At 50.5% G+C, this 56,056-nt stretch carries 54 protein-coding genes, 6 tRNA genes and 2 rRNA genes (1 of these 62 cut by a window edge); 35 read left to right on the forward strand and 27 right to left on the reverse strand.

The genetic code is table 11. The features are described 5' to 3' along the window. The 3 genes from GCE9029_RS21310 to GCE9029_RS21320 all read left to right on the forward strand — a co-directional run. Positions 1–110 (forward strand): 23S ribosomal RNA (locus tag GCE9029_RS21310); the annotation flags it as partial. 119 nt (positions 111–229) lie between these two features. Further along, positions 230–345 (forward strand): 5S ribosomal RNA (gene rrf / locus GCE9029_RS21315). A gap of 15 nt (positions 346–360) precedes the next feature. After that, a tRNA-Asp gene (locus GCE9029_RS21320) sits at positions 361–437 on the forward strand. Between the two features lie 270 nt (positions 438–707). Here the strand turns inward: GCE9029_RS21320 and GCE9029_RS21325 are convergent. Together GCE9029_RS21325 and ilvY are read right to left on the reverse strand one after the other, a co-directional pair. Next, positions 708–1,001: a SemiSWEET transporter gene (locus GCE9029_RS21325; RefSeq protein ID WP_062666743.1), complete on the reverse strand. Its 294-nt coding sequence runs from the start codon at positions 999–1,001 to the stop codon at positions 708–710. Positions 1,002–1,095: 94 nt separating this feature from the next. Further along, positions 1,096–1,980, reverse strand: a complete 885-nt coding sequence (gene ilvY / locus GCE9029_RS21330) for an HTH-type transcriptional activator IlvY (protein ID WP_062666745.1) — start codon at positions 1,978–1,980, stop codon at positions 1,096–1,098. A 154-nt stretch (positions 1,981–2,134) separates the two neighbouring features. Between ilvY and ilvC the strand changes: the two genes are divergently transcribed. Next, positions 2,135–3,619, forward strand: coding sequence for a ketol-acid reductoisomerase (gene ilvC, locus GCE9029_RS21335; RefSeq protein WP_062666747.1), 1,485 nt, complete (start codon positions 2,135–2,137; stop codon positions 3,617–3,619). Between the two features lie 67 nt (positions 3,620–3,686). Here the strand turns inward: ilvC and ubiK are convergent, their stop codons facing one another. From ubiK to GCE9029_RS21355, 4 genes are all read right to left on the reverse strand, one after another. After that, entirely contained in the window at positions 3,687–3,947 is a 261-nt protein-coding gene (gene ubiK, locus GCE9029_RS21340) for a ubiquinone biosynthesis accessory factor UbiK (RefSeq protein ID WP_002535501.1), read from the reverse strand. A gap of 141 nt (positions 3,948–4,088) precedes the next feature. Further along, positions 4,089–7,175: a multidrug efflux RND transporter permease subunit gene (locus GCE9029_RS21345; RefSeq protein WP_062666749.1), complete on the reverse strand. Its 3,087-nt coding sequence runs from the start codon at positions 7,173–7,175 to the stop codon at positions 4,089–4,091. 9 nt (positions 7,176–7,184) lie between these two features. Further along, the gene (locus GCE9029_RS21350) at positions 7,185–8,291 is read right to left on the reverse strand and encodes an efflux RND transporter periplasmic adaptor subunit (RefSeq protein ID WP_062666750.1); all 1,107 of its coding nucleotides are present in this window, start codon (positions 8,289–8,291) and stop codon (positions 7,185–7,187) included. Next, a complete protein-coding gene (locus tag GCE9029_RS21355; RefSeq protein WP_062667101.1) occupies positions 8,288–8,875 on the reverse strand; it encodes a TetR/AcrR family transcriptional regulator in 588 nt (195 codons plus the stop codon). The genes GCE9029_RS21350 and GCE9029_RS21355 overlap by 4 nt, the downstream gene beginning before the upstream one ends. Positions 8,876–9,076: 201 nt before the next feature. Between GCE9029_RS21355 and rep the strand changes: the two genes are divergently transcribed. Continuing rightward, positions 9,077–11,095, forward strand: coding sequence for a DNA helicase Rep (rep, locus tag GCE9029_RS21360; RefSeq protein WP_062666752.1), 2,019 nt, complete (start codon positions 9,077–9,079; stop codon positions 11,093–11,095). Between the two features lie 29 nt (positions 11,096–11,124). Here rep and GCE9029_RS21365 read toward each other — a convergent pair whose 3' ends face one another. Together GCE9029_RS21365 and GCE9029_RS21370 are read right to left on the reverse strand one after the other, a co-directional pair. After that, complete coding sequence (locus tag GCE9029_RS21365) at positions 11,125–11,703, reverse strand: sugar O-acetyltransferase (RefSeq protein WP_062666755.1); 579 nt, start codon at positions 11,701–11,703, stop codon at positions 11,125–11,127. Between the two features lie 142 nt (positions 11,704–11,845). Continuing rightward, the gene (locus tag GCE9029_RS21370; RefSeq protein WP_062666757.1) at positions 11,846–12,265 is read right to left on the reverse strand and encodes a c-type cytochrome; all 420 of its coding nucleotides are present in this window, start codon (positions 12,263–12,265) and stop codon (positions 11,846–11,848) included. 340 nt (positions 12,266–12,605) lie between these two features. On the opposite strand from GCE9029_RS21370, the gene GCE9029_RS21375 reads away from it, so the two are divergent. The 12 genes from GCE9029_RS21375 to GCE9029_RS21430 all read left to right on the forward strand — a co-directional run bounded on the left by GCE9029_RS21375 (position 12,606) and on the right by GCE9029_RS21430 (position 21,502). Continuing rightward, positions 12,606–12,682, forward strand: a tRNA-Arg gene (locus GCE9029_RS21375). 35 nt (positions 12,683–12,717) lie between these two features. Next, positions 12,718–12,793: transfer RNA gene (locus GCE9029_RS21380), tRNA-His, on the forward strand. Positions 12,794–12,795: 2 nt separating this feature from the next. Then, positions 12,796–12,872: transfer RNA gene (locus tag GCE9029_RS21385), tRNA-Pro, on the forward strand. 121 nt (positions 12,873–12,993) lie between these two features. Beyond that, positions 12,994–13,069, forward strand: a tRNA-His gene (locus GCE9029_RS21390). 2 nt (positions 13,070–13,071) lie between these two features. Next, positions 13,072–13,148: transfer RNA gene (locus GCE9029_RS21395), tRNA-Pro, on the forward strand. A 964-nt stretch (positions 13,149–14,112) separates the two neighbouring features. Further along, complete coding sequence (locus GCE9029_RS21400) at positions 14,113–15,705, forward strand: ABC transporter substrate-binding protein (RefSeq protein WP_062666759.1); 1,593 nt, start codon at positions 14,113–14,115, stop codon at positions 15,703–15,705. 80 nt (positions 15,706–15,785) lie between these two features. Then, positions 15,786–16,799 (forward strand): ABC transporter permease subunit, encoded by a 1,014-nt coding sequence (locus GCE9029_RS21405; RefSeq protein WP_062666761.1) that lies wholly within the window; start codon positions 15,786–15,788, stop codon positions 16,797–16,799. Positions 16,800–16,810: 11 nt separating this feature from the next. Beyond that, on the forward strand, positions 16,811–17,716 hold the full coding sequence (gene dppC, locus GCE9029_RS21410) for a dipeptide ABC transporter permease DppC (protein WP_062666763.1): 906 nt from the start codon (positions 16,811–16,813) through the stop codon (positions 17,714–17,716). 6 nt (positions 17,717–17,722) lie between these two features. Beyond that, the gene (gene dppD / locus GCE9029_RS21415) at positions 17,723–18,706 is read left to right on the forward strand and encodes a dipeptide ABC transporter ATP-binding protein (protein ID WP_231870178.1); all 984 of its coding nucleotides are present in this window, start codon (positions 17,723–17,725) and stop codon (positions 18,704–18,706) included. After that, complete coding sequence (locus tag GCE9029_RS21420) at positions 18,703–19,692, forward strand: peptide ABC transporter ATP-binding protein (protein WP_062666767.1); 990 nt, start codon at positions 18,703–18,705, stop codon at positions 19,690–19,692. Before dppD ends, GCE9029_RS21420 begins: the two co-directional genes overlap by 4 nt. 143 nt (positions 19,693–19,835) lie before the next feature. After that, entirely contained in the window at positions 19,836–20,609 is a 774-nt protein-coding gene (locus GCE9029_RS21425) for an SPOR domain-containing protein (protein WP_231870179.1), read from the forward strand. Between the two features lie 125 nt (positions 20,610–20,734). Then, on the forward strand, positions 20,735–21,502 hold the full coding sequence (locus tag GCE9029_RS21430; RefSeq protein ID WP_062666771.1) for an SPOR domain-containing protein: 768 nt from the start codon (positions 20,735–20,737) through the stop codon (positions 21,500–21,502). Positions 21,503–21,547: 45 nt separating this feature from the next. Here the strand turns inward: GCE9029_RS21430 and gorA are convergent, their stop codons facing one another. Continuing rightward, positions 21,548–22,903, reverse strand: a complete 1,356-nt coding sequence (gorA, locus tag GCE9029_RS21435) for a glutathione-disulfide reductase (protein ID WP_062666773.1) — start codon at positions 22,901–22,903, stop codon at positions 21,548–21,550. A gap of 89 nt (positions 22,904–22,992) precedes the next feature. Further along, entirely contained in the window at positions 22,993–23,832 is an 840-nt protein-coding gene (locus GCE9029_RS21440; protein WP_062666775.1) for a 23S rRNA (adenine(2030)-N(6))-methyltransferase RlmJ, read from the reverse strand. Positions 23,833–23,963: 131 nt separating this feature from the next. On the opposite strand from GCE9029_RS21440, the gene prlC reads away from it, so the two are divergent. Next, positions 23,964–26,006, forward strand: a complete 2,043-nt coding sequence (prlC, locus tag GCE9029_RS21445; RefSeq protein ID WP_062666778.1) for an oligopeptidase A — start codon at positions 23,964–23,966, stop codon at positions 26,004–26,006. A 68-nt stretch (positions 26,007–26,074) separates the two neighbouring features. On the opposite strand, the gene gppA is transcribed toward prlC, so the two are convergent. Both gppA and rhlB read right to left on the reverse strand, forming a co-directional pair. Further along, a complete protein-coding gene (gppA, locus tag GCE9029_RS21450; protein WP_062666780.1) occupies positions 26,075–27,556 on the reverse strand; it encodes a guanosine-5'-triphosphate,3'-diphosphate diphosphatase in 1,482 nt (493 codons plus the stop codon). A gap of 24 nt (positions 27,557–27,580) precedes the next feature. Next, the gene (rhlB, locus tag GCE9029_RS21455; protein ID WP_156168172.1) at positions 27,581–28,879 is read right to left on the reverse strand and encodes an ATP-dependent RNA helicase RhlB; all 1,299 of its coding nucleotides are present in this window, start codon (positions 28,877–28,879) and stop codon (positions 27,581–27,583) included. Positions 28,880–28,992: 113 nt separating this feature from the next. Here rhlB and trxA point away from each other — a divergent pair, with 113 nt between their 5' ends. The 6 genes from trxA (at position 28,993) to fre (ending at position 34,907) form a co-directional block, all read left to right on the forward strand. After that, entirely contained in the window at positions 28,993–29,319 is a 327-nt protein-coding gene (gene trxA, locus GCE9029_RS21460) for a thioredoxin TrxA (RefSeq protein WP_002535469.1), read from the forward strand. 188 nt (positions 29,320–29,507) lie between these two features. After that, a complete protein-coding gene (rho, locus tag GCE9029_RS21465) occupies positions 29,508–30,773 on the forward strand; it encodes a transcription termination factor Rho (protein WP_002535468.1) in 1,266 nt (421 codons plus the stop codon). Positions 30,774–30,951: 178 nt separating this feature from the next. Further along, positions 30,952–31,950, forward strand: a complete 999-nt coding sequence (locus GCE9029_RS21470) for a hypothetical protein (RefSeq protein WP_062666782.1) — start codon at positions 30,952–30,954, stop codon at positions 31,948–31,950. 85 nt (positions 31,951–32,035) lie between these two features. After that, complete coding sequence (gene ubiD, locus GCE9029_RS21475; RefSeq protein ID WP_062666785.1) at positions 32,036–33,916, forward strand: 4-hydroxy-3-polyprenylbenzoate decarboxylase; 1,881 nt, start codon at positions 32,036–32,038, stop codon at positions 33,914–33,916. A 3-nt stretch (positions 33,917–33,919) separates the two neighbouring features. Then, positions 33,920–34,198 carry a 2Fe-2S iron-sulfur cluster-binding protein gene (locus tag GCE9029_RS21480; protein ID WP_046303411.1) on the forward strand — a complete coding sequence of 93 codons (279 nt, stop codon included), beginning with the start codon at positions 33,920–33,922 and terminating at the stop codon, positions 34,196–34,198. Continuing rightward, the gene (fre, locus tag GCE9029_RS21485; RefSeq protein ID WP_062666787.1) at positions 34,188–34,907 is read left to right on the forward strand and encodes an NAD(P)H-flavin reductase; all 720 of its coding nucleotides are present in this window, start codon (positions 34,188–34,190) and stop codon (positions 34,905–34,907) included. Before GCE9029_RS21480 ends, fre begins: the two co-directional genes overlap by 11 nt. 78 nt (positions 34,908–34,985) lie before the next feature. On the opposite strand, the gene GCE9029_RS21490 is transcribed toward fre, so the two are convergent. The 4 genes from GCE9029_RS21490 to GCE9029_RS26955 all read right to left on the reverse strand — a co-directional run bounded on the left by GCE9029_RS21490 (position 34,986) and on the right by GCE9029_RS26955 (position 37,002). Continuing rightward, positions 34,986–35,855, reverse strand: a complete 870-nt coding sequence (locus tag GCE9029_RS21490) for a carboxylate/amino acid/amine transporter (protein ID WP_062666789.1) — start codon at positions 35,853–35,855, stop codon at positions 34,986–34,988. A gap of 93 nt (positions 35,856–35,948) precedes the next feature. Continuing rightward, on the reverse strand, positions 35,949–36,374 hold the full coding sequence (locus GCE9029_RS21495; protein WP_062666791.1) for a universal stress protein: 426 nt from the start codon (positions 36,372–36,374) through the stop codon (positions 35,949–35,951). 39 nt (positions 36,375–36,413) lie between these two features. Continuing rightward, positions 36,414–36,725 carry a hypothetical protein gene (locus GCE9029_RS21500; RefSeq protein WP_062666793.1) on the reverse strand — a complete coding sequence of 104 codons (312 nt, stop codon included), beginning with the start codon at positions 36,723–36,725 and terminating at the stop codon, positions 36,414–36,416. 145 nt (positions 36,726–36,870) lie between these two features. Continuing rightward, positions 36,871–37,002, reverse strand: a complete 132-nt coding sequence (locus GCE9029_RS26955; protein ID WP_269449287.1) for a hypothetical protein — start codon at positions 37,000–37,002, stop codon at positions 36,871–36,873. Here GCE9029_RS26955 and uspB point away from each other — a divergent pair. From uspB to GCE9029_RS21520, 4 genes are all read left to right on the forward strand, one after another. Further along, a complete protein-coding gene (gene uspB, locus GCE9029_RS21505; protein WP_062666794.1) occupies positions 37,001–37,339 on the forward strand; it encodes a universal stress protein UspB in 339 nt (112 codons plus the stop codon). The two genes, GCE9029_RS26955 and uspB, sit on opposite strands and share 2 nt — an antisense overlap. Positions 37,340–37,448: 109 nt before the next feature. Continuing rightward, positions 37,449–38,573: a mechanosensitive ion channel family protein gene (locus tag GCE9029_RS21510; RefSeq protein WP_062666796.1), complete on the forward strand. Its 1,125-nt coding sequence runs from the start codon at positions 37,449–37,451 to the stop codon at positions 38,571–38,573. 62 nt (positions 38,574–38,635) lie between these two features. After that, positions 38,636–39,820 (forward strand): BaiN/RdsA family NAD(P)/FAD-dependent oxidoreductase, encoded by a 1,185-nt coding sequence (locus tag GCE9029_RS21515; protein WP_062666805.1) that lies wholly within the window; start codon positions 38,636–38,638, stop codon positions 39,818–39,820. A 253-nt stretch (positions 39,821–40,073) separates the two neighbouring features. Next, positions 40,074–40,850: an SDR family NAD(P)-dependent oxidoreductase gene (locus tag GCE9029_RS21520; RefSeq protein WP_062666807.1), complete on the forward strand. Its 777-nt coding sequence runs from the start codon at positions 40,074–40,076 to the stop codon at positions 40,848–40,850. A 2-nt stretch (positions 40,851–40,852) separates the two neighbouring features. On the opposite strand, the gene GCE9029_RS21525 is transcribed toward GCE9029_RS21520, so the two are convergent. The 5 genes from GCE9029_RS21525 to GCE9029_RS21545 form a co-directional block, all read right to left on the reverse strand. After that, positions 40,853–41,236, reverse strand: a complete 384-nt coding sequence (locus GCE9029_RS21525; protein ID WP_062666810.1) for a MerR family transcriptional regulator — start codon at positions 41,234–41,236, stop codon at positions 40,853–40,855. Between the two features lie 25 nt (positions 41,237–41,261). Then, on the reverse strand, positions 41,262–42,521 hold the full coding sequence (locus tag GCE9029_RS21530; protein ID WP_062666812.1) for a serine hydrolase domain-containing protein: 1,260 nt from the start codon (positions 42,519–42,521) through the stop codon (positions 41,262–41,264). A gap of 117 nt (positions 42,522–42,638) precedes the next feature. Continuing rightward, positions 42,639–44,081 carry a coniferyl aldehyde dehydrogenase gene (locus GCE9029_RS21535; RefSeq protein ID WP_062666815.1) on the reverse strand — a complete coding sequence of 481 codons (1,443 nt, stop codon included), beginning with the start codon at positions 44,079–44,081 and terminating at the stop codon, positions 42,639–42,641. Positions 44,082–44,151: 70 nt separating this feature from the next. Further along, entirely contained in the window at positions 44,152–44,784 is a 633-nt protein-coding gene (locus GCE9029_RS21540) for a tRNA-uridine aminocarboxypropyltransferase (protein ID WP_082804414.1), read from the reverse strand. Beyond that, positions 44,785–46,326 (reverse strand): COG3650 family protein, encoded by a 1,542-nt coding sequence (locus GCE9029_RS21545; protein WP_062666817.1) that lies wholly within the window; start codon positions 46,324–46,326, stop codon positions 44,785–44,787. A 74-nt stretch (positions 46,327–46,400) separates the two neighbouring features. Between GCE9029_RS21545 and GCE9029_RS21550 the strand changes: the two genes are divergently transcribed. Continuing rightward, on the forward strand, positions 46,401–46,862 hold the full coding sequence (locus tag GCE9029_RS21550) for an EVE domain-containing protein (RefSeq protein WP_062666820.1): 462 nt from the start codon (positions 46,401–46,403) through the stop codon (positions 46,860–46,862). A gap of 53 nt (positions 46,863–46,915) precedes the next feature. Here GCE9029_RS21550 and GCE9029_RS21555 read toward each other — a convergent pair whose 3' ends face one another. The 3 genes from GCE9029_RS21555 to GCE9029_RS21565 form a co-directional block, all read right to left on the reverse strand. Beyond that, entirely contained in the window at positions 46,916–47,716 is an 801-nt protein-coding gene (locus tag GCE9029_RS21555; RefSeq protein ID WP_062666822.1) for a Cof-type HAD-IIB family hydrolase, read from the reverse strand. A gap of 134 nt (positions 47,717–47,850) precedes the next feature. Beyond that, positions 47,851–48,861 (reverse strand): alpha/beta fold hydrolase, encoded by a 1,011-nt coding sequence (locus GCE9029_RS21560; protein WP_062666824.1) that lies wholly within the window; start codon positions 48,859–48,861, stop codon positions 47,851–47,853. 153 nt (positions 48,862–49,014) lie between these two features. After that, positions 49,015–50,616: an AbgT family transporter gene (locus GCE9029_RS21565; RefSeq protein WP_062666826.1), complete on the reverse strand. Its 1,602-nt coding sequence runs from the start codon at positions 50,614–50,616 to the stop codon at positions 49,015–49,017. Positions 50,617–50,748: 132 nt separating this feature from the next. On the opposite strand from GCE9029_RS21565, the gene GCE9029_RS21570 reads away from it, so the two are divergent. Then, positions 50,749–51,855: an acyltransferase gene (locus GCE9029_RS21570; RefSeq protein ID WP_438356879.1), complete on the forward strand. Its 1,107-nt coding sequence runs from the start codon at positions 50,749–50,751 to the stop codon at positions 51,853–51,855. 10 nt (positions 51,856–51,865) lie between these two features. Here GCE9029_RS21570 and GCE9029_RS21575 read toward each other — a convergent pair whose 3' ends face one another. After that, a complete protein-coding gene (locus tag GCE9029_RS21575; protein ID WP_062666828.1) occupies positions 51,866–52,201 on the reverse strand; it encodes a DUF2500 domain-containing protein in 336 nt (111 codons plus the stop codon). 213 nt (positions 52,202–52,414) lie between these two features. Between GCE9029_RS21575 and GCE9029_RS21580 the strand changes: the two genes are divergently transcribed. The 4 genes from GCE9029_RS21580 to GCE9029_RS26135 all read left to right on the forward strand — a co-directional run bounded on the left by GCE9029_RS21580 (position 52,415) and on the right by GCE9029_RS26135 (position 54,253). Further along, positions 52,415–52,777 (forward strand): hypothetical protein, encoded by a 363-nt coding sequence (locus GCE9029_RS21580; protein ID WP_062666829.1) that lies wholly within the window; start codon positions 52,415–52,417, stop codon positions 52,775–52,777. A 197-nt stretch (positions 52,778–52,974) separates the two neighbouring features. Continuing rightward, a complete protein-coding gene (locus GCE9029_RS21585; protein ID WP_062666831.1) occupies positions 52,975–53,598 on the forward strand; it encodes a lysoplasmalogenase in 624 nt (207 codons plus the stop codon). Positions 53,599–53,607: 9 nt separating this feature from the next. Continuing rightward, positions 53,608–53,919 carry a putative signal transducing protein gene (locus GCE9029_RS21590; protein ID WP_062666833.1) on the forward strand — a complete coding sequence of 104 codons (312 nt, stop codon included), beginning with the start codon at positions 53,608–53,610 and terminating at the stop codon, positions 53,917–53,919. Between the two features lie 97 nt (positions 53,920–54,016). Then, a complete protein-coding gene (locus GCE9029_RS26135) occupies positions 54,017–54,253 on the forward strand; it encodes a YecH family metal-binding protein (protein ID WP_082804415.1) in 237 nt (78 codons plus the stop codon). A 49-nt stretch (positions 54,254–54,302) separates the two neighbouring features. On the opposite strand, the gene GCE9029_RS21600 is transcribed toward GCE9029_RS26135, so the two are convergent. Both GCE9029_RS21600 and rsmD read right to left on the reverse strand, forming a co-directional pair. Continuing rightward, positions 54,303–54,587, reverse strand: coding sequence for a DUF1145 domain-containing protein (locus GCE9029_RS21600; RefSeq protein ID WP_062666838.1), 285 nt, complete (start codon positions 54,585–54,587; stop codon positions 54,303–54,305). After that, positions 54,584–55,219, reverse strand: a complete 636-nt coding sequence (rsmD, locus tag GCE9029_RS21605) for a 16S rRNA (guanine(966)-N(2))-methyltransferase RsmD (protein ID WP_062666841.1) — start codon at positions 55,217–55,219, stop codon at positions 54,584–54,586. The genes GCE9029_RS21600 and rsmD overlap by 4 nt, the downstream gene beginning before the upstream one ends. Before the next feature lie 245 nt (positions 55,220–55,464). On the opposite strand from rsmD, the gene ftsY reads away from it, so the two are divergent. Continuing rightward, on the forward strand, positions 55,465–56,056 hold the start of the coding sequence (gene ftsY / locus GCE9029_RS21610) for a signal recognition particle-docking protein FtsY (protein ID WP_062666844.1). The gene runs 1,004 nt beyond the window's last position; 592 of the gene's 1,596 nt are visible here — the first part of the coding sequence; it begins with the start codon at positions 55,465–55,467; its stop codon lies beyond the right edge, outside the window.

Here is a 56,056-nt window from a genome sequence, read left to right on the forward strand (position 1 = left end):
CTTTAAGTCCTCTAAAGGGTTGTTGGAGACTACGACGTAGATAGGTCAGGTGTGTAAGCGCTGCGAGGCGTTGAGCTAACTGATACTAATTGCCCGTGAGGCTTAACCATACAACACCCAAGGGGTTTTGACGGACTCGAATAGAACATTGAATGTGTAGAGAACACAGAAACAGCTTTCCAAGATTTTGGTTTTGACCTTTTTAAAGGTGAAGACTTAGCAGAATTTGCTTGGCGACCATAGCGTTATGGACCCACCTGATTCCATGCCGAACTCAGTAGTGAAACGTAACAGCGCCGATGGTAGTGTGGGGTCTCCCCATGTGAGAGTAGGACATCGCCAGGCTTCCAATTTAAGTGTGGAGCGGTAGTTCAGTTGGTTAGAATACCGGCCTGTCACGCCGGGGGTCGCGGGTTCGAGTCCCGTCCGCTCCGCCACTTCTTAGAGAAACCTCAGCAGAAATGCTGAGGTTTTTTGCTATCTGCGATCCAGAAAAGTGCTTTGCGCTTTAGGTCAGGTCCGGGAGGCCGGCTCCACTTCCGGCACGCAACTAGCTGCGCCCCTCATTGAGCGCTATCCGTTCTGCTACATATTAATAAGCCTCAATCTGTGCAACTGTTCGTACCGGTTAAATGATCGAGGCTTTTGCTATCGAGGCTATACGCGCACAACAATTCCTAATAAGCATCTGGATTAAAAGCTTTTGGTCAGAAGGTGATGCCTACCCGTGCAATAATTCCTGCGACCATAGCGAGATACATCAGAAACCCTAAGCCGTTACCCACCCATATTGTTGGGCTTTTATGGTAAAGACCATAAATGGTCCAAAGCATGGCGATAAAAGAATAGAGCACCCAGGTTGTCAGAGATAACCCTGCGGCATGCTCACTGTGCGAGAAGTAGAGTTTATAGATTTGAGGCAACGTTGCTAGGGGGCTGACCAAGCCCATTACAAGCATCAAAGGTTCTAGCGCTTTCCCTATCTTTTCAATCACGCTCATTGCACACCTCACTTGTGATGATCCCTAGTGAGGATAGTCAGGAGAGATGGCTGTTGCTGCTCTTCGCCATACCGATGCTGAGACAGTATCGAAACTAGATCGTTTTCCCTTCTGCTACGTCCCATAGCGCTTTAATAAGCGGGTTATCAATTTGTGAGCGAAGACAACACACCCCCAGTTCAAACGGTTTAATGGGGGCTAGCTTGAGCTTTTCAATTTTATCCCTGACAGGACTGTTATTGATCACTACATCCGGTGCGATGCCTACGCCACATCCAAGCGCTACCATGCTCACGATGGCTTCATGACCGGAAACCTGCGCGTAGATATTGGGTTTAATCTTCATCTTCTTAAACCAGGTGTTGGCGCGCTCCCTGGCAGTTCCCGCTTCCGGCACGATAAATGGAATAGAAGACCAATCAGGATGTTCACTTTGCAGGGTATCGGCGAAACTGCTGACACCAGCAGGTGCGATAACAGATAGCGGGATATCGCTGATAGGCTCGAATGAAACCTTTGAAGGAAGCTGTTCAGGCAAAGCGGATATTGCAATGTCTGCTTCATCAGAGAGCACTTTGTCTATGGCCTGTGCCGGGTCCCCTGTAGACACTTTAAGCTCAATAAGTGGGTGTCTTAAGCGAAACTCTGATAGCAGTTCAGGTAAATGGCTATAACTTGCGGTGACCGAACAGAACAGCCTTATCTCGCCGACTAGCTCATTCCCTGAGGCATTAAACTGACTCTGGTATTGCTGCCATTCAGACAGAATTCTCATCGCGACAGGTAATAGCTTTTTCCCCGCTAGTGTCAGCTCTACGCTTCGGTTATCCCTCAGAAAAAGCTGCTGTTCAGCTTCTTGCTCAAGCTTCTGTATTTGGCGGCTCAGCGCTGATGGGCTGATGTGCATTGCAGCTGCTGTTTTGGAGAAACTTTTACTGTCACATAGGTGTATGAACAGTTGAAGATGTTTGATGTTCATCGCTTAACTTCCATGTTGCAAAAAATGCAATTACATGTTGTGAATATATCACTTTAAGCAACTAATTACCTGATCTATGATGGGGGCAATTCGATGCAACAGATTGTCATGTTCGCATCGCCAAAGGACAAAATTTCTTCACGGAGTATTCGACATGTCTAACTATTTCAATACCTTGAACTTGCGTGAGCAATTAGCTCAGCTGGGTGTTTGCCGTTTTATGGATAAAGCGGAATTCGCAAATGAAGCGGATTACCTGAAAGGCAAGAAGGTTGTTATCGTGGGTTGTGGTGCACAGGGCCTGAACCAAGGTCTTAACATGCGCGACTCGGGTCTGGACGTGTCTTACGCTCTGCGTCAGGCAGCGATTGATGAGCAACGCCAATCTTACAAAAACGCGAAAGAGAATGGCTTCAACGTAGATAACTACGAAAACCTGATCCCTCAGGCTGATCTGGTTGTTAACCTGACTCCAGACAAACAACACACTGCAGTTGTTAACGCTGTGATGCCTCTGATGAAAGAAGGTGCTGCGCTGGGCTACTCACACGGTTTCAACATCGTTGAAGAAGGCATGCAAGTGCGCAGTGACCTGACTGTTGTGATGGTTGCTCCTAAGTGCCCAGGTACTGAAGTACGTGAAGAGTACAAGCGTGGCTTCGGTGTTCCAACACTGATGGCAGTTCACCCAGAGAACGATCCAAAAGGCGAAGGTCACGAGATCGCAAAAGCATGGGCAGCTGCAACTGGTGGTCACCGCGCGGGCGTTTTGGAGTCCTCTTTCGTTGCGGAAGTAAAATCTGACCTGATGGGTGAGCAAACTATCCTGTGTGGCATGCTGCAGGCAGGCTCTATCGTTTGTTACGAGAAGATGATTGCTGACGGTATCGATGCGGGTTACGCGGGCAAACTGCTGCAGTTTGGTTGGGAAACCATCACTGAAGCACTGAAATTTGGCGGTATCACTCACATGATGGATCGCCTGTCTAACCCAGCTAAAGTAAAAGCATTCGAGCTTTCTGAAGATCTGAAAGACCTGATGCGTCCACTTTACAACAAGCACATGGATGACATCATCTCTGGTCACTTCTCATCAACCATGATGGCTGACTGGGCGAATGATGACGTGAACCTGCTGGGCTGGCGTGCAGAAACTGCGGAAACAGCATTTGAAAACTACCCAGAAACTGACGTTAAGATTGCTGAGCAAGAGTACTTCGACAACGGCATCCTGATGGTTGCGATGGTTCGTGCGGGTGTTGAGCTGGCGTTTGAAGCTATGACTGCATCAGGCATCATCGAAGAGTCTGCATACTACGAGTCACTGCACGAGCTGCCACTGATCGCAAACACCATCGCACGTAAGCGTCTGTACGAGATGAACGTGGTTATCTCTGACACTGCAGAGTACGGTAACTACCTGTTCGCTAACGTTGCAACGCCATTGCTGCGTGAGAAGTTCATGCCGCTGGTTGGTACTGACGTGATTGGTAAAGGGCTGGGTGAAACTGGCAACCACGTTGACAACCAAACGCTGATCGACGTGAACGAAGCACTGCGCAACCACCCAGTAGAGTGGATTGGCCAGGAGCTGCGTGGCTACATGACTGACATGAAGCGCATTGCAGTGGGTGACTAATCACCGCAATAGATAAATACGAAAAACCCGGCAATAGCCGGGTTTTTTTATGTCTTTCGTTTTGCGCTTAAGCGTCAGACTTCTCGTTAAGCTTCTGCTCAAACTCAGCCAGCTTCTGTTCCATTTCAGTCAGCTTTTGACGGGTGCGAAGCAAAACCTGCGTCTGAACATCAAACTCTTCGCGACTGACAACATCCAGTTTAGCCAGCTGCGATTGGATCACCTCACGAACCTTCTGCTCAACATCATTACCCAGATCTTTTACCGGCTTCGGCATAGACTCATGGATTTGCTTGGCAATTTGCTCCAACTTTTTTGGGTCGAACATGCGTTACTCCTTATTTTGATGCCGTTATTCTAAGCAACACCTGACCTTTTGTCGAAAGTGTCGTATCGCAAAAGGCTACTACTCATTACGCTGAAAAAAGAAAAGGGTCTCATCGAGACCCTTTATCGTATTGGAAGAATATCAGTGCGCGGGTTTTTCCTGCGCTGAAACATCCAAATCTTCTTCAAACTCTGGCAGCGGTTCGTGCTTGCTCGCCAGATAGGTGTAGATCACCGGCAGTACAAACAGAGTGAACAGGGTACCAATCGCTAGGCCGGCAACGATAACGATACCGATACTGAAACGCTGCGCGGCACCTGCACCTGTGGCGTACATCAGCGGGATAAGACCTGCGATCATCGCCGCTGTGGTCATCAGGATTGGACGCAGACGCACTTTCGCCGCTTCCATAACGGCTTCCATCTTATTCATACCACGATGAAGCTGCTCTTCTTTTGCCACCTCACAGATAAGGATACCGTGCTTGGTGATGAGGCCGATTAGCGTGATGAGACCTACCTGAGAGTAGATGTTCATTGATGCTGCACCCCAAGCGAGGGCAATCAACGCGCCACAGATAGCCAGTGGTACAGAGACCAGAATCACCAGTGGATCACGCAGCGATTCGAACTGAATTGCCAGAACCAGGAAGATCACCGCCAGTGCGAGCATAAAGGTGCCCACAAGCGCGCTACCTTCCGTCACGAACTGACGGGCTTCGCCGAGGTAATCGTGTTGGTAACCACGAGGAAGTTTCTCAGCTGCGATATTCTCAAACCAGCTGATGGCATCGCCCATCGCAACACCAGGTGCAGCAACCGCACCGATGGTTGCAGAGTTCAGCTGGTTGAAGTGAGGCAGGGCGCGAGGCTCGGCTACCACATCAATGGTGATCAGTGAGCCCAACGGCACAGCCTCGCCGTTCGCAGAACGTACGTAGTAACCTTTTATGGACTCTGGGTTCAGGCGGTACTTACGCTCAACCTGAGGGATAACCTCGTAGGAGCGACCATCCAAGTCGATACGGTTCACGTAACCATCAGCCATCATGGTACCCAGCGTGATACCGATATCTTGCATGGTCACGCCGTATGCGCCAGCTTTGTCTTTGTCGATGTTGATTTTCATCGTCGCCGAATCGAAGTTCAAATCCATATCAGAGTAAACAAACATAGAGTTGCTCTTCACCTCAGACAGTACGTCTGACGCTACCTGGAACAGGCTCTCGAAGTTGCTTGGTGTGGTGATCACGAACTGGATAGGAAGACCGGAAGACGCACCTGGAAGTTCTGGCATCTGGAAGGCAGTCACCGCCATACCCGGGATGTCTTTCACTTCCTCAGTCATACGCTTCACGATGTCTGCCTGACTGGCTTCACGCTCACTCCAAGGCACCAAAGAGGCGATACCAAATGCCTGATTGGATTTAGGCACACCAGAGAATACCTGCGAGAAGGCCACTTCTGGCTGGTCAGCCAGTTTCTGGTTAACTTCCGCCATGGTGTTCTGGATGTAATCTAAGTTTGCTGTCGATGGCGCTGTACCCATCATCACCAGCACGCCTTTATCTTCCGCCGGTGCCAGTTCACTCGGAATGAACTTGAACAGCAGCGGCAAGCTGACAAACACGATCACGGCGAAGGTGATGATGACAGGACGAACCTTCATCACACCGCCCAGCATGAGGGCATAGCCCTCGGTCATGCGATCAAGGAAGTGGTGTACTTTTGCTTCGAACTTGCTTGGCTGCGCATTGGCTTTCAGCATCTTCGAACACATCATCGGCGACAGGGTCAGCGCGATAATACCGGAAACAAAGACCGCACCAGCTAGCGTCAAGGCGAACTCTTTAAACAGCGAGCCAGTAATTCCCCCCATCAGCGCGATAGGTGCGTATACCGCGGCCAGCGTCAGTGTCATTGAAATCACGGGTACGGCAATTTCGCGGGTACCGATGATGGCGGCGCGGAATGGGGACTCCCCGAGCTTGATGTGTCGGTCGACGTTCTCCAGAACAACGATGGCGTCATCCACCACTAGACCGATAGCCAGTACCATTGCCAGCAGCGTCATCAGGTTCAGTGAGAACCCGAACAGCTCCATCATCATGGCCACACCGATCAGCGATAGCGGGATGGTGATGATCGGAATGAGTACTGCACGGAATGAGCCCAGGAATAGGGTGATCACCACCAGTACGATAAGTGCTGCTTCGATGATGGTTTTCACTACCTCGTGAATCGATTCGTTGATGGCAACGGTCGAGTCATAAAGCACGTTCATCTTGATGGTGCTTGGCATGTTGCGCTCAAGCTCTGGGAGCTTCTCAAGCACATCTGCTGCGATGTTTATCGGGTTGGCGGTTGGTGCGGCGTTAATGGCTGCAACCACAGCTTCTGAGCCGTTTGCTGTCGCACGGTAAACGTCATGGCTCTTCTCAAGCGACACTTTTGCGATGTCGCCAAGACGAATGACCTGACCTTTCTGGGTGGCAACAACCAGGCGTTTCAGCTCTTCGGTGTCAGAAACCTGAGTGTTTGCCGAACCGTTGTATACCATGTAGGTACCGATGGACTGACCAGTCGCAGACTGGAAGTTGTTGGCGTTCAGCACGCCCATCACGTCAGTCGCTGTCAGGTTAAACGCAGCCATTTTTGCAGGATCCAGCCATACACGCAGCGCGTACTTGAGGCCACCATATAGGTCGATACTTGCTACACCGTTTACGGTAAACAGCTGAGGCTTGGTCACACGTTCCAGATAGTCAGTGATCTGGCTGGAATCAAGCTCTTCCGACGTAAAGCCGATGTACATTACCGCGGTGGTAGAACCGGTCGACATCGACACTGACGGGTCTTCTGACTCGCCTGGCAACTGTGCACGTACCGAGTTCACCTTTGCCAGAATGTCAGCAAGCGCAGCATTTGGATCGGTATTGAGCTTCATGTATGCCGTGATGGTTGAGCTACCCAGCACCGACTCCGAGGTCATGAAGTCAATGTTGTCCGCCTGTGCAACGGCCTGCTCAAGTGGCGTAGTAATAAAGCCCTGAATAAGGTCAGCACTCGCACCATAGTAACTGGTGGAGATGGTGACCACGGTATTGGTCATGTCCGGGTATTCCCGCACCTGCATCTTGAACATCGACTGCAGGCCAAGCAGTGCGATCAGAAAACTGATCGACACCGCCAGTACCGGACGCTTGATGAAAATATCAGTGAATTTCATAGCGGCCTCTTACAGTTGTGGCAGCTCTGCCGGTGGGTTGAGAGCATCACTTTTCACAACACGTACTTTCGCACCGTTGCTCAGACGCACCTGACCGGAAGTCACGACTTTGTCACCTGGCTCCAGGCCTTCCAGCACGTGTGCGATGTGATCTTTACGCTCACCGACTTTCACAACCTGCTGATAGGCTCGGGTTGCACCGTCTTCCTCACGCAGTACATACACGTTTTCACCGTAGAGGGTGAAGTTGATGGCAGTCTGATCGACAACAATTTGATCTTCAAACGTTGGCAGAATGATATTTGCACGGGCAAACATACCTGAGCGCAGCTGACCGTGGTTGTTTGGAATGTCTGCTTGTACCTGAATCAAACCGCTTTGAAAGTTAACTGCAGGCTCGATTGCACTGATCTTGCCGGTAAATGGTGTATCTGGGTAGGCATCTACCGAGATATCAATCTGTTGACCCAGCTTGATTTTCGCAATGTCGGTTTGTGGAACCGTGAAGCGAAGGCGCATGATTGACGTGTCTTCCAGACGCACGATTTCTGTGCCTGGTTGTAAGTATTCACCCAGGAAGACGTTTCGCAGACCGACGATGCCATCAAATGGAGCATCAATGGTACGACGCTCAATCGACGCATTCAGGCTTTCTACATCTGCTTGCAATGAGCGGAAGTTAGCTTCAGCTTCGTCCAGCGCTTCTTTAGAAATTGAGCCTTTGCGGAACAGACCTTGGTAGCGTTTGAACTTTGCTTCAGCAGCAGGCAGGCGGGCCTGAGTACTCTTGAGGTTGGCGACTTCTACCTTAGAGTCCAATGCCAGCAGGACATCACCTTGTTTTACCGACTGACCGGATTCAAAGTTGATAGTCTCAATCACACCACTGACTTCGGTGGTTAGGGTGACACCTTGGTTCGGTTCAATAAAACCGATCGCCTCTATGGTCGGTACCCAATCGACTGAAACCATTTCCACGGCGGTGACCGGAAATTCTGGCTCAGGCATGTTTGCCATGTATTCGGCAATTTTCTGTTGCTTGAACATGTTAAAGCCAATCACGGTGCCAAACAGCAAAACCGCCACGACTAACATGACTACAAACCATTTCTTCATTGAGATTGCTCCGATTCTTTATGAAGGCAAATCGCGTCCCAGCAAGCATCGATGGCATCATCTAGCGCCGAGGCGTCAAGCGTTATAACCCCTTTCACCTGTTTGCGAGCTAAACAGACTGCGGGTTCAAGACCTATCCCAGATAGCACGTCGGTGGTCAGGGGTTTGAAAGTTCCATTAGCGATACCAGTTTGGAAGAGTTGGTGGATGGGTGAAAAAGCCTCCCGCTCTGCCATTTTCTGTTCGCCGTTGTTCTGATACGGCAAACTGTCAAATTGTTCCCGGTTAATCGCATTATCGTCACGGCTGATAGTTAACTGCCAGGCATTCAACCACAAGGTGACAAATTGTTGTTTCAAAGACATGTTGTCGCTATGACCCTCAAGCATCTTGGCAGCGCATTGCTGGACAACATGGTTTCGAAGTTGGCTTAACAGGTCGTCTTTGTCTGAAAAGTAACGGTAAATGGTGCCGGCTGCCACCCCGGCTTCTTTGGCCACCATTTGCATCGACAGACGGTCGAAGCCATGTTTCGCCAGTAATCGTTCCGTTGCTTCCAGGATCTGTGTTTTCTTGTCAGACATACACAGCGCTCCAGTGAATGAACGTTCATTCATTGTATGGATTTTGTTACAGGCTGCCAACTCTTTCCTTTAAATCGACGAAAGATGAAGTGCGTCGTTATTCCGTCTATACCCAGTCAACCTTGCTGAATCCTGCATCTTCAGGTTGTTTGGGTATACAATGCATCTGCTAAATATCGCGTGATTGAACAGAGGAACCGCATGAAACTTAATCCAGCTCAGAATGACGCTGTCCACCATGTCTCCGGGCCCTGCCTGGTTCTAGCTGGTGCGGGTTCCGGTAAAACACGCGTTATCACCAACAAAATTGCCTATTTGGTCCAGCAGTGTGGCTACAAAGCCCGCCATATAGCTGCCGTGACGTTTACCAACAAAGCGGCTCGCGAGATGAAGGAGCGCGTTGGTCAAACGCTCAGCCGACAGGAAGCGCGGGGTTTGATGGTCTCTACCTTCCACACACTCGGCCTGAATATCATTCGCCGCGAATATAAAAGTTTGGGCCTAAAAGCGGGTTTCTCGTTGTTTGATGATCAAGACCAGATGGCACTTTTAAAAGAGCTGACTGAAGATGAACTCGACGGCGACAAGGATTTGCTGAACCAGCTGCTGCATACCATCTCCAACTGGAAGAATGACATGCTGACGCCGCAGCAGGCGGAATCTGCGGCAATGGGCGAACGCGACCAGTTATTTGCCCATTGCTATGCCATGTACCAAAAGCAGATGAAAGCTTACAACGCGCTGGATTTTGATGATTTGATTCTGATGCCAGTGATCCTGCTGAAAACCAATCAGGAAGTGCGTGAGCGTTGGCAAAGCAAAATCCGCTATCTGCTGGTGGATGAATATCAGGATACCAACACCAGCCAGTACCAGTTAGTGAAGCTGCTGGTGGGGGAACGAGCCCGCTTTACCGTGGTGGGTGATGATGACCAGTCTATCTACAGCTGGCGTGGTGCACAGCCAAAGAACCTCTTGATGCTGAATCAGGACTTTCCAAGCCTGAAAGTGATCAAGCTGGAGCAGAACTACCGCTCAACCAGCCGTATCCTGCGCGCGGCGAATATCCTTATTGCCAACAACCCGCACGTGTTTGAGAAAACCCTGTTCTCCGCGTTGCCAGACGGCGAAATGCTCAAAGTGCTGAAAGCCAACAACGAAGAGCATGAAGCAGAGCGTGTGGTCGGTGAGATCATTGCGCACAAATTTATGAACCGCACGGACTACAAAGATTACGCCATCCTGTACCGCGGTAATCACCAGTCACGCTTGTTCGAAAAAGCGCTGATGCAGAACCGTATTCCTTACAAGATTTCGGGCGGCACCTCATTCTTTGCGCGGGCAGAAATTAAAGACATCATGGCGTATCTTCGCCTGCTGACCAATCAGGATGACGATAACGCATTTCTGCGCATTGTGAATACACCGCGTCGCGAAATTGGCCCTGTGACACTCGAAAAGCTGGGAACGTACGCCAACATGCGTGGAAAGAGCTTGTTTGCGGCGAGTTTCGAATTGGGGCTTCAGGAGCACCTGAATGGTCGTGGTCTGGAATCCCTGCAACGTTTTACCCGCTGGATTGTCGAGCTTTCCGATCAGTTTGAGCGTGGCGATGCGGTTGATGCAGTGCGCTCATTAGTACGTGACTCGCACTACGAAGACTGGTTATACGAAACTTCGGCCAGCCCTAAGGCAGCAGAGATGCGGATGAAGAACGTCTCCGATCTTTACAGCTGGATTGTGGCAGATCTTGAAGGTGACAACTACGACAACGAAGTGAAGACGCTTCGCGAAGTGGTTCAGCGCCTGACGCTGCGCGACATGATGGAGCGTGGCGAGGACGATGATGACGCGGATCAGGTGCAGTTGATGACACTGCATGCCTCTAAAGGGCTCGAGTTCCCGTATGTGTATCTGGTAGGGATGGAAGAAGGCTTTTTGCCGCACCAGTCGAGCATTGACGAAGACAATGTGGAGGAAGAGCGTCGTCTTGCCTATGTGGGCATTACCCGTGCGCAACGTGAGATGACCTTTACGCTTTGCAAGGAGCGCCGTCAGTACGGCGAGCTGATAAAGCCTCTGCCGAGCCGTTTTCTTGAAGAGCTGCCATACGATGATGTGGAATGGGAAGAGAAGAAAAAGCCCCAGACGCAAGAAGAGCGAATGGCAAAAGGGCAGGCAGCGATTGCCAACCTTCGCGCTATGCTCAAGAAGGACTGACAAAGACAAGCCGGGAATTCCCGGCTTTTTTAGGCTTCTAAAGCTTCTTCTGGCGTTTCGTTTTCGTGAAGCTTACGAATCACCTTAGCGGGTGTCCCACCAATCAGGCAATCTGCAGGCATATCTTTGGTCACCACGGAATTGGCTGCGATCACTGAGCGAGCGCCAATGGTCACGCCCTGGCAAATCACTGTATTGCCGCCCACCCAGACATCATTACCTACCACGATTGGCTTGCAAAAGGTTTCCCAGTTGCGTCTGCGGCGGTAATCCATTGAGTGGCCAGCGGTGTAAAACTGGCAGTTAGGTCCAATGAGCACGTTGCTGCCAATGGTAATTGGTGCACCATCCAACATCATCGCACCCATATTGATAAAGGTACTGGGACCGATATGGATGGTTTTGCCAAATTCGCAGTGGAAAGGCGGCATCACCATTGAGTCTTCCCCAATGCTGCCAAACAGCTCTGATGCAATATCAATGGATTGGTCAACTGGGAGAGTGTTGTAGCGTTGAAGGAGTTGGAAGGCTTTCGAGCGAATGGAATCAATCGTTTCATCGCACCCATTAAAGGCGAGGCCTTGGGTCATTTTTTCGAATTCGGTCATCTTAGGAACAGGAAAGAAGAAAACACGCGTGAATGATGGGGGATGTAGCAGGGGAATTCAGTGTCCTTGCTTCCAGACTGATAAACAGGTATCAAAAAAGCGGCTTGAACGCCGCTTTTCTAGTCAAACTTGAATGCTGCTTTTACAGAGACAGAAGGTGATCGATAGCCGCAATGACTTCATCGTCAGAACAGTCCATACAAGTACCGCGTGCTGGCATCCCGTTGAAGCCTTCGATGGCATGCTTGTTCAATATGTCACGGCCTTGTGCCAGACGTGGTTCCCAAGCTGCGGTATCACCTGCTTTTGGTGCGCCAGCTGCGCCAGTTGCGTGACATGCCATGCAGTAGGTGTTGTAAACGGAATCACCAGTGCGTGGGCCTGATGGTGCGGCAGCAGTCTCAACAGGTGCTTCGCCGTCCAAGTAAACGGAACCGACTGGTGCGATGCGTTCTGCAATGGCTTCTTCTGACATGTCAGCAGCATGCGCTGTACCCATCAGAAACAAAGCGGTGACAGCAGATACTGCTAAACGACGTAAAAAAATTCCCTTTGCGCTCACTGTTTCACTCCCAATATCTTTTTGGTTCCGAATCATCGGACATTTTTTATGCGGTTAGATATTTTTATCACAATTGTAGAGGCGGATCGGCTAACTGGGTCGACCTTTCAACAATTGTGACGATCTCAAATACGAAGTATGGACGAAATAAGGTTAACTCCGTGTAAAGATTAAGTGATTATAGCGCTTTAGATTGTTGCGTGAAACCGTTATGATATCGCCTGCCTGCACTGTTTTTAGCCCGATCGGATAAAAATAAACCGTTCGAAAAAAAAATTAAAAAAAGTGCTAGACGGCAGGAGGCGATATCCGTAATATGCGACTCCGCCGACAGGGGCAAGCGCCCGTAGCTCAGCTGGATAGAGCGTTGGCCTCCGGAGCCAAAGGTCGCAGGTTCGAATCCTGTCGGGTGCGCCAGTCCGGAATAGAAAATTTGGCGAAGTAAAACAGTGGTGGCTGTAGCTCAGTTGGTAGAGTCCCGGATTGTGATTCCGGTTGTCGCGGGTTCAAGTCCCGTCAGCCACCCCACTCGGTGAATAGCGCAGTTTGGTAGCGCATCTGGTTTGGGACCAGAGGGTCGGGGGTTCGAATCCCTCTTCACCGACCACATTCAGAGAGCCCGCTCAATCAAGCGGGCTTTCGTCGTTTTAGGCAAGGGTAGAACTCTCTGTAGTTCTGAACTGGTTGGGAATGCCAAACCCGAAAAGAAATTGGCAAACAAAACAGTGGTGGCTGTAGCTCAGTTGGTAGAGTCCCGGATTGTGATTCCGGTTGTCGCGGGTTCAAGTCCCGTCAGCCACCCCACTCGGTGAATAGCGCAGTTTGGTAGCGCATCTGGTTTGGGACCAGAGGGTCGGGGGTTCGAATCCCTCTTCACCGACCACTTTCAGAGAAGCCCGCTCAATCGAGCGGGCTTTTTCGTATCTGGTGTTTGGGTTGTCCAGCCCATGGTCGGGTGCGGAAGGCCGCCCCGCACGAATCCCTCGTCATCGACCATATATAGAGAATCCTGCTCACTCAAGCGGGCCTTTTCGTATTCGGCCTCTTTTCATTTGCGATACCTCCCCAACTTTTTCGGCTGTGTCTTCTCTGGGGTAACATAAGTTGCTTGGCAAGTGCTGTAACTCATTAGCCTAAACGAGTGCAATGTTGCACTTTGATTAGGCAGATAAATAGGCTGACTGGATCGAGGCGCTCGTTGGCGCAAATGCGATAAGTGTTCTATTTTTGACCACTTGAACAGAGCTTCATAGGAAAAATATCGAATCTTTGAAGTCAGTCGTGCTGAAAAACGACGTTTTATACGTGTTTAATGCATGTCTTTGCTTCTATTTATGCACTTCAATGCGTTGTCTTTTGTCGAGTATTGTTCGGTATTGTTGGTTAATTTTTAGCTAAAAATGCTAACAAATGTTTCTGCTTATATATCATCGATTGGCTTTTCTACTGTGATTCTGATTTCCTGCTTACTCCCTTCTGTTTTCTCTTGTTTATTATCATGCTAAACCTAGTGTCAAAATAACAATTTATTTATAAAACAATGGGTTGGATTAATCTTGGTGCTGTTTATACATTTGCCGTATGACAGTTAAGAGATGACTAATTATGCGATATCGGAGTGTGAATATGGAACTTTGTGCTGCTTTGTTGATTTTTTGTGAAATGTTTGCCAGATTCTTTTATCAACAAATTGCGTCTAATTTGCGCAATTTAAAACTGGCCGCTAACTTGCACCACTTCAATCTCCGATAACACTTTTTTGCATTTGGATTCGTTGAAAGCGTTTTCCTTAGAGGGGTGAAATGGTGAGGCGGCCGTTTATCGTTCAAACCACATGGAGTCAAACGATGAAAACAGGAATGTTGAAGCTGAGTGCAGCTTTGATTGCTTCAGCTGTGGCAGCCGGAGTACAGGCAAAAACCTTGGTTTATTGCTCCGAGGGCTCACCAGAAGGATTTAACCCGTCTCTCTACACCTCAGGCACCACTTTTGATGCGAGCTCTCGCCAAATCTTTAACCGCCTGGTTCAGTTCGAGCGCGGGACAACCAAAATCGTCCCGGGTCTGGCAGAGTCATGGACTGTCTCTGATGATGGTCTGTCATACACCTTCAAACTGCGTGAAGGCGTAAAGTTCCACAGCACCAAAGAATTTAAACCATCCCGTGATTTCAACGCAGATGATGTCATATTCTCTTTCATGCGTCAGAAGGATGAAGGCCATCCATACCATAAGGTATCTGGTGGCTCCTATGAGTACTTCAATGCGATGGAAATGGGTGATCTGATCAGTTCTATCGAGAAAGTTGACGATTACACCGTAAAGTTCAACCTGACTCGTCCAGAAGCGCCATTTATTGCAAACTTGGCAATGGACTTCGCGTCTATTATGTCTGCTGAGCAGGCGGATCAAATGCTGAAAGCAGGCTCGCCGGAGAAACTGGATCTGGAACCCGTGGGTACGGGGCCTTTCGTCTTGGCGGGCTACAAAAAAGACTCCACCATCCGTTACCTTGCACACCCAGAATACTTCGAAGGCAAAGCACCAATCGACCGCCTGGTGTTCTCAATCACGCCTGATGCATCCGTTCGTTATGCGAAGTTGCAAAAAGGTGAGTGTCATGTAATGCCATATCCAAACCCGGCTGATCTGGAGCGCATGCGTTCTGACGATGTGGTTAACCTGATGAGTCAGGAAGGTTTGAACGTCGGTTATCTAGCATTCAATACCCAAAAAGCACCATTTACTGATGTACGAGTACGTCAGGCATTGAATATGGCAGTGAACAAAGAAGCCATCATTGATGCAGTCTTCCAAGGCGCTGGTAAGGCGGCGAAAAACCCAATTCCGCCAACAATTTGGTCTTACAACGATTCCGTTCAGGACTACCCGTTCGATCTGGAAAAAGCGAAAGCACTGCTACAAGAAGCGGGTCTGGGTGAAGGTTTCACCACTAACATCTGGGCCATGCCAGTACAGCGCCCTTATAACCCGAATGCTCGCCGCATGGCTGAAGTCATTCAGGCAGACTGGGCAAAACTGGGCGTAAAAGCCGAGATTGTCACTTACGAGTGGGGTGAGTACCTCAAACGCTCTAAGACTGGTGAGCACGATACTCTGTTGCTGGGCTGGACCGGTGACAACGGTGACCCGGATAACTTCCTTGCCGTGCTGTTGGGCTGTTCGGGTGTAGGCGGTTCAAACCGTGCACAGTGGTGTCATCAACCGTTTGAAGACCTGATCCAAAAAGCAAAGAAAACCTCTGATGTTGCAGAGCGCACCAAGCTTTACGAACAAGCACAGGTAGTGTTCAAAGATCAGGCACCGTGGGCAACCATTGCGCACTCAGTTGTCTTCGAGCCTGTCCGTAAAGAAGTGAAAGACTACAAGATTGACCCATTCGGTGGTCACATCTTCTATGGCGTAGACATTCAAGAATAATCACGCCAGGCAAAAGAACACCGCGGCTGACGGATTTAGCCGCGGTTTTTGCGTCACCACGCAGTTGAGCGAGTCGTTTTATGTTGCAGTTTATTCTCAAACGTTTGGGGTTGGTGATCCCGACGTTTATCGGCATTACCCTGCTGACCTTTTCCCTTATCAGGATGATCCCTGGAGACCCCATCGAAGTGATGGCGGGTGAGCGCGGCGTTTCACCTGAACGCCATGCCCAGCTAATGGCTGAGCTTGGGCTTGATAAGCCTCTGATTGAGCAGTATTTCGTTTACATCGGCAATGTCCTTCATGGCGATTTGGGTAACTCACTAATCACCAAAGAGCCAGTGATGAAGGAGTTTCTGACCCTTTTCCCAGCAACGATGGAACTTGCGCTTTGCGCAGCTTTGTTTGCGATAGCAGTGGGACTGCCAGCAGGAATTCTTGCTGCTGTGAAGCGGGGGACTTTTCTCGATCACTCGGTGATGGCGGTATCGCTGACAGGCTACTCCATGCCGATATTCTGGTGGGCACTTTTGCTCATTCTTTTCTTTTCGATTGGCCTAGATTTAACACCGGTATCGGGCCGGATGGACGATGCAACCTATTGGGTTGATGAAGTCACTGGCTTTATGTTGATTGACAGTTGGTTGTCGGGGGAAGAGGGTGCATTTACTGCTGCCGTTCACCATTTGGTCTTGCCAGCTGTTGCGCTAGGTACCATCCCACTTGCAGTTATCGCGCGTATGACACGTTCTTCGATGCTGGAAGTTCTTGGTGAAGATTACATCCGTACAGCTCGTGCAAAAGGCTTAATGCCTTGGCGCGTTATTTTGATCCACGGCCTTCGTAATGCTTTGATTCCAGTGATAACCGTGATTGGTCTTCAGGTGGGTATTTTGCTGTCCGGAGCGATCCTGACTGAAACTATCTTCGCCTGGCCGGGCATCGGAAAATGGTTAATTGAATCTATTGGCCGTCGCGACTACCCAGTCGTGCAAGGCGGTATCTTGCTGGTTGCGACCATCATTATTGTCGTGAACCTGATTGTCGATATCCTTTATGGCGTCGTTAACCCGCGCATTCGTCACGGTAAGTAGGAGGGGAAACGATGTCTGAAACTACACAAACTTCAAACCTGCCTCAAGAGCGCGAACCGTTGTCGCCGTTCGCAGAGTTCTGGGGATATTTCTCTTCAAACAAAGGTGCGCTGGCGGGACTTATCTACATTGCTATAGTCATTGTCGTCGCCTTGCTGGCGCCGATTGTCGCGCCACACAACCCTGCAGAGCAGTTCCGCGATGCACTGTTGGTGCCACCAGCATGGATTGAAGGCGGAAGCTGGAGCTTTATTCTGGGGACTGACGACGTGGGCCGCGATATACTCTCGCGTCTTATCTATGGTGCGCGCCTGTCGCTGCTTATTGGCTGCTTGGTGGTGGCTTTGTCGCTGGTCCTTGGTGTCTTTATGGGGCTGGTGGCTGGCTACTTTGGTGGTATGGTTGATACTGCCATCATGCGCATGGTAGATATCATGCTGGCGTTGCCGAGTCTGTTGCTCGCGATTGCTATCGTTGCCATCCTTGGGCCTTCTATTTTTAATGCGTCTCTTGCTATCTCTTTTGTTTCGCTGCCGCACTATGTGCGTCTGACCCGAGCATCTGTGCTTGCAGAAATTAACCGTGATTACGTCACCGCCTCACGTGTGGCGGGTGCAGGTCACTTCCGTCTTATGGTTTCTGTATTGCTTCCAAACTGTGTGGCACCACTGATTGTCCAGGCAACGCTAGGTTTTTCAGCTGCGATTCTGGATATGGCTGCACTGGGCTTCCTTGGTTTGGGCGCACAGCCACCAACACCTGAATGGGGCGTAATGCTGGCAGATGCGCGTCAGTTCATCAATTCAGCCTGGTGGGTAGTAACTTTCCCGGGTTTGGCTATCCTGCTGACCGTACTGGCGTTTAACCTCATGGGTGATGGCCTGCGTGATGCACTGGATCCAAAGTTGAAGCAGTAGGAGAGCATGATGGCAATATTAGAAGTTAATCAGCTCTCTGTGCATTTTGGGGACGAGAGCGCGCCGTTTAAAGCGGTTGATAAAATCAGTTATACCGTCGATGAAGGGGAAATTCTCGGAATCGTAGGTGAGTCAGGCTCCGGTAAGTCGGTCAGTTCTCTGGCTATCATGGGATTGATTGATTATCCGGGACGTGTGAGTGCAGACTCGGTCAATTTTCACGGTGAAAACCTACTGGAGATGGCAGAGAAAGAGCGCAAAAAGCTCACGGGTGCGGATATCTCAATGATTTTCCAAGATCCGATGACCAGTCTGAACCCTTGCTTCACAGTAGGTTATCAGATCATGGAAGCCCTTCAGGTACATCAGGGTGGTAGCAAAAGAGAACGCCGAGCCCGTGCTGAAGAGCTATTGAGACTGGTAGGTATTCCCGACCCAGCTTCGCGTTTGAAAGTGTATCCGCACCAGTTGTCAGGTGGTATGAGCCAGCGCGTAATGATTGCGATGGCGATTGCCTGTAATCCGCGCCTATTGATTGCGGATGAGCCAACAACTGCACTGGATGTGACGATTCAGGCTCAGATCATCGACTTGCTGCTCGATCTACAGAAAGAGCAGAACATGGCACTGGTCCTGATCACCCACGATTTAGCGCTGGTGGCAGAAGCCGCTCATAAAGTCATGGTGATGTATGCAGGGCAAGTGGTAGAAACCGGCTCTTCAGTAGAGATTTTCCGTTCGCCGAAACACCCATACACGCAGGCATTACTGCGTTCTTTACCTGAATCATCGTCAGGTAAGAGTCGTTTGGACTCACTGTCTGGTGTGGTGCCAGGGCTTTTCGACAGACCCCGTGGTTGTATGTTGAACCCGCGTTGCCCGTACGCTACGGACAAGTGTCGCAGTGAAGAGCCCGCTGTACAGGGGCCGCCAGAGCGCGCGGTGAAATGTCACTATCCATTGAATGAGCAGGGAGAGCCAACGCGATGAGTGATCAACAAGCGCCGCTGCTCCATGCAGTGGATTTGAAAAAATACTATCCGGTAAAGCAAGGCATGTTTAAGCCGGAAGCGGAAGTCAAAGCCCTCGATGGTGTTTCATTTACGCTTGAACGCGGTAAAACGTTAGCGGTGGTAGGGGAATCAGGTTGTGGTAAATCGACACTGGGTCGTCTTCTTACCATGATCGAGACGCCGACTGGTGGCACGCTGGATTTTAAAGGGCAGGATCTTCTTAAACGTGATCCCGAGTCTGACAAACTGCGTCGCCAAAAAATCCAAATCGTTTTTCAAAACCCATATGGCTCCCTGAATCCGCGCAAGAAAATCGGCCAAATTTTGGAAGAGCCGCTTGAAATCAATACCGACATGAGCTCCGCCGATCGCAAAGCCCGCGCGTTGGAGATGATGGCGAAAGTGGGCCTTAAAACCGAGCACTACGACCGTTATCCGCATATGTTCTCTGGTGGTCAGCGTCAGCGTATTGCGATTGCACGAGGCCTGATGCTGAACCCTGAAGTAGTGGTAGCAGATGAGCCGGTCTCTGCGCTTGATGTATCAGTGCAAGCACAGGTACTGAACCTGATGATGGATTTGCAGGAAGAGCTTGGGCTTTCCTACGTATTCATCTCTCACGATTTGTCAGTGGTTGAGCATATCGCCGATGAAGTCATGGTGATGTACCTAGGGCGTTGTGTAGAAAAAGGTCGGGCAGATGAAATCTTTAAATCGCCTCAGCACCCTTATACACAAGCGCTTCTTTCAGCGACGCCGAGGCTCGACCCAGAACACCGTCGCGAGCGTATCAAGCTGACGGGCGAACTACCAAGCCCATTGAATCCGCCAAAAGGTTGTGCTTTCCATGCTCGTTGTCGTGATGCCGTTGAGAAATGTCATCAACAGCAGCCTGCATTAAAAACGTATGGTGATAGGCAAATCGCTTGTTTGGTTGTGGACGAACAGCGCGCTTCACAGTAAACAGAAAAGGGCGGCCGGAGCTGCCCTTTCTTTTCTCGATTCGTCGAGTTTGAATTTTCGAGCTAGGCTAACTATCTGAACCATAAAAATTCCTGACGGGATGAGGTGCAATGCGTTTTACTCTTTTCGGCATTATAACTCTCATGTTTCTTGGCCTTTTTCCATGGCAGTCAGCCAAGGCCGATTCGTCGTGTCAGCCCGTGGAAAAAGATGGTTGGCAGGTCGTAGACCAAAGCTGTCAGGTCGGTTCGGGTCTTTGGTCAAAACGTCCCATCAGAAATGATGGCAGGTTTTGGGTGCAGTGTGGCGTAGTCAGTCAATTACCTAAACCTTGGTTTGCAAAAGAAATAGAAGCCGTACTGATGCAGGACAAATTGGTGTTCCGCGAAGAGGGCGATAAATATCGTTGTCTGGTTGGTCCTTTTGAACGCTACTCGGAAGCTGAAATCGTTAAGGATGTGATGAAACAACGTAAGGTCTTTGCTTCTGCTTTTATCCGCGACGTCTCCCTCCCTGAAAACGCTTCGAAGGTCAGTAAGCCTGATAAACCTAGCAAAGTTAAAGCCGCGAAAGCGTCAAAGTTAATGCCAGCAAAAACAACCCGCCAGTATATTGATGTTGGTGCTCTGAAAAGTCCGATGCCGGAGACTGGTGAGCCGCGTTACAGTGATAAGCAAAACGTTTGGTGGCGTGCCACGATCAAAGAGGCCAATCAAGCCTGTCGACAAGATGGAATGACATTGGTGTCAGAATCCACGTTAAAAGCCCTGTCATCGATGCCAGACTGGAAAAATACTTACCCTAGCCGCTTACCGTATTGGGTATCTGAGATGCGGGCTTTTGATGTGGTGATGGGGATTTCTATGCCACTCTCCCTTGAGTCTGCCTTGCTGGTGTTGTGCGAGCCCTCGCCATAACTATCCGCAGAGTTGTGAATCCTGCTGTAGAAACAGACGCAAATTTACTTCCTAAAGCATTCGCCTCTTAAAATGAGCGCGAAAGCACGCGTTTTCCGTTGTACGGCAGTAAAAGGCAATTATTGATGCGTTCCCGCAGATTCTCCGTTCTGAATATCTTCATGTTGAGTAGTTTCTTGGTTTTCTGCTCATCTGCGTTTGCTTCTTCCGATATCAACAAACTTTGTCTGAGTTCTACATCACCTGAAGGCGACCAAATCGTTGGTAAAAACTGTCCCATTGGCGAAGGGCTGTGGGGGAGAAAGCCTGCTAAGAACGGCGCATTTTGGGTTCAGTGTGGTATTTACAGTGAAATACCTGACAAGAATGGGAAAGCAAACGAGGTGCTTTATCGAAAAGAAGGCAGCCAATATCGTTGCTTAGCAGGACCTTATGATTCTTTTGTTGATGCGAAGAATGCCAGAGACAACCTCCGCACAAGCTCTGAAATGTCGGATGCCTTTATCCGCCAGATAGGTTTCAAACCCAGCATTAAAAAGCGGTCATCAAAGACCACCGTTCAAGCATCAAAAAGTGGCATCGTGAGGCAACAAGAACAAGTGTTGGGCTTCTGGGCACCAAAGCCTCAGGGAATGGATGCTCGCTACACGGTGAATCGCCGCGACTGGTGGAGAGCAACCTATGAAGACGCGAGCAATGCGTGTCGCCAGAAAGGCAGAAAGTTGGTATCTGCTGGGAGCCTTAGGAAGGCTATCGCAAGACAACGAAGCTCAGACGAACTGCCGGCACTGTATCCCTATTGGCTTGGTAACGGGCATGTATACGACATCAAGCTGGATATGTCGTTTGTGGCAATATCAGATACGCTGACATTGAATGTGTTGTGTGAGTGACAAAAAAGCCCCGCAACAGCGAGGCTTTTTTTAATCGCTTGGCGATCAACGCATGGTCACGAATTCCTCGGAACCCGTCGGGTGGATCGCGACTACGCTGTCGAAATCCGCTTTGGTTGCACCCATCTTCATCGCAACCCCAAAGCCCTGGATCATTTCATCGACGGTGTAGCCGATGCCGTGAAGACCCACCACTTTCTCGTCATCTCCCGCACAGATCAGCTTCATTTTGCATGGTTGACGATGCTGGGTAACGGCGGTGTACATCGCGGTGAAGCTGGAGGTGTAAACCTTCACATTCTCTTCGCCGTACTGCGCTTTCGCTTCGCCTTCAGTCAGGCCGATGGTGCCGATTGGTGGGTGGCTGAATACCACAGTTGGTACCAGCGCATAGTCCATCTTGGCGTTGGTTTTGCCGTTGAACAGGCGCTCTGACAGTTGGCGACCTGCTTTAACTGCAACCGGTGTCAGCTCGATGCCGCCTTCCATGATGTCACCCACGCAGTAGATGCCAGAAACATTGGTGTTTTGGAATTCATCCACTTTGATGTAGCCACGGTCGTTGGTTTCAACACCTGCTGCAGCCAGATTGATCTTATCTGTGCTTGGATGGCGGCCGATGGCCCAGATCAGCAGATCCGTGTTGTGAGTTTCGCCACTTTCGAAGTGTAGGGTCAGTGAGCCGTCGGACTCTTTCACCACTTCTTTTGGAATCGAGTGGGTGTGAAGCGCTGGGCCTTCTTTTTCCATCACTTCAACCAGTGTGTCGATGATCATTGGGTCGAAGCTGCGAAGTGGAGACTCTTTACGCACAAACAGGTGTGTTTCAGTGCCTAGTGCATTTAATACACCGGCGATCTCCACTGCGATGTAGCCTGCGCCAACCACAGCAACGCGTTTTGGTTGCTCGTTCAGCTCAAAGAAGCCGTTGGAGTCGATGCCGTGTTCCGCGCCTGGAATGTTTGGAATGGTTGGCGCGCCACCGACAGCAATCAATATATTGTCAGCGGTGTAGTGCTCTCCGTTCACTTCAACCGTTTTGGCATCAACAAACTTGCCGAAGCCTTCAATCACTTCGATTTTGTTCTTGCCCAGCACGTTTTCATAAGAAGTGTGGATGCGGCCAATGTAGGCTTCACGGTTTTCTACCAGCTTGTCCCAGCTGAACTTGTTCAGTGTGGTGTCAAAGCCATAGTCTGGGCCGTACATTTTGATGGCTTCTGCGATTTGCGCGCCGTGCCACATCACCTTTTTCGGTACACAACCTACATTTACGCAGGTGCCGCCGAGGTGTTGCGCTTCGATCAACGCGACTTTTGCACCGTACATCGCGGCACGGTTTGCAGATGCGATACCGCCACTGCCGCCGCCGATACAAATATAATCAAAATGCTTGGCCATGAGTTTCTCCGTTTGGTTATTCTTAAATCCCGTTGAGCGGGGAAGCATTAGCATCCCCTGATAATATCAGACCTTTCAAGATCCGTATGTTATTCAGGCACTACCCATTGTACAAATTGGTGGCCTGTCTCGGGTGCAATTTTACTTTGCAGCCAAGGTAGAATTTCTTTCATCTGTGTTTCCAGCGTCCATGGCGGATTAATCACAATCATGCCGGATGCTGTCATGCCACGCTCTTCACTGTCTTCAGCTACACCCAGTTCGATTTGCAGAATTTTGCGGATGCCGAGCTTTTCTAGACCTTTGGTAATGAGATCGATATTTTTGCGGTAAACCACCGGATACCAAATCGCATAGGTGCCGGTGGCCCAACGCTTCACGCTCTCATCAATCGCATCTACCACGTCCTGATATTCGTGCTTGAGCTCGTAAGGTGGGTCAATCAACACCACTCCGCGTCGCTCTTTGGGTGGCAGGCTTGCTTTAAGACGCGCGTAACCGTCTTCTTTGTACATTTTCACCTGGCGGTCACCGCGAAATTCCTGAAGCAGGAGAGGGAAATCACTTGGGTGAAGCTCTGTGAAAATAGCGCGGTCTTGTTCGCGCAGCAGGCTGTGGCCAACTTTCGGTGAGCCAGGGTAGTAACGCAGCTTGTTGCTTTGGTTTAGAGAATTGATAACACCCAGATATGGCTTGATAGCTTCAGGCGCGTCATCGCTTTCCCAAATCAGGCCGATACCTTCTTTGTACTCACCGGTTTTATCAGCGCGTTCGTCAGACAAATCGTAGCGACCCGCACCGCTATGGGTATCGTGGTAGACGAATGCTTTGTCTTTTTGCTTAAGCGATTCAATGATAAGGCTTTGAACGATATGTTTGAGCACATCCGCATGGTTGCCAGCATGGAAGCTGTGGCGGTAACTGAGCATGTTTGTATCCGGTGAATATTAGAAATAGAAGACTATTATCTCCTATTGGGAGGTTCGATGCAGCCTCAGCATTGAAAACGCGGTTGATTGACGCCATAAATACAGAGTCTGAGAAATGAAAGGAACTGACAATGTCCAACCCGCTGCTAACGTTTACTGATTTGCCTCCCTTTTCTGAAATCAAACCGGAGCACGTACAACCTGCGGTAGAGCAGGCAATTGCAGACTGCCGCGCTGCGATTGAAGCGGTACTGGAAAACAACACGGATCCAAGTTGGGACACCATCTGTGAGCCACTGGCAGAGAGCGACGACAGGCTAAGCCGTATTTGGTCACCGATAGGCCATATGAATGCGGTGGTGAACAGCCAGGCGCTGCGTGAAGCCTATGAGGCTTGTTTACCAATGTTATCTGACTACTCGACGTGGGTAGGTCAGCACAAGCCGCTTTATGATGCTTACAAAGCTATTAAAGTGCGTGACGATTTTGACTCCCTGACGCCAGCACAACAAAAGACCATTACTGACTCTCTGCGCGATTTCGAGCTTTCCGGTATTGCACTGCCACCTAAAGAGCAGCACCGCTTTGGTGAAATCAGCAAGCGATTGTCTGAGCTTTCGTCGACCTTCTCGAACAATGTGCTCGACGCCACCATGGGATGGTCCAAGCATGTGACCGACGAAAACGCGCTGGCTGGCATGCCTGAATCTGCACTTGCTGCAGCCAAAGCGCAGGCTGAAAGCAAAGAGCTTGATGGTTATTTGCTGACACTGGACATTCCGTCTTACCTGCCAGTCATGACGTATTGTGACAACCGTGAGCTTCGCGCAGAAATGTACGAGGCGTACACCACCCGCGCATCTGACCGCGGTCCAAATGCAGGCAAGTGGGATAACACCGACCTCATCAATGAAACCTTGCTGCTGAAAAGCGAGATTTCCCGTCTGCTGGGCTTTGCCACTTACAGCGAACTGTCGCTGGCAACCAAAATGGCGGCATCAACCGATCAGGTACTGACCTTCCTGAGTGAGCTGGTGGAAAAAGCGCGCCCGCAGGGCTTAAAAGAATTCGATACCCTCCAGCAATTCGCCAAAGACAACTTCGGCGTGGAAACGCTTGAACCTTGGGACGTGGGTTACTACGCCGAGAAGCTTAAGCAGCATCAATACAGCATTTCTGATGAAGAGTTGCGACCATACTTCCCTGAAGACAAAGTGGTTGCAGGTCTTTTCGAAGTGCTGAAACGTGTGTTCGGCATGGACGTTAAACGTCGTGACGGCGTGGACGTTTGGCATGAGTCCGTTTCTTTCTACGATATCTTCGATGCGAAAGGCGAACTGCGTGGCAGCTTCTATCTCGACCTCTACGCCCGTGAACACAAACGTGGCGGCGCGTGGATGGACGAGTGCCGAGTGCGTCGTGTGACTGAATCTGGCGATCTGCAAAGTCCGGTGGCTTACCTGACCTGTAACTTCAACAAACCAATCGGTGGTAAACCAGCCCTGTTTACCCATGATGAAGTCGTGACGCTATTCCACGAGTTCGGCCACGGTATCCACCACATGTTGACCAAGGTTGATGTGTCGTCGGTATCTGGTATCAACGGTGTGCCTTGGGATGCGGTTGAGTTGCCAAGCCAGTTCCTCGAAAACTGGTGCTGGGAAGAAGACGCGCTGGCGTTTATCTCTGGCCACTATGAGACCGGCGAGCCACTGCCAAAAGAGATGCTGGATAAAATGCTGGCAGCGAAGAACTACAACTCAGCCATGGGCATGTTGCGCCAGCTAGAGTTTGGCTTGTTCGACTTTACCCTGTTTACCCGCTTTGATGCAGAAGAAGGCGCGAAAGTGCTGGAAACGCTGGCAGAAGTGAAGAGCCAGGTCGCGGTTGTGCCGTCTCCAGACTGGAACCGATTCCCACACTCATTCAGCCACATCTTTGCGGGTGGTTACAGTGCGGGTTACTACAGCTATCTGTGGGCGGAAGTGCTGTCTTCAGACGCGTTCAGCCGCTTTGAAGAAGAGGGTATCTTCAACACCGAAACCGGCCAGTCGTTCCTTGAGAACATTCTTGAGCGCGGCGGCAGTGAAGAGCCAATGGAGCTGTTCAAACGCTTCCGTGGCCGCGAGCCATCACCAGATGCGCTGCTGCGCCACAGCGGGATTGGTGTTTAACTCGCGAACACTAAACCCAAAAAGAAAAAGCACGGTTTCGACCGTGCTTTTTTGTGCCTTCGATTCAATCACGCGATGGTCAGCGGCCAGTGGTTATCACTCTGGCGCTCTGCTTCAAGCGTCAACTCAGTCGCCATCAGCACATTTGCGTTCAGCCAGTTATCAGGCATCGTCAGTTCGAGCGAGTCGCCGTTTGCTTTCAGCGTAACAATAGGAATCGCTTTACTATCACGACGGTGACAGAGCAATACCGCTATGCGTAAAAGACGCAGTAGACGGTTAGCGCTGTTGGGAGAAATCGCACTTTGCGGCGCAATCGGAACCAGCTGCTCGCGGTAGTGGCGCAGCATTTCAGCCAGCAGTTTTTTCTGTGCGCGGGTAAAACCGGGTAGGTCGAGGCTATCGAGCAGGTAAGCGGCATGCTCACCGTCCTTTTTAAAGCCTATGCTCATGCCGATTTCATGCAGCTTCGCAGCAGCATCAAGCATTACGGGCGCGACAGGTTCTGCAATCCAGCCTTCACCGCATTGTTGCAGCAGGCTTTGAGTTGTCTTCGCGACGTTGTCTGCGTGGATGTCGTCCAGCTGGTAACGGGACTGTATGCTCTGAATGGTACGCTTTCGGATGTCCTGTTCGGACATTGTATCCATCATGCCATACACCAAGCCTTCACGCAGTGCGCCACCGGCCAGCGTCATCGACTCGATACCCAAATCTTCAAATATCGCAATCAGGATTGAGAGGCCGCTTGGGAATACTAAAGCACGCTCTAACGTCAGGCCATCGATATCGAGCTCTTCTACTTGGCCAAAGCCGATTGCTTGTTTGCGAAGGCGGTGGAGTTTCGCCAAGGTGATGGTTTCATCCATACCTTGCGCAACCATGATCTCCTGCAAGGCCTGCACAGTGCCACTGGCACCTACACAGACATCCCAACCGAGCTCGCGATAGCGTTTGACGATAGGGGAAAGCACCGCTTTTGCTCCTTCAATGGCGGAGTCGAAACTCTTTTCAGTGAGTGAGCGATCTTTAAAGTGCTTTTCCAGCCAGGTCACGCAGCCCATATCCAGGCTGGTCAACGCCGCAGCATCAAAGCCTTCACCGATAATCACTTCGGTACTGGCGCCACCGATATCGACCACCAGACGTTTGCCTTTGCCACCTGAGGTGTGTGCCACACCCTGATAGATGGTACAGGCTTCTTCTTCACCGGTGATCACATTGATGGAGTTGCCAAGAATTTGGTTAGCATGCTTGATAAACACATCGGCGTTTTTGGCGCTGCGAAGGGCGGCGGTAGCGACGATGCGGATATTGTCTGAAGGAATGTCCTGAAGGCGCTCAGCGAACAATGAAAGGCAATCCCAGCCGCGCTGCATGGCTTCGTCACTGAGATTTAAATTGCTGTCGAGGCCGGAGGCCAGGCGTACTTTACGTTTGATTTTTGCCAACGTTTGTACGCTGCCTTGAACTTCACGAACAACCAGCATGTGGAAGCTGTTTGAACCGAGGTCAATGGCAGCGTACAGGGGCGAACGCGCGTTTTCCATGCTCTGTGGTTACCCCTGATAGATTTACGCTTTGTTGGTCGACGGGCGACGACGGCCTCGGCCACGTGATTGTGAGCCGGATTTGCCGGAGGTGTTACGGCGACTGTTTACCTGACGTGGGCGATGTACCTTGATAGGTGCAGGCAGGTCAGTCAGCAGGGCATCTTCATTGTATTCAGATACCGGAATGGCGTGATCGATATATTCTTCGATCGCTGGCAGGTTCACGGCATATTCTTCACACGCGAAGCTGATAGACGCACCACTTGCACCAGCACGACCGGTACGGCCAATACGGTGAACGTAATCTTCACAGTCATCTGGCAGGTCGTAGTTGAATACGTGGGTAACCTGAGGAATGTGCAGACCACGTGCAGCAACATCGGTTGCAACCAGAATGTCTACATTGCCTTTAGTGAACTCTTCCAGAATCTTAACGCGTTTCTTCTGAGGAACATCACCGGTCAGTAGGCCTGCACGCAGGTCGTCGGCTGCCAGATGACCCCAGATGTCTTCACAGCGATGCTTGGTGTTTGCAAACACGATCGCACGCTCCGGCCACTCTTCCTCAATCAAGGTTTGAAGCAGGCGCATCTTGTCAGTGTTCGACGGGTAGAACAGTTCTTCCTTGATGCGGTGACCGGTCTTTTGCTCTGGCTCAACCACAACATGTTCTGGGTTGGTCATGTGCTCAAACGCCAGTTCCTGCACGCGGTAAGAAAGGGTCGCGGAGAACAGCATGTTCAGACGGTCTGCCGGTGCCGGCATACGGCGGAACAGGAAGCGGATGTCTTTGATAAAGCCTAGATCGAACATACGGTCGGCTTCATCAAGCACAACAGCTTGAATGCCACTCAGGTCAATCACGCGCTGTTTGTAGAAATCGATAATACGGCCACAGGTACCGATCAGGATATCAACGCCGCCTTCCAGTACTTCTTTTTGCTTCTCATAAGCTTCGCCACCGTAGGCAAGACCCGCAGTCAGAGAGGTTGAAGCCAGCAGCGGAGCAGCATCGTTATAGATCTGGATCGCAAGTTCGCGCGTTGGTGCCATGATGATAGCGCGCGGACAGTTTTTCTTGCGGTCGGCAGGTGCCTCCGTTGTCAGCAAATGGTGGAAAGTCGCAGTCAGGAATGCCATCGTCTTACCTGTGCCCGTCTGGGCCTGTCCTGCAATGTCTTGGCCGGTGAGCAGGACCGGCAATGCCAGAGCCTGGATAGGGGTACAATTATGAAACCCTTTTTCTTCCAAACCCTTGATAACATCGGCGTGAAGACCGAAGTCGGCAAATTTCTGCTCTGTGAGATGCGTCATTTTCATCCGCATAGAATATCAGCTTAGGCTTGCAATACGATAGTGAATACATTCAAATAGTGCGATGATTTACTGGTTGGTATATCACCAGTGACAAAAAATAATCATTGGAGTGAAAGATGAGCGACAAGATTTTGCAGCTGACCGACGACAGCTTCGACGCAGATGTTATCAATGCTGCAGGCCCTGTACTGGTTGATTTCTGGGCAGAGTGGTGTGGTCCTTGTAAGATGATCGCCCCGATTCTTGACGAGATCGCTGAAGAATACGAAGGGAAAGTCACTATTGGTAAACTGAATATCGACCAGAACGCAGGTACACCACCTAAGTTCGGTATCCGCGGTATTCCAACGCTGCTGCTGTTCAAAGACGGTGGCGTAGCGGCAACTAAGGTTGGCGCTCTGTCTAAAACTCAACTGAAAGAGTTCTTGGACGCAAACCTGTAATGTGACAGAGAAGCCGTGACCATCCCCGGGCACGGCTTAATTCTTTCCGTCAGCTAGACAGCTTTCCAATCTGGTGCTAACTTATTGCACGTAAATTGTACATTTCTGTTCATTCCTCGATCACACCCTTGATCGCTAAACCCTAACTAACTCAGACCTCAAATTTGACTGACAAGACACCTACCACTATGAATCTTACCGAACTGAAGAATCAGGCCGTTTCTGAGCTTGTAGCCTTAGGCGAAAGCATGGGCCTTGAGAACCTCGCCCGCCTCCGTAAACAAGACATCATCTTTGCCATCCTTAAGCAGCATGCGAAAAGTGGCGAAGATATCTTTGGTAACGGTGTGCTGGAAATTCTTCAGGATGGTTTTGGCTTCCTGCGCAGCGCAGACAGTTCTTACCTGGCAGGCCCAGATGACATCTACGTGTCGCCAAGCCAGATTCGCCGTTTCAACCTGCGTACCGGTGACACCATTTCAGGCAAAATCCGTCCACCGAAAGACGGTGAGCGTTACTTCGCCCTGCTGAAAGTGAACGAAGTTAACCACGACAAGCCTGACAATGCGCGTAACAAGATCCTGTTTGAAAACCTGACCCCACTGCACGCCAACGAGCGTATGGTGATGGAGCGTGGTAACGGTTCAACCGAAGACATTACGGCACGTGTGCTGGATTTGGCATCGCCAATCGGTAAAGGTCAGCGTGGTCTGATTGTGGCACCGCCAAAAGCGGGTAAAACCATGTTGCTGCAAAATATTGCGCAGAGCATTGCCTACAATCACCCAGAGTGTGAGCTGATGGTACTTCTTATCGACGAACGTCCGGAAGAAGTGACCGAGATGCAGCGTCTGGTTAAAGGTGAAGTGGTTGCCTCAACCTTCGACGAGCCAGCAAGCCGTCACGTACAGGTTGCTGAGATGGTGATCGAGAAGGCCAAGCGTCTGGTTGAGCACAAGAAAGACGTGGTTATCCTGCTGGATTCCATCACCCGTCTGGCTCGTGCATACAACACCGTGGTACCAAGCTCAGGCAAAGTACTGACCGGTGGTGTGGATGCCAACGCACTGCACCGTCCGAAGCGTTTCTTCGGTGCAGCACGTAACGTAGAAGAAGGCGGCAGCCTGACTATCATCGCGACAGCACTGGTTGATACCGGTTCTAAGATGGATGAAGTTATCTACGAAGAATTTAAAGGTACAGGTAACATGGAATTGCACCTGTCCCGTAAGATTGCGGAGAAGCGTGTCTTCCCAGCTATCGACTTTACCCGTTCAGGCACCCGTCGCGAAGAGCTGCTGACCAAGCCTGACGAGCTTCAGAAGATGTGGATCCTGCGTAAGATTGTTCACCCGATGGGCGAAATCGAAGGCATGGAGTTCCTGATCGACAAGTTGGCGATGACTAAAACCAACGACGAATTCTTCGAAGCCATGCGTCGTCAGAAATCATAAGACGTATTCAGCATCCCAAAAAAGCACCGCCAATGCGGTGCTTTTTTATTAGGCTTACGAAGGTTCATTGTTCTATTTATAATCTTATTAGTTGCCAAAACTGATACAGATCATCAGAATTGAGGCAAAATCGCCAACCAGTCAGCGAAAACGGATCGGCTGACGCAGGATTTCCGGGATGAAACGACTACTGATTCTACTCGCTGTTTTGCTGCCAACCCTGTTGCTTGGGGTGTCACGTGCTGTGACGCTTTCCCCAAATGACGTGGCAGCGCATATGGCCGATCCTTCCTCGGTTTCCAAAATTCTGTATGCCACCAAACTGTTCGACGATAACGACATGGATACGCTCAATACGTATCTGGATTCCCTACCCGAGCTGCTGAAAGAAGAGGCCCTGACCGTTTTGGCGCGTAGCGCGCTGGATTTTTCTCATATGACGCCAGAGCGTGAAAAATTTCTGGTGACCATCAGCAGGCAGCAACCCAAATTTCTGGTGAAAAGCCAGGGTGATGGCTTTTGGGTCACCATGCCAGCGTTTAATTATGCCGGTGAAGCAAAATGGGTACTCAACCGCTGGCAAATCAAGCTGATGCAGGATGAGGCCATGCGCCTTCTCAACTATAACCAGCTGAACCTCTCCAAGTGGCTTTCTTTTTCATCCAATGATTACGCTCTGCGCCGTGAGGCGATAGTTACCTTGGTGCCAACGCTGAACAAAACCATGTTGGATAAGCTGGTGGCGCTATATCTTGATGATAAAAATATTGTTTGGATTCCGGACAATGCACTTCTGGCTGCCCTCGCAGAGAAAAGTGGTGAGGCTAAGGTTTACGACTTGTTGTGGCTACGACGTACGGACAGCTCCAGCCTTGCTGCACTCCAGAAACTTGAGATGCCGCCTGTCACTGAAAAGCATATTCAGTTGATGATCGCTGCGACAGCGAACCCCGTACTGGCGGAGACGGCTGTGCGACAGCTTGCGGGATTGCACCCTTTGCCTCAAAACGTCAAAGACTTCCTTCAAAAACAGATTGCTGATCGCCAGCGCGGTAGAGATATCGCTGCACTCATTGCGCAAAAAGGTCATATTGACTGGCTACGCGAGCTGGAAGAAACGACCTCAGGCGTGACCCGCCGAAACATTCGCAACGGTCTTGAGCAGGTAGAAGGCTAGTCGCCTCAAGAATTCTTACATATCCGCCTGTTCAGGTTCCCTCTGCTCGTTATAATCGAGCCAACACACCTCAACCGGGAAGGTTATGAAATTTACTGACTTACGCGTGTTTATCGACCACCTGGAATCTGTGGGCGAGCTTAAGCGCATCTCTCATCCTGTTAGCCCAGATCAGGAAATGACCGAAATTGCCGACCGAGTACTGCGTGCCGGTGGCCCTGCACTCCTATTCGAAAATCCTGTGGGCTATGACATGCCTGTATTGGCGAACCTCTTTGGTACCCCAAAACGTGTGGCGATGGGTATGGGGCGCACTGAGGTGAAAGAGTTGCGCGAAGTCGGAAAATTGCTGGCTTACCTGAAAGAGCCAGAGCCACCAAAAGGTTTCAAAGACGCGATCGAAAAGCTGCCCGTGTTCCGCCAGGTGCTGAACATGCCCGCGAAACGGCTTCGCAAAGCGCCTTGCCAGGAAGTGGTGTGGCAGGGCGATGAGGTTGATCTCGGCAAGGTGCCAGTGATGAGCTGCTGGCCAGGCGATGTCGCACCATTGCTGACTTGGGGGTTAACCGTCACACGCGGCCCCAACAAAAAGCGCCAGAATCTTGGAATTTACCGCCAACAGAAAATCGGTAAGAACAAAGTCATCATGCGTTGGCTGGCGCACCGAGGCGGTGCGCTTGATCTGCGTGAGTGGATGGAAACCCATCCGGGTAAGCCTTTCCCGATTTCAGTTGCTTACGGTGCAGATCCGGCAACCATTCTCGGTGCCGTGACCCCGGTGCCTGACACTTTATCTGAATACGCGTTTGCTGGCCTATTGCGTGGCAGTAAAACCGAAGTGGTGAAAAGCCTGAGTAACGATTTGGACGTGCCCGCGAGCGCGGAAATTGTGATGGAAGGCTATATCGACCCAAATGAGTTTGCGGATGAAGGCCCTTATGGTGACCACACTGGTTACTACAATGAAGTTGAGCGCCATCACGTGTTTACCGTGACTCATGTGACTATGCGCCAGAAGCCGATTTACCACAGCACGTACACCGGACGTCCGCCAGATGAACCTGCCGTTTTGGGTGTGGCACTCAACGAAGTGTTTGTGCCTATCCTGCAAAAGCAGTTTCCTGAGATTGTCGATTTCCACCTGCCACCGGAAGGGTGTTCCTACCGCGCAGCAGTGGTAACCATGAAGAAGCAGTACCCAGGTCATGCCAAGCGCGTGATGATGGGCGTGTGGTCCTTCCTTCGCCAGTTTATGTATACCAAGTATGTGATTGTTTGTGATGAAGACGTGGATGCACGCGATTGGCACAGTGTCGCTCATGCGATGACGACCCGTATGGATCCGGTGCGCGATACCCTGATGATTGAGCATACCCCGATCGATTCCCTGGATTTTGCATCCCCTGTTGTTGGCTTAGGCTCAAAAATGGGCCTGGATGTCACCAAGAAGTGGGAAGCTGAGCTTTCAGGTTACACCAATGACGACGAGCGTGTTGCGGACAGCGAAGAGATTGAATCCCGCGTTGCTGCACTTAAAGCGGCACACAGTAAACTGACGGATATTTACTTGCCACCGGAAGCCCATGCCAACGGCATGGTGATGGCGACCATCAAGAAACAGGCAGTTGGCGACGGGCCGCGAATTATTGAAGCGATTTGGAATTCGCTTGAGGAAGTGGCGGACGTGAAGTTCGTGATGGTGTTTGATGAGGAAGACGTCAACATCCGCGACTGGAACGATGTAATTTGGGCAATAACCACCCGAATGGATCCTGCTCGTGATACCCTGTTGCGCGCAAACGCGCAGGATGAGGAGTCACTGGCTCTGCGTCCGGGGTCTAAAATGGGATTAGATGCGACCAACAAATGGCCGGGTGAATCGGTTCGTGAGTGGGGAACGCCCATCAGCAAAGACCCGCTAACCGTCGCGAATGTAGATGAAATGTGGGATAAACTGGGTCTCTAGAACATGTATGCGGTACACCTGATGCCTGCCGGAACGCAATTTACCGTATCCGGACACCAGACATTATTACAAGGCGCGCTCGACGCAGGGGTACCTTTTCCTAACCGTTGCCAGATTGGGGCTTGTGCAAGCTGCCTGTGTCGGCTGGTTGAAGGCGAGGTGAGATATCATCTCGAACCAATGCTGACTGAACAGGAAAAACAACAAGGCTGGATTTTTGCCTGTCAGGCCATTCCCTGCAGTGATCTGGTGGTTAGTTTTGAGGAAAGCGATGACTATTAAATGTGAAGTTACGTCAGTGTCGTCACTGACCAATAACACCTATCGAATTTTATTGAAGCCTGAACAGCCAGTGACCTACAAAGCAGGTCAATATCTGCTGGCGGTGATGGGCGAGAAAGACAAACGTCCGTTCTCGATTGCCAGCAGCCCATGTCGCCAGAACGGCCATGAGCTGGAACTGCACATTGGCGCAGCAGAAGAAAATGCCTACGCGATGGACGTGGTGAAAGCTGCGCAAGCCACACTGGAGAAAGGCGATGACTCCTTCCTGATTGAAGCGCCCCACGGTGATGCCTGGCTGCGTGAAGAGCGTCAACGCCCATTGGTCTTGATTGCCGGTGGTACAGGTTTCTCTTATGTACGTAGCATGGTTGACCATTGTTTAAGCCAAGGTTTTGACCAACCTATCTTCTTTTACTGGGGCGGCCGCGACGCGAGCCAGCTCTATGCGAATGATGAAATGGAAGCGCTGGCACTGAAAAACAGCCACCTGACCTATATTCCTGTGGTTGAAAATGCACCGGAAGGCTGGAGCGGCAAAGTGGGCAACGTGCTGGAAGCGGTGATGGAAGATTTCGTATCACTGTCTGCTTACGATGTTTACATTGCTGGCCGATTTGAAATGGCAGGCGCTGCCCGCGAGATGTTCTGTAACGAGCGTGGTGCAGAGCGAGACCACTTGTTTGCGGACGCTTACGCTTTCCTGTAAGTGCTCATCCAAGCGCTAAAGTCGAATAGCAAAACACCGCCGGATGGCGGTGTTTTTTTGTTTGTAGGCTAGGTAGAGCTATGCAGTTGCTTCGATTTTCTTTTTCACCCAGGTTTCATTGAGCCAAAGTGACGCCAGAATCACCACGCCGCCAAATGCCAGTGTCGTCAGGTCAGCATCGCGGTTCCAGATAAGCACATTCACGATGATACCAGCCGGCACCAATACATTGTTCATCACGGCCAGCGCGCCGGCATTCACAAGGGTCGCGCCCTTGTTCCATAGGAAATAGCCCAAACCGGAAGCGATAGTGCCAAGGTAAATCAGAATGCCCCACTGCAGATTAGTGGTTGGCAATTTATCGGTGCTACCAAGCAGCAGGAACGCAGGCAGCGCAACACACAGGGCGCCAAGGTAGAAAAGACCAAACACGGTACGTTGAGGCACTTCAATCTCAGCACGCTCCATGACCACCTTGTAGCCGACCTGACCAATTGCAAAACAGAGATTTGCACCCTGAACAATCAAGAATCCCAGCATAAAATTCGGATTCACAGAAGCGAACTTGATCACTACCGCACCTAATACCGCCAATGCCGCTGTCATCAGGTACCAAGGTGAAAAACGACGATTCAGTAAGTCATAGGTGAGAGTGACATAAACTGGTGTGAAAACCGTGAACAGCAGGACTTCCGGCACAGAAAGGTAGAGGAAAGACTGGTAGTAAAAGCAGTACATCAAGCCAAGCTGAATGCCACCGATGGCCATCAGTTTCAGCATCAGTGGTTTGGGTACGCCTTTCAGGCGCAGAAACGGCAGGAATACCAGTGCAGCCAAAGCCACACGGGTGACAACGGAAAACCAGGCGTCGACCTGCCCGGCGAGATACACGCCAATCAAACTGAATGAAAACGCCCACAGCAGGGTGACAAACGATAGATACCCCATTTTTCTTCCCTAAAATCATTAAAATTGCCGCTAATTCTAAAGAACTTGGCGGCAATGTGTAGCGATCTTATTCTGGACGGAGGAGCGCTGTGATCAACTTGGCAGCGGTACCATCAGCATATCTACAGGGGTTTTGTTGATGAGCTGTTTGGCAGACGAAATGAGTGCGCTCCAAAAATCCTGATGGTGACCACATAGCACCAAATCAATCCCATAGTGACTGATAGACTCCGTGATTTCATCCGCCAGATCGCCGCTTGCAACCAGCGTATGAGCGACGGGATATTCGGCGTGTCTCGCCAGCGCATTCAGTTGCGACTGCGCTTCATCGATAATGCGGTTGCGGGTCTCCACCAGATTCACATCGATAAGGCCGGTATAGAGCTGCGCGTAGTTCACATCAATGTGAATGAGTGAGAGTTTCGCTCCTAAGGGTGCAGCCAGTGCTGCGCCTTTTTGTACTAACACCTCACTGTCAGATGACAAATCCACTGCCACCAAAATGTGTTTATAGCCCATAGCCTGACTCCCCATTAAGCCAATGATTACAGGAGAAAATTACCACTGTCCCTGTGCGAAGACTGTTGCCTGGATCCCACTGCCGAAGTGCATTTGAAGAGGTTGCTGCCAAGGCAGATTTTTCCTGAATGAAAAAGTACGTGTCTCACAGACAGAATAGCTATCAGACTGATAAAAAAGAAAAACAATCGCTGTTTTGGGAGCAGCGCCCCAGCGCAAAGAATATTCAGTTTGGGTTGGCGTTTTCAGCATCAAATCTATACTTAAAGTAAACGCGGCCCCGAAAAGAACAGCACCAAGGGTGACGCGTGATGGCAAAGTGCTGGTCTCTATCCTTGGCGACAGCACCACGAACAACAACTCATTACTGAGACTTTAAGCCATCTGATGCCAGACATACGTATCAACCTATTCGAGTCTGGTTTAACGTTTTGCGTCGTTATTGTGCAATTTAACTCATACCAACAATGCATAGAGTGGCTAAGCGGAAAACGTATTAGGGGAAGACGGAAAGACCCTGTTCTTCATTAAGTTTTACCAACAGACGCAGTGTTTCTTTGGCTGCCTCTGTGATGGAAACCCCTTCTAAGCGGGGCAGATCCATCAGTAACACTGGGAGATGAATCATGAGTGGAGACGCCTTAATCATAGCGATTTTTTTCGTCACACTGGTTAACATCCTGCGCTATCTGAGCTCGCTGCGAACGCTGCTGGTTATGATGCGAGATGCCAATCCGTTGCTGTACCAGCAAGTGGCGCGAGGCAATAACTTCTTTGCACCGCAAGGCGATATCAGTCGCCAAAAGCGTCTGTTCCATTACATTCGCAGTCAGGAGTACATGCACCACCACGACGATGCGTTTATCGCCAAGTGTAATAAAGTCCGCCACCTATTCATTCTTTCGACAGCGCTGGTGCTTTCACTGGTCATGTCCCTCTTTTTTGTGGCATTTGCAGGACTTTGAATCGCGAAAAACCATCGCAAACTCAATTCTCATAAAACGCTGGCTGATGCCGGCGTTTTTTTTGTTAACCTTCTGACCCATAACATTCCAATAAACGTCGGAGCAGGGTTTGGACAGATTTCTTGCGTGGTGGCAGCAAAGTGCCGAGGGATTGAATTTTGACTGGCTGGAACACGTCGGTTTGATGCTGGGCGCGGCAGCCATTGCCTGGTTGGTATGGCGATTGGTGTTCAGTAAGCTGGTGGAAGTATCAAAGAAAACCCGAACCCAGTGGGACACTATCGTACTGCAAGCCTTGAGCACGCCAATCAGTGTGTTTATCTGGCTGTGGCCATCAACGTTTGCCATTGGCAGCTTGATGGATGCGAGCGCTAAAGTCGGTACAGATTGGTTGAGTGTTTCCCGCCGCGTGCTGCTCATCGTGCTGATGCTCTGGGTGATGCTGCGTTTAGTAAACGCTATCGAAGCCTATTTGTCTCAGTCGGATAAACGCGATCAGACCACTGTATCCGCTATTGGCCATGTGATGCGCCTGCTGCTTGCTTTCATTGGTGTGCTCACCTTATTGCAGGAGTTTGGTATTAGCCTGACCGGTCTGCTTACCTTTGGTGGTGTCGGTGGCCTGATTGTTGGTTTGGCAGCGAAAGATTTGTTGTCGAACTTCTTCGGTGGACTGATGATTTACTTCGACCGACCTTTTAGTGTCGGCGACTGGATTAACTCACCGGACAGAAACATCGAAGGCACGGTCGAGCGCATTGGTATGCGGATGACTATGATCCGCACGTTTGAAAGCCGCCCGCTTTATGTGCCGAATTCGGTGTTCAGTAGCATCGTGGTACAAAACCCGTCAAGAATGCGTAACCGCCGCATCAATGAAACCATCGGCATCCGCTACAAAGATGCGGACAAGATGGGGGTTATCGTTGCGGATGTGAAAAAGATGCTGGAGACCCATCCAGACATCGAGCAGAACGCGACACTGATGGTGAACTTCAATGCCTTCGCGGGTTCTTCGCTGGAGTTTTTCATCTACACCTTCACCAAAACCATCAACTGGGCGCGCTACCACGAAGTGAAGCAGGACGTAATGCTGAAAATTGTCGAGATTGTTCATGCACATGGTGCCGACTTTGCCTTCCCTACCCGTACTATCGCGTTTGACCGTGATGATGGGATGGAAGCTCAGATACCGCTCAATCCTGAATTGGCGCCAGCGCCGGACAAAAACTAGACTGGCTCCAAGGTGCTCGGGCGGCTACAATGCCGCCCGATTTCGTGTAATGGGCAATAAAGATGAAGCAGTATGATGTAGTGGTCATTGGCGCAGGCGCAGCAGGCCTGATGTGTGCCGCGCAGGCAGGTAAGCGTGGTCGCAATGTGCTGGTGGTTGATAACGGTAAAAAACCGGGTCGGAAAATTCTGATCTCCGGTGGTGGCCGCTGCAACTTTACCAACTATGACGTTACAGCTGCTAACTTCGTTTGCCGCAACAAACACTTCCCGAAATCTGCCCTGGCGCAATACAGCCAGTGGGACTTCTTCTCCATGGTTAACGAATACGGCATTGCGTGGGAAGAGCGCGAGCACGGCCAGCTGTTCTGTATCGACTCTGCCAAAGACATCGTTGAAATGCTGCTGAAAGAGTGCGACCTACCGACCGTTGAACAGCGTTACCGCTGTGATGTACATGATATCGAAAAGACCGAAGACGGCTTCACACTGAAGCTGGATACGGACACGGTAAGCTGCCAGTCACTGGTAGTGGCAACCGGTGGTCTTTCCATGCCAAAACTCGGCGCAACCCCGTTTGGCTATCAAATCGCTGAGCAGTTCGGGCTGGCACGTATACCGACGACTGCTGGTCTGGTGCCGTTTACCCTGCATGATAAAGACAAAGCGGCGTTTGCGGATTTGTCCGGTATCGCGATTCCGGTGACTATTACCACCGAAAGCGGCGTACTGTTTAAAGAAAACCTTCTGTTTACCCACCGCGGTTTGTCTGGCCCTGTGGTCCTTCAGGTGAGCTCTTACTGGACACCTGGCGAGAAGGTTTCTGTCAACCTGCTGCCAGATCTAGACGTGGTGGAAACCATCAACGCCATGCGCGACAAGCATCCGGCGCAAAGCCTGAAAAACAGTCTGGCGCGTCTACTGCCAAAGCGTTTGGTGGAAGCTATGATCGAGCGTGGCGACATTCAGGACAAGCCTCTTAAGCAGCTAAACCCGAAAGACATTACCGCGCTTGGTGATTATCTGCACCAGTGGCACATCGCGCCGAATGGTACCGAAGGCTACCGCACAGCAGAAGTGACGCTGGGCGGCGTGGATACTGATGAGCTTTCGTCGAAAACCATGGAAACCAAGAAAGTCCCAGGACTCTATTTTGTCGGTGAAGTGATGGATGTGTCCGGCTGGCTCGGTGGCTACAACTTCCAATGGGCCTGGAGCTCAGGTTGGGTAGCCGGACAGCATGTTTAAGCTTTATTGATGAGTTCATAAAAAAATGCTCCTTCATATTCGGCGCGTTTTTTCGTTCTGCCTTGACTGCCATCTAGAAGTTATTTGTGCACATGTAAGAGGCAATTTGACCCGACGCCTGCCACATAGAGAAAACCAGTAGCTTGGTGGTGGACGATAGGGGAAAATTTATTTTAATCAATGTGTTTGACTCTCCCCTATAGGGGAGACCTTATCGTAAAACCTCAATCATCAAAGCAAAGAGGTTTACGACGTGAAAACAGCATTTATTAGTGGTGCAACATCGGGTATTGGTCTGGCTTTCGCCAAGCAACTTTCAGCTCAGGGCTACTCGCTCATTCTGCATGGACGAAACGAAGCTGTTCTTGCCACGCTAAAGGAAGACCTGCCAAACGTTGTGTTGACTCTTCAGGCGGATTTGAGTCACCCCGAAGAATTGCGGGGGCTTATCCAACAGCTATGCGACTACCCTGCTAATATCGATGTTGCAATAAACAATGCCGGATTTGGTCTCTATGGTGAGCATTTGTCTCTAAATGATGCAGACATTGAAGCCATGCTCCACCTTAATGTCACCGCCATGACAAACCTGACGCAGTATTTTGCGGGCAGAATGGTTCGGCAAGAATCCGGACATATCTTAAACGTTGCGTCCACCGCCGCTTATCAACCCCAGCCATTTCTTGCCGCTTATGCTGCCAGTAAAGCGTATGTTGCGAGTTTTTCCGAAGCGTTGGCGATGGAACTCAAACCCAAGAATGTTCAGGTCACTTGCCTGTCTCCCGGCCGCACAGATACGCGTTTCTTTAATTTTGAAGGTAGTGAAGACAAAGCCTCAGAGGCGGGCGTGTTTTCGAAGAAATTCAGAGCAAGCCCTGATGGTGTGGCTGCATTGGCGTTAAAGGCATTATTTGCCGGGAAAGTTCGCGAAATTCCTTTTCTAGGCAATAAAATTTACGTGTTTCTCAATCGGATCTTGCCAAGAAACAAGGTACTTAATATGTATTATCAAGCCATGAGAAATGCGTAAACCTAGCTTTCATCGACCAGTGATTCGAGCAAACAGGCGTTGTAATGGGCAACGCTTTGCTCCAGTTCGATCAGGCCTGCCAGCTTCTGGGCAATGGTCTCCTGCTGTTGGAGCAATAGCTGTCGCTTCTCGGTGATTTTCTGCGTCAGTAAATCCATCGGCACCAGCCCCTTTTCGGTTTTTGCCTGAGCAATATTTTTTAGTTCACTGAGTGTAAACCCAAGCCGTTTAGCCAACTGGATCATCGTAAGCACATTAAGGTAAGAGTTATCGTAAATCCGGTATTTCTCTTTTCGCTGGGGCGATTTGATAAGACCAATTTCTTCATAATGGCGGATAGCTTTAATGCTGACGCCAGTTTTTTTTGATAGTTCACCAATGTACATATAGAGCCTTTTGAGTTTCCAGTCGTCAATACTGCTGTAGCTTTAAACCTATGCATTCTTTGTAGTTCATATGTAAAGCTCCGTCTTGGATGTACCGTTTAAATCTAATGGGTCGATGGCGATCCTTAAACCCGATGGAATCATTAAAAATAAGCAGACTTTCAGAGCCATCACCGTATCTAACACTAAATGCACCTCCGCTTTCTACCAGTGTGATGGTGCAGAAGAAAGCAAGGCTGTCCTCAGGAAGATACTTGAGTAGCTCTTTTCTATCTTCCTCTGATAAATGGTATTCACCCGTTGCTAGTTGAAGGCTAAATTTTGCCTTATCGTATTTGAATTGGGCAGACAGAGGCTCCTCAGATAACAGGCACGTGGCAAGTTTGTCGACTTGCCCTGTGTCGTATTGAGATATTGCAGCAGCGGCTTGCGTGAAATCTGATGTGAAAATAAGGGAGGCTTCTATGCCTGGTACGTTGCCATCTATAAAGTATGTCCCCTTTTCCTCGTCGTTATCAACGTGAGCGCTGAGTGAGCTTGATTTCAGTAGGAGGGTTAGCATCGGTAGCGGAAAGAAAACGTCTTTTCGCAACGCCTTAACAAATCTCAATAGGTCCGACGCCGAGCAACAGATAGCCCCCGCGCTGAAAGCGATATTGAGGAGAAGCTCCGTTTGTTCGACATATCCTTCTTCGCCATATTCATGACCACAGGCCTCGGTCGTAAAGCGGGCGGTTTTCATCCCCGCCGGGTCGAAAATAAAGGTTTGAGTAAAGGCTTCCCACGGCATTTCAGCGACGCGCTCGATAAGTAACCCGAGAAGAAAATAGCAAGAGTTTGAGTACACAGGCTTTTCGAGCACTTCCACTCCGGTTTTCAGTTGAATATGGGTTTCAATATCCTTCTTCGTTAGCATTGATAGGCTTTTGCCTGCGTCATAGCTCTCTTTGACGTAGTCCCCGAATGAAACCCGGTGAGATAAAACATCTAATATCGTCGCTTCTGGGGGGAGCGGGTAGCGGTCATCTTGGTCAAAATAGGCGCAGACAGGATTGGTTAACACCAGCTTTTTTTGATGAGACAGAATCAATATACCAACAAGGGTAAAGAGCTTGGTGATAGAACCTATGGGTAAGGATTTTTGTGAGGGGGAATTTTCCAACGACTGTATTGATGAGTCTGCTGAAAAGGTAGCGGCATCTCCTAAAAACGCATCTCGATGCTGAAAGATTGCAGCAAACACAGCTGTAGTGGAATCCAGTTGATTTCTTCCGTCAGGAGTCATTCCGGCTGTGCCCTTGTATCGCTGTAATACTCAGCTAATAAGGTAGTGTAAAGGAATGCTCGCACAATGGTGATGTGTTTCCCGTTCGAAGCACATCACCAACGGTGCGGTATTTCGCTAGCGCAGAAAGAACTTAAACATCACTTTCTGCCACCACTTACCATACGGCGGTGCCATCAGCTTTCCAGGATTCAGCTTGCCACGCTGGAACACGGTTTTGGCGTGACTGAAGGTGCGGAAGCCTTCAATGCCGTGATAATGCCCCATACCTGAGGCGCCAATGCCGCCGAACGGTGTGTCATCTACCGCAACCTGCATAATGGTGTCATTCACAGCGATAGAGCCTGAATGCGTGTGGCGAATAGTGTGTTGGATGAAGTTCTGATCGAGCGTCATCAGGTACAGCGCCAATGGGCGAGGTTGGTGGCGAAGTGCATTAAGCACATCATGCACATCTTGATAGGTAATGATTGGTAGTAGTGGACCGAAAATTTCCTGCTGCATGATGGCGCTGTCTTTCGGTGGGTTGATCACCAGATGAAGCGCCATTTTCCGCGTTTCAGGCAAGATAGCCGGGTCGGCCAGTGGGATAGTGGTGATGCCACGCTTGTCGGTGTCTTCCATCAAGCTTGTCAGGCGCGAGAACTGACGCTCAGTCACGATGGCGGTGCGGTCATCACTCTGAATGCCTTTTGGATACGCTTCGTTCCATTTTACGCGCAGTGCTTCGACAAACTCTTCCAGATTGTCTTCGTGCACAAAGACATGATCCGGCGCGACGCAGATTTGCCCGGCATTGAGGTTCTTACCAAACAGCATACGCTCGGCTGCGAGAATGGGGTCGATGTCCGGCCCGACAATCACCGGAGATTTACCGCCAAGCTCTAACGTGACAGGTGTCAGGTTCTCAGATGCCGCTTTCATCACTTTCTTGCCGACTTCGGTAGAGCCGGTGAACATCAGGTGATCAAACGGAAGCCGGGTGAAGGCTTCTGCCACTGAGACATCGCCTTCCACCACACAAACTTTATCGTCATCAAATACTTCGCTCAGCATGGCTTTAACGGCCTGCGCGGTCAGAGGCGTGAACTCACTCATCTTGAGCATCACGCGGTTTCCGGCGGCTATTGCTGTCATCAGTGGAATGAGGCTTAAAGTTATGGGGAAGTTCCACGGTACGATAATGCCGACCACGCCAAGCGGCTGATAGTGCACTTCAACTTTGGCAGGCGTCAGGAGTAATCCCGCGGAGCGGCGAGATGGTTTCATCCAGCGTTTCAGCTTGCGCTTGGTGTAATGCAGCATTTGGAAGCAGGGAAGGATGTCTGCCATCAGTGAATCATTACGGCTACGATGCCCGTAATCCTGAGACAGGGCATCGACGATGGTGTCAGCGTGTTTTTTCAGTGCCTTTTGAATATGTTTCAAATCCCGAATGCGCTCGGCGTAAGCGGGATCGGGATCTTGGGTGGTCTTAGCGACCAGTTTGGCAAATTGCGATTCCAGTTCGCTGATCTGCTGCTCAGCAGGGATACCAGTTGTCATCGAAACCACAGTCATCAGAGCATCCTTAATATCAAATTACTTACTTAACATTAAGGTCTGACCAGATTCTGCGCAAGTTTCTCCATCACAGCTTTTGTAAGGTTTGATGTTGTCTATCCGCTTCAAATACTTGCATAAATTTATCGAAGTATTGGCCAACTGCCGCAGCGTTCTCGGTTTCTCCCATGGCGTCCATCAGCACCATACCGACTTCACAGGTACAAAGCGATCCTTCCGGCTGATTGCGGCGCAGGGCATAGCGGGTGCTGAGCCCTTCAGGCAGTGTCACCATAGGCACATCTTCAAGCCATGGGCTTTGGCGCAGCATTTTCCGCGCCTGCTGCCAGGTCGCATCGATAATGATGAAATGAATCGGCTTGGCTTCCGGTTTGGACGTGGTGCGGTTAACTGCTTTTTCAAGCGCAACAGCCCCTTCACTGGGAAATACCAGATACGGCTGTGCAGCCGGGTCGGCGAGCAGTGTGAGTAATTCCAATGGTGGCTCTTTGCGTTGCCAGACATGGCGTCTGCAATACGGCAGCGCATTTTCCAGCAGCTGACCTGTGTTAGTGGCGCGCCCGGTTTCTGTTTCGTGCATTAATAGCTCGATACGCACTTGGCTATCGAGCTTTGGCACCGCTTCGCACAGGCAATTGTAGTGAAAACCGCAAGATGGGCAGGGCGTTGGCTTTTCTGCCATTCGGGATACCTTTTCCATTTATTTCAGCTCAACACCTTCTTGCTGAGGATAAATGCCGTCAGCGAAAAGGTAAGGGTCGGCGCTGTCTGGCAGCAGTACTTCGGGTGCAACAGAAGGGTTGCCCGGATAGCGTTTGCCATTAAATTCCAGCAAGCGGGAAGAGGCTTTTGCGCCGCCTCCGCCAACCGGCATGATGAGATCTTGCCAGCCGTTGCTGGTGGATTGGCTCATTTGAAACGGCAGGTGAACCAGCGTGATGCGGCTGTTGAAGCGCCAGACATTACTGTCATTGTTAAACACCAAAAGGGTACAGCCGCCTGTGCCACACCAGTCGGTGAATATCATCAACTCATCCTGCAGGTCACCGTTGAGATCTCGTGTCAGCCAGCGATAGCGGGTGCCTGATGCCTGCTTCACACCTTCCTCGCCAAGATACGCCTTAAAAGTGGCATCAACTTTCTCGTTAAAGGTGGCAGAAGCTTCCACACCACCGGAAATGACAGGCTGCTGGTTGCCGACCATCAAAGAGAGCGCGAGTCCCTCCGGTCCCAGGCTGTATTCGCGGCCGTTGATGATTTCTTTTTCGGCTTTCAGGGTAAAGCCGCTGCGGGTGAAAAGGCGCTCACTGACCAGATATTGTCCTTGATGGCGGGTCATCATTACCTGAACCTTGCTATCGTTAACCTGCTGCCAGATACCGGTTTCCACAACCGCATCTTCGCCTGCCTGCTCATAGCGGGTTGTGGCCGTGTGGTCGGGATTGAGTACTAAGGTGGTGGTGAGTGACTGGCCGCCAAGGTTGGTCATGCCCTGATAATCGCCGACCCAGCCGAGCGTCGGGTCGTCCGCCGAGAGTGTCGCGCAGCCCGTCAGGGTTTTGTTGTCTTTGGTGAAGGTTGAACGCCAGCCGTAAATGCTGTCGCTCATGGTGTCGTTGCAAAGTTCTGGACGAAGTGTGAGTGTCGCGCCATTGGCTTGATAGATTCGGGCCGCTGGAGAAATATCACGCCCGGTCAGAGTGAATGTCTCTGCTTCAAAGCCGAGTTGTTGATAGTTAAGCGTATTGCCTTCTAAAGACACCGACCAGAATGGCTCATTGCCGGACGCCACAGTGCGGTTTCGCGTTTGGTTGCAGCCATCGATTTCTGCCGACATCAGGTTCAGTTGTGTCACCTTGAACGTCGCCGGGTAATCTGCCGCAAAGCCATCCATCGCGGGTTTTACGAATTCGCCAATCACTTCGCCATACACACTTTGGTAAGGCTCCATCGTCAGCGCCTGCCCTTCTTTATTGAGCAAGTCCGGCAGTTGCAGCCAGTATTGAGTGTTGCTGCCACAAGGTGTGATGGCGCGTACTTCATGCCCGAGGGTGACTTCACCGCGCAGCATAAAGCGCTGGGGTTGAATCCCTGCCACTTCGGCAATCTCCTGCTGCGGGTTTAAATCGTCTGAGTTGCCGAGCTCGACCGGGCCAGATGGTGTTTGGCTGCAGGCAGAAAGCAAGGCGGCAGCGGAGAGCAGACCCAGTACGTGGGAAAGGCGGCGTTTTTGGATTATCAACGGAGATTCCTCTTCTCATTCAAAGCCCAACGGGGTACAACTTTGGAAAAACCAAAAGCTGAAACGGGGAAATTATGGCGTATTGGCTGATGAAAACCGAGCCCGATACCTTTTCTATAGACACCTTAAAACAACAAAAGGTCTCTTGCTGGGAAGGTGTGCGAAATTATCAGGCACGAAACATGATGCGTGATGGGATGAAGCTCGGCGATAAAGTGTTTATCTACCATTCTTCTTGCAAGGATGTGGGTGTGGTGGGTATCGCCGAGGTGGTGAAAGAAGCTTATCCCGATCATTTCCAGTTCGACCCGGAAAGCGCGTATTTTGATCCCAAAAGCTCAACGGACAACCCCCGTTGGATCATGGTGGATGTGGAATACCGCCAACATCTGAAATATGTCTCTTTGGCTCGCATCAAAGCGAATCCGGAACTGGAAGAATTGCCCCTGGTGAAAAAGGGAAGTCGCCTGAGCATCATGCCGGTGACCGACGCGCAGTGGGATGAAATTATCGCGATGTCTGAAAAGCGCGTATAAAAAAACGGCAGCGAGGGGGGCGCTGCCGTTTGGCTATCTACTTAGCGGCGTTGTTAGCCCAGTAGATGAGTTTCAAGATAACGGGCAACCGCTTCTTCGACGTTGCTGCCAATCACTTCATTGTCCGGCAAGGTCGCTTTCACGCGCGGGTGTGCCGTTTCCATGATGAGGCCTTTCTTCGCAGCACTCAGCATTTCCACGTCATTCATACCATCACCAAACGCGATGCACTCGTTCAGGCTGAAACCTTTGATTTCTGCTACTGCTTTCAGTGCTTCACCTTTCGACACGCCAGATGCCATCACTTCCAGGCAGAATGGGGTAGAAAACGCCACGCTGACCTTATCGCCAAAGGTTTCGATGAATTTTTGTTCGTAGCCCATTAGGTAATCGTGGTCGTGGCGGATAAAGAAGATTTTCGCCACGTCATCAACCGGTGGGTTTTCCACATCGAACTCTTTGAAGCTGAAGCCTGAATCTTTGTGGTATTTCGCCAGATCTTCATCAACGCGGTTCAGCAACCAGTCATTTTCGCGGTAGATGTGAATCGTCACGGTTTCGTCGTCTTTCACCATTTCCACCAGTTGAGCAACCAGTGCTGGATCGACGTTACGACTGAAGATCAGTTGATCGTTTTCGTCATGCACGCGGGCACCGTTAGAGGTGATCATGCAGGCTGGAATACCCACACCTTTACGAATGTGTGCCACATCGATGTGGTGACGGCCAGTAGCGAACACAAAGTGTTCACCTTTTGCGTGAAGACGCTGAAGTACATCGCGGGTAAAAGGAGCGATGGTGTGTTCAGGAGTAAGCAGGGTGCCGTCGAGATCAGATGCAACGATTTTGTACATGGATACCTCAGTAGGAGAGAAGATGTTTTTAAACACCTCTTCAGTGTATCCGGAAAAAGGGGAAATAAAAGGGATCAAAATACCGGCCAGTTTTTCCGCTTTCAGGGAAACTGGCCGGAGTGTGTCATGAAGGTTTATGCGCTCTGTTCGAGCGACGTTTCTTTGTTGAGTGCATTGAAGAAGTCCAGCGCGAGGTTCAGTGATTTATCGCGGATAACATCACGTTCGAACAGGAGTTCATGGCGGGAATCAGCCAGAATTTCAAACTGGATAGGCAGGCCTGCTACCTGACGCTCACGGTGGAATTGGAACATCACGCCATTGCAGACAATCTCATCACGCGCGGCTTGCATCAGCAGGATGGGCATATCGATGTCGGTGGCCGTTTTAATGGCGCGCTCGCAGGCATCCATGCTTTGCCAAATCCATTGTGCGCTCGGGCCGCCCACTTTAAGTGTCTCGTCATTTTCATACAGTTCTCGGAACCACTGATAACGCGGCTCTGATTGCGTCAGCAGGTTGTGTTTGAAGGGCTTTGCCCAGTACGGCACTTGTCCCGGCGCGAAACCTGCAGGGTGCTGGAGTTTAGACAGCACTTTACAAAGCGGCTTGGCAGCCATTTGCAGAGGGCGCGATAAGTTAATGCCGAGCATGGGGGCGCTGAGCGCAATCGCATCAATGGCATTGGGTTTACGCGCAGCATAAAGCACAGAAATAGCACCACCCATTGAATGGGCGAGGATCGTGCGCTGGCTGTGGGTTTTGGTGGTGACGACTTCATTGATAAAGGTATCGAGGTCGTCAACGTAATGGTCGAATTCCACTACATGGCCGATATCTGAACCTGTCACCAGACGCTGGCTGTAACCCTGACCGCGATGGTCATAGCTGTAGACATCAAACCCTTGGTTAAAAAGGTCGAAGAAAATTTCCTGATACTTCGCCACACCTTCAATACGGCCATTGACCACCACAATCGCGCGGGTGTGCTCGGGCTTGGTAAAGGCACACCAGTTCAAACGCAGGCCATCATTGCCGACGAATTCACCGTGCTGACGGTTAGCCCAAAACGGGGCAATCACCTTTTCCATGGTCTCGGTTAGCGCATCCTCGCGGGAAAATAAAAAAGGGTGTTCAATTGGCATGTGCAATCCGGTTTCATTTTTTTATTAGCATATCACCTAATCGGTAATCTGCCTGAGTTAGTAGAGGATTCTATCAGTGGGAGAAACGTCACGCACAACTGAAAATAAAAACAGCCGGTAATGACCGGCTGTTTAGGGAGGGAAATTTCAGACTTACTGTTGGAAGTTGAAATAGGTCTCAGCGCCCGGACCAACTGGGAAGCCTGCCACGAATACCCACAAGTAGAAGAACACGCTCCATCCCGCCAGGAATACCAATGTGTATGGCAGCATGGTGGCAATCAGGGTGCCGATACCCAGGTCGCGCTTATATCGCGCTGCGACTGCCAGAATCAGACCGAAGTAACTCATCATTGGAGTGATAAGGTTCGTCACTGAATCACCGATGCGGTAAGCCGCCTGAATGGTCTCTGGCGCGTAGCCAACCAGCATCAGCATAGGGACGAAGATTGGCGCGGTAACTGCCCATTGTGCTGACGCCGAACCCAGAGTCAGGTTGATGATGCCGCACATAATGATGAAGGCGAAGAACAGCATTGGGCCTGTCAGGCCGATGCTCTGCAGGAAGTCAGCACCACCGACCGCTATCACCTGACCAAAGTTGGTCCATTTGAACAGAGCAACGAATTGCGCCGCGAAGAACACCAGTACGATGTACAGACCCATGGCGCTGATGGATTTCGCCATCGCATCAATCACGTCGCGGTCGTTCTTCATGGTGCCGACGGTCTTACCGTAAACAAAACCAGGAATCGCAAAGAACACCAGAATGAAGGCCACGATGCCTTTCAGGAACGGAGAACCTGCCACTTCACCAGTTTCCGGGTGACGCAGGATGCCCCACTCAGGCACGATAGTCAGCGCCAGCACGGCTGATACCGCCAGTGCAGCGATACCTGCGTTGCGCATACCGCGCTTTTCAATCGCAGTCACTTTGCCCGCTTCTTTGGCCTCGAAATCTTCCGCTGCCATCGATTGGTCGTATTTACCCAGCTTCGGCTCAACGATTTTCTCTGTCACCAAGGCACCCAGTATGGTGATAAGGAAGGTGGAGGCAAACATGAAGTACCAGTTTGCTTCCGGTCCAACAGTGTAAGTTGGGTCAATCATTTGCGCCGAGGTTTCAGTGATACCTGACAGCAGTGGGTCAACCGTACCCAGCAACAGGTTTGCTGAATAACCGCCCGATACGCCCGCAAATGCCGCAGCCAGACCTGCCAGAGGGTGACGGCCCAGAGAGTGGAAAATCATCGCCGCCAGTGGGATCAGTACCACATAGCCAAGCTCTGAAGCGGTGTTAGACACAATACCTGCGAACACCACGGTCAGCGTCACCATGCGGCGTGAAGCGCCCATCACCATAGAGCGCATGGTGGCAGACAGCAGGCCTGAATGCTCAGCCACCGCGACACCCATCATCGCAACCAAAACGGTGCCCAGAGGCGCAAAACCAGTAAAGTTTTTCACCAGGTTGGTCACGATCATCTGTACGCCTTCAGCGTTAAACAAGCTGTTGACGTAAATCATGCCATCGGCAGCACGACCTGCAGCACCTTCAGGGCGAGGATCGGCGACAGATAGGCCAAAGTAGCCGGCAATACCTGATGCAAAGAAAATGGCCACACACAAAATGGCAAACAGGGTTACCGGGTGGGGAAGAAGGTTACCGAGGAATTCTACGGTGTCGAGAAAACGGGAAAAAAACGTCTTGTTAGGCTTCCCGCCTGATTGTTGTTGCGAAACTGATGACTGCATCAGATCCTCCATGTCGTACAACTGTCCATTTTTCGTTGAATAGCATCCTAGGTCATAAAAAAGCCCTTATGCAATACTTGATGCTATTTATTCTGACTTTTACAGGTATAAAAATTAATAAAGAATTAACAAATGGTGGTTAATCTTGTTTGTTTTCTGTCCGGATTGATGAAAATGTCATCGGCGGTTAGTGTGGGAGTGGAACATGCAGAGAGAAGGCAAAGCTTGAACAGCCAAACCGAGAAAAAAGTCTTTTATATTGAGCTGTTGCGGGTGGTAGCCGCGGTGGCGGTGATCGCCATTCATGTGTTGGGACCCTATCGCTACCTGATGGGTGAAATCCCGCAAAGCGACTGGGTTTCAGCGATAGCTATTAATGGCGCAAGTCGCTGGGCTGTCCCGGTTTTTATCATGATTACCGGTGCATTATTGCTTTCAGACACCCGTCCATTTTCGCCGGGATATTTTGTCCGTCGACGGGTCATGAAAGTGTTCGTTCCGTTTGTTGCATGGTCGGTTTTTTACGCGATCCTAGCTGGGATTTCGTTACAAAATGTAAATTGGTCGGAAACCGTTCAGCGGTTAACCTCTTTTCCAACCGAAGAAACTTACTATCACTTAGGTTTTTTCTATTACTTTATTCCCCTTTACCTCTTGGTGCCGATATTACGTCCTGTTGCTCAACGGGATGATCCCGGACTTTTCTATGCCTTGCTAGGTTCTTGGCTTGTACTGAGTGCTGCACGCCTTACTGGCATTTCCCTGGGGCTGGTGGAAGATTTTGTGCTCTATGGTGGCTATCTGCTGCTGGGTTATGTGCTGCACCAAAACAAACTGCCGTTGAAGTGGTTGCTGTTTATCGGGATCACCGCTTTGGTCGCAACCGAATACACAGCGATTTCTGAAAGTGTCTCAAATAATCAATACACAAGTGCGGGTTGGTTTTCCTACAAAACCCTGAATACGGTATTAATAGCAGGGATGGTGTTCGGGTTTTGTCAGTATTGGGCCGAGCGGGTATCTGAACCTATACAGCGAAAAGTTGCGGCAGTCAGTCGTCATTCACTGGGAATCTATCTCGTGCATCCTGTCTTTCTTTGGCCGGTAAGGGAATTGACGTTTACACCCGGAATGACATGGCTGACCATCCCCTTGGTGACACTGGCCGTGTTTGTGTTGTCTTACATGGCCAGTGTGGGATTGTCGAAGTCGCGTTTTACGTCATGGCTGGTGCCATAAGACGAAGGCTTTAGTGGCGTTGTAGCTTGGCGAAGTGAATAAATTCGACGCCGCGATAGGTCAGGGTGCCGCAATCACCTGGCTGAAGGGCATGAAAGTAATGAATGCCCACCTGAAATTCGCGTTTTGGCCCACCTTCCATTGGCTCGACATAGATCCAGTATTCTTCCGGGTCTTCATGTTGCTGAGGATTAGGAATGGCGACAGATTGCTTGTCGAGAATGCGGATATCAATAGAGCGCTCTTCCGCCCCCTGGCCCAGCATGTGCTTTTGCATGGTCAGTACAAAGTAAACACCAGCGATCACCGCCAGGGCGCCCACGAGCAATATCACAGAAATAGGCACGGTATTCTCCTTTGGCCGGCCATTATCGGTCGGCAATGAGTCTACTTCACAGACCCTTTTAGCAAACCTGATGAGCAGAAATTTCGTGATCCACTCCACTTATCCTGCTCAGCATTGGCGCTAATGTAAACAAAGTTAAAGTGCATTCTCACTTTTAGTGTTATGACGTAAGCTAATGATATGAGGTGCACTATCTACTAAAAGGAGGCCTGCATGGATGAAATTGCCATTGTCGTGAGACAGAGTCGGCGTCTGGAACGGCTCCTCAAAGAACACTACCACGCAGAAGGCCGTGGACTGCATGAACTGGTGAGCAGCTGTCAGGAACGTCTGCCACACGATGTGATTGCCAAGCTTCGCTTCATTGCCACCATCCGCAACAAAGCCGTGCATGAAGATGGCTATGAAGTGGATGACATGCGCGGATTCATGAGTGCATGTAAGCAGTGCGAGAAAGAGTTACTTCCTCGCAGCAGCCGCACCATCTGGCGTATTGCCTTGTTCCTGATCTTTGCCGTGACAGCGGGAGCAGTCTGGTTTTATATCGAAAACTGGCGACATATTGTCGGGCAGTAACGGCAGCATGATTGACTAAGGCACGGTTTTCCGTGCCTTTTTCTTTTAATCGAGACTGAAAGTTATATGTAAACACTTACCCTTGTTGCGGGTATAAAAGTGCTTTTGATGCCTTGTTCGCTTTCTGAGACGTGTGCGGTGGACAATAAATCCTGCATCTCTAGACTTGGTTGGCTCGCAATTTAAGGGAATACATCATGTTGAGTTGGGTTGCCGTCTGCTTTTCAGGCCTTCTACACATCAATGCTGCGTATAAAGGGCCTCAATGGCAGTTCTACCTGTTCAAGCCCCTGACGATCGCCTTAATGATGTTGATTGGTGTGATGGGTGGTGAAGCGAACAGCTATACCTATCTGATCCTTGCTGGGCTGGCATTTTCGCTGGTCGGCGATATTTTCCTTATGTTGCCAAAAGATCGGTTTATTCCCGGCTTGTTGAGTTTTCTGGTGGCGCATATTCTCTATAGTGTTGCCTTCTGGCAGCAGTTCGAAGGGCCAATGGTCTGGTGGCTGCCTTCCCTGATTGGCGCTGCGAGCGTCATCGTCTTCTTGCTTCTTCTTCCTAATCTTGGCCCTCTGCTCATCCCTGTTGGGATATATATTGCCGTGATTGCTCAAATGGCATGGGGCGCGGGTGAATTCTGGATGAATGCCCAAACGCAGGTTGCGGCGCATGCTTTCGGTGGCGCGCTTTTGTTTATGATGTCCGACACTGTGCTGGCGTTTGATCGTTTCAAAGGTCCCTTCAAAACCTCAGTGCTGCTTATCATGAGCACTTACTTTTGCGCGCAAGGGCTGATTACGCTCTCCATATTGTCGTAGGAGGCAAAGATGTCTTGGGTTCAGGTGTATAGTGCGAGCAATTCACTTGAGGCGCACAGCCTCAAGGGCATGCTGGAAAGTATGGGCATTGAAGTAGTGTTGAAAGGAGAATCTCTTTCCAGTGCGACTGGCGAGCTTCCATCGGATGCCATTGCAGTGACGATCTGGGTCGATACCATGCGCGAGCAACAAGCAAGACAAGCCCTCCATGACTACGAAGCGCAGGCCGAGCAAGTCTGGTTTTGTCATGCCTGTGATGAGGAAAATGGCGGTAGCTTTGAGATTTGTTGGCAGTGTGGCTCACCGCGCAATGAGCGCTGAGTACTGATTGAAAGCTGATTAAGCTTTGCTTTATATCAAGATTCCGTAGGCGTCGCTGTGATTCTATATGCGCAGTATCTAATACAGCGGAGCCAACATGCCTGCATCAATTCATGTGCATGAGATCCTGAATCATCTCAAGCAACAGCCAATGTCCGAACAGGCGCTGACTCACTGGGTCGATGGTCAATGGGGCGCGGGAGCGCGTTTTCACACCTGCAGCCAACAAGGACTCTCTTTCAGCGAAGTGCTGGAGTTTCTTCGTCGTCGCAAAAAAATCTTTGAAGACATGGGTGCGATTTCGGTTAACGAAGCGCGGGTCTGCAATCACTGATATACGTTGAACTGACGTAAAAAAGGCCTCTACTGAGGCCTTTTCCATCTCATTCTTTCACGCTGTCGCCAACCATGTACTTGCGGCGAATATCGAGCAGGGCAAAGATCCCGAAAAATAGGATCGACCACTTCTCCCATTTCGTCATATTAATCTTGTCGCCGAAGGCACCGATGAAGATCAGCATTTGCAGGCCGTGCATACAGAACAGGAAAGCGGTCATGATGTATAGCGCCATCGCTGCCACACCCGGAAACGGGTGCACGATATTGGCGAACAGAACAAACCAGACAAAGCCGATGGCCGCTTTTGCTAACAGGATGAGTGCTTTCATTTTTCCTCTCTTTGATACAGCCGGAAACTGACTTGTCCGGCATGTTTTTCCTTAATCATGTCCCAATGAGTCGGCACAACCGGTTGTCCCAGTTCTTTTTCCGCTTCAATGTAAATCAGCGCGTTGTGGCTTAACCACCCGTTCTGCTCAAGTTTGCTGATAACGTCACTCAGCAAGTCTTTACGAAACGGTGGGTCAATGAAAACCACATCAAACGGCTGCCCTTTATTGGAGAGATACGACAATGCATCAGTATTGTGCACCGTCGCGTTATCCGCTTTCAGCGTATTGAGATTCTGACTGATTTGGCTCGCTGCGCCTTTGTCCAGTTCCAGCAATGTCACTTGCTCTGCCTGACGGGACAGGGCTTCTAACCCTAAGCCACCACTGCCGGCGAACACATCCAGACAGCGCGCTTCGTACAGATCCGCGGCCAGCCAGTTAAAGACTGTTTCTTTCACGCGATCTGTTGTGGGGCGCAGGCCTTCCACGTTTTTTACCGGCAATTTGCGACCACGCCATTTGCCGGCGATGATGCGGACAAATCCCGATCCGCCTCCTGCATTTGCTGCTGAAGCATTACCGCGACCGGTGTTTCGGTTCGCAGGGTTTTTAGGGTTACGTCGTACCATAGATTTTTTGACCGCTAAGAAGGTGTTAGACTATACGCGTTCGGTAATGGCTCTGCATTTTCCCCAATCTTATTCAGTTAGCGACGTAAGGGCTTTGGCCACTTTCGCCGGGGTTGCTGCGTCGAGAAAAGGTATGCATTTACCCGCCGTTACCACACTGCATTGACTTAGGCGCAGTGTTCACAGTTTTAGATCAGCTCGCTGTTATCGCGCCGATTGTACCAATCAAGCTTTAGGATTTGCCAATGGCAGAAAAAAAGAAACGCGGATTTATGTCCTGGCTGGGTTTCGGCCGAAAAAATAACGAACAAGAAGATCAACAAAAAGCCGCAGAAGAAGCGCGCTTAGCGGCGGAAGCCGAAGCGAAGGCGCAAGCGGAAGAACAAGCACGCTTAGCGGCAGAAGCTGAAGCAAAAGCCCAGGCCGAGGAACAAGCCCGTTTGGCGGCAGAAGCTGAAGCGAAAGCACAGGCGGAAGAACAAGCCCGTTTAGCGGCAGAAGCTGAAGCAAAAGTGCAGGCGGAAGAGCAAGCCCGTTTAGCCGCAGAAGCTGAAGCGAAAACGCAGGCGGAAGAACAAGCCCGTTTAGCGGCAGAAGTTGAAGCGAAAGCACAGGCTGAAGAACAAGCTCGTTTGGCGGCAGAAGCTGAAGCGAAAGCGCAGGCAGAAGAGCAAGCCCGTCTGGCGGCAGAAGCTGAGGCGAAAGCACAGGCGGAAGAACAAGCTCGTTTAGCCGCAGAAGCTGAAGCAAAAGCGCAGGCTGAAGAACAAGCTCGTTTAGCGGCAGAAGCTGAGGCGAAAGCGCAGGCGGAAGAAGAAGCTCGTCTGGCGGCAGAAG

The sequence above is a fragment of the Grimontia celer genome (genome assembly GCF_900055185.1).
Lineage (GTDB): Bacteria > Pseudomonadota > Gammaproteobacteria > Enterobacterales > Vibrionaceae > Enterovibrio > Enterovibrio celer.

Excerpts from the sequence above, each read along its gene's own strand:
- GCE9029_RS21325 (WP_062666743.1), bottom strand. The coding sequence starts at position 1,001 with ATGAGCGTGATTGAAAAGATAGGGAAAGCGCTAGAACCTTTGATGCTT.
- ilvY (WP_062666745.1), bottom strand. The coding sequence starts at position 1,980 with ATGAACATCAAACATCTTCAACTGTTCATACACCTATGTGACAGTAAA.
- ilvC (WP_062666747.1), top strand. The coding sequence starts at position 2,135 with ATGTCTAACTATTTCAATACCTTGAACTTGCGTGAGCAATTAGCTCAG.
- ubiK (WP_002535501.1), bottom strand. The coding sequence starts at position 3,947 with ATGTTCGACCCAAAAAAGTTGGAGCAAATTGCCAAGCAAATCCATGAG.
- GCE9029_RS21345 (WP_062666749.1), bottom strand. The coding sequence starts at position 7,175 with ATGAAATTCACTGATATTTTCATCAAGCGTCCGGTACTGGCGGTGTCG.
- GCE9029_RS21350 (WP_062666750.1), bottom strand. The coding sequence starts at position 8,291 with ATGAAGAAATGGTTTGTAGTCATGTTAGTCGTGGCGGTTTTGCTGTTT.
- GCE9029_RS21355 (WP_062667101.1), bottom strand. The coding sequence starts at position 8,875 with ATGTCTGACAAGAAAACACAGATCCTGGAAGCAACGGAACGATTACTG.
- rep (WP_062666752.1), top strand. The coding sequence starts at position 9,077 with ATGAAACTTAATCCAGCTCAGAATGACGCTGTCCACCATGTCTCCGGG.
- GCE9029_RS21365 (WP_062666755.1), bottom strand. The coding sequence starts at position 11,703 with ATGACCGAATTCGAAAAAATGACCCAAGGCCTCGCCTTTAATGGGTGC.
- GCE9029_RS21400 (WP_062666759.1), top strand. The coding sequence starts at position 14,113 with ATGAAAACAGGAATGTTGAAGCTGAGTGCAGCTTTGATTGCTTCAGCT.
- GCE9029_RS21405 (WP_062666761.1), top strand. The coding sequence starts at position 15,786 with ATGTTGCAGTTTATTCTCAAACGTTTGGGGTTGGTGATCCCGACGTTT.
- dppC (WP_062666763.1), top strand. The coding sequence starts at position 16,811 with ATGTCTGAAACTACACAAACTTCAAACCTGCCTCAAGAGCGCGAACCG.
- dppD (WP_231870178.1), top strand. The coding sequence starts at position 17,723 with ATGATGGCAATATTAGAAGTTAATCAGCTCTCTGTGCATTTTGGGGAC.
- GCE9029_RS21420 (WP_062666767.1), top strand. The coding sequence starts at position 18,703 with ATGAGTGATCAACAAGCGCCGCTGCTCCATGCAGTGGATTTGAAAAAA.
- GCE9029_RS21425 (WP_231870179.1), top strand. The coding sequence starts at position 19,836 with ATGTTTCTTGGCCTTTTTCCATGGCAGTCAGCCAAGGCCGATTCGTCG.
- GCE9029_RS21430 (WP_062666771.1), top strand. The coding sequence starts at position 20,735 with ATGCGTTCCCGCAGATTCTCCGTTCTGAATATCTTCATGTTGAGTAGT.
- gorA (WP_062666773.1), bottom strand. The coding sequence starts at position 22,903 with ATGGCCAAGCATTTTGATTATATTTGTATCGGCGGCGGCAGTGGCGGT.
- GCE9029_RS21440 (WP_062666775.1), bottom strand. The coding sequence starts at position 23,832 with ATGCTCAGTTACCGCCACAGCTTCCATGCTGGCAACCATGCGGATGTG.
- prlC (WP_062666778.1), top strand. The coding sequence starts at position 23,964 with ATGTCCAACCCGCTGCTAACGTTTACTGATTTGCCTCCCTTTTCTGAA.
- gppA (WP_062666780.1), bottom strand. The coding sequence starts at position 27,556 with ATGGAAAACGCGCGTTCGCCCCTGTACGCTGCCATTGACCTCGGTTCA.
- rhlB (WP_156168172.1), bottom strand. The coding sequence starts at position 28,879 with ATGAAAATGACGCATCTCACAGAGCAGAAATTTGCCGACTTCGGTCTT.
- trxA (WP_002535469.1), top strand. The coding sequence starts at position 28,993 with ATGAGCGACAAGATTTTGCAGCTGACCGACGACAGCTTCGACGCAGAT.
- rho (WP_002535468.1), top strand. The coding sequence starts at position 29,508 with ATGAATCTTACCGAACTGAAGAATCAGGCCGTTTCTGAGCTTGTAGCC.
- GCE9029_RS21470 (WP_062666782.1), top strand. The coding sequence starts at position 30,952 with ATGAAACGACTACTGATTCTACTCGCTGTTTTGCTGCCAACCCTGTTG.
- ubiD (WP_062666785.1), top strand. The coding sequence starts at position 32,036 with ATGAAATTTACTGACTTACGCGTGTTTATCGACCACCTGGAATCTGTG.
- GCE9029_RS21480 (WP_046303411.1), top strand. The coding sequence starts at position 33,920 with ATGTATGCGGTACACCTGATGCCTGCCGGAACGCAATTTACCGTATCC.
- fre (WP_062666787.1), top strand. The coding sequence starts at position 34,188 with ATGACTATTAAATGTGAAGTTACGTCAGTGTCGTCACTGACCAATAAC.
- GCE9029_RS21490 (WP_062666789.1), bottom strand. The coding sequence starts at position 35,855 with ATGGGGTATCTATCGTTTGTCACCCTGCTGTGGGCGTTTTCATTCAGT.
- GCE9029_RS21495 (WP_062666791.1), bottom strand. The coding sequence starts at position 36,374 with ATGGGCTATAAACACATTTTGGTGGCAGTGGATTTGTCATCTGACAGT.
- uspB (WP_062666794.1), top strand. The coding sequence starts at position 37,001 with ATGAGTGGAGACGCCTTAATCATAGCGATTTTTTTCGTCACACTGGTT.
- GCE9029_RS26955 (WP_269449287.1), bottom strand. The coding sequence starts at position 37,002 with ATGATTCATCTCCCAGTGTTACTGATGGATCTGCCCCGCTTAGAAGGG.
- GCE9029_RS21515 (WP_062666805.1), top strand. The coding sequence starts at position 38,636 with ATGAAGCAGTATGATGTAGTGGTCATTGGCGCAGGCGCAGCAGGCCTG.
- GCE9029_RS21525 (WP_062666810.1), bottom strand. The coding sequence starts at position 41,236 with ATGTACATTGGTGAACTATCAAAAAAAACTGGCGTCAGCATTAAAGCT.
- GCE9029_RS21530 (WP_062666812.1), bottom strand. The coding sequence starts at position 42,521 with ATGACTCCTGACGGAAGAAATCAACTGGATTCCACTACAGCTGTGTTT.
- GCE9029_RS21535 (WP_062666815.1), bottom strand. The coding sequence starts at position 44,081 with ATGACTGTGGTTTCGATGACAACTGGTATCCCTGCTGAGCAGCAGATC.
- GCE9029_RS21540 (WP_082804414.1), bottom strand. The coding sequence starts at position 44,784 with ATGGAAAAGGTATCCCGAATGGCAGAAAAGCCAACGCCCTGCCCATCT.
- GCE9029_RS21550 (WP_062666820.1), top strand. The coding sequence starts at position 46,401 with ATGGCGTATTGGCTGATGAAAACCGAGCCCGATACCTTTTCTATAGAC.
- GCE9029_RS21555 (WP_062666822.1), bottom strand. The coding sequence starts at position 47,716 with ATGTACAAAATCGTTGCATCTGATCTCGACGGCACCCTGCTTACTCCT.
- GCE9029_RS21560 (WP_062666824.1), bottom strand. The coding sequence starts at position 48,861 with ATGCCAATTGAACACCCTTTTTTATTTTCCCGCGAGGATGCGCTAACC.
- GCE9029_RS21565 (WP_062666826.1), bottom strand. The coding sequence starts at position 50,616 with ATGCAGTCATCAGTTTCGCAACAACAATCAGGCGGGAAGCCTAACAAG.
- GCE9029_RS21570 (WP_438356879.1), top strand. The coding sequence starts at position 50,749 with ATGGTGGTTAATCTTGTTTGTTTTCTGTCCGGATTGATGAAAATGTCA.
- GCE9029_RS21580 (WP_062666829.1), top strand. The coding sequence starts at position 52,415 with ATGGATGAAATTGCCATTGTCGTGAGACAGAGTCGGCGTCTGGAACGG.
- GCE9029_RS21585 (WP_062666831.1), top strand. The coding sequence starts at position 52,975 with ATGTTGAGTTGGGTTGCCGTCTGCTTTTCAGGCCTTCTACACATCAAT.
- GCE9029_RS21590 (WP_062666833.1), top strand. The coding sequence starts at position 53,608 with ATGTCTTGGGTTCAGGTGTATAGTGCGAGCAATTCACTTGAGGCGCAC.
- GCE9029_RS26135 (WP_082804415.1), top strand. The coding sequence starts at position 54,017 with ATGCCTGCATCAATTCATGTGCATGAGATCCTGAATCATCTCAAGCAA.
- GCE9029_RS21600 (WP_062666838.1), bottom strand. The coding sequence starts at position 54,587 with ATGAAAGCACTCATCCTGTTAGCAAAAGCGGCCATCGGCTTTGTCTGG.
- rsmD (WP_062666841.1), bottom strand. The coding sequence starts at position 55,219 with ATGGTACGACGTAACCCTAAAAACCCTGCGAACCGAAACACCGGTCGC.